Source organism: Corynebacterium sp. 239_CJEI, from assembly GCF_001055995.1.
GTDB lineage: Bacteria > Actinomycetota > Actinomycetes > Mycobacteriales > Mycobacteriaceae > Corynebacterium > Corynebacterium jeikeium_D.
In genome coordinates this window covers 57,672-115,342 of sequence record NZ_JVOW01000020.1, presented here as the reverse complement: position 1 = coordinate 115,342, position 57,671 = coordinate 57,672, and the positions used below count along the sequence as shown (strand labels likewise).

Annotated in this window: 45 protein-coding genes (2 of these 45 cut by a window edge); 24 read left to right on the top strand and 21 right to left on the bottom strand. The window is 59.6% G+C overall.

The window, feature by feature from the left end; genetic code table 11:
• A protein-coding gene (locus tag ADB08_RS06170; protein ID WP_049171833.1) for a 1-acyl-sn-glycerol-3-phosphate acyltransferase crosses the window boundary here: on the top strand, positions 1-1,339 show its 3' portion. Its footprint begins 311 nt before the window's first position; only the last 1,339 of its 1,650 coding nucleotides appear in the window; the start codon falls outside the window, past its left edge; its stop codon occupies positions 1,337-1,339.
• A 6-nt stretch (positions 1,340-1,345) separates the two neighbouring features.
• A complete protein-coding gene (locus tag ADB08_RS06165; RefSeq protein WP_016421653.1) occupies positions 1,346-2,179 on the top strand; it encodes a Cof-type HAD-IIB family hydrolase in 834 nt (277 codons plus the stop codon).
• Between the two features lie 53 nt (positions 2,180-2,232).
• Here ADB08_RS06165 and ADB08_RS06160 read toward each other — a convergent pair whose 3' ends face one another.
• Both ADB08_RS06160 and ADB08_RS06155 read right to left on the bottom strand, forming a co-directional pair.
• Complete coding sequence (locus ADB08_RS06160; RefSeq protein WP_049171831.1) at positions 2,233-4,686, bottom strand: N-acetylmuramoyl-L-alanine amidase; 2,454 nt, start codon at positions 4,684-4,686, stop codon at positions 2,233-2,235.
• An 84-nt stretch (positions 4,687-4,770) separates the two neighbouring features.
• Entirely contained in the window at positions 4,771-6,276 is a 1,506-nt protein-coding gene (locus ADB08_RS06155; RefSeq protein ID WP_016421651.1) for an N-acetylmuramoyl-L-alanine amidase, read from the bottom strand.
• A 329-nt stretch (positions 6,277-6,605) separates the two neighbouring features.
• Between ADB08_RS06155 and glf the strand changes: the two genes are divergently transcribed.
• The 11 genes from glf to ADB08_RS06100 all read left to right on the top strand — a co-directional run bounded on the left by glf (position 6,606) and on the right by ADB08_RS06100 (position 20,235).
• A complete protein-coding gene (gene glf / locus ADB08_RS06150) occupies positions 6,606-7,802 on the top strand; it encodes a UDP-galactopyranose mutase (protein WP_049171857.1) in 1,197 nt (398 codons plus the stop codon).
• A 36-nt stretch (positions 7,803-7,838) separates the two neighbouring features.
• Positions 7,839-8,768 (top strand): EamA family transporter, encoded by a 930-nt coding sequence (locus ADB08_RS06145; RefSeq protein ID WP_239660030.1) that lies wholly within the window; start codon positions 7,839-7,841, stop codon positions 8,766-8,768.
• Positions 8,769-8,950: 182 nt separating this feature from the next.
• The gene (locus ADB08_RS06140; protein ID WP_049171829.1) at positions 8,951-9,964 is read left to right on the top strand and encodes an alpha/beta hydrolase; all 1,014 of its coding nucleotides are present in this window, start codon (positions 8,951-8,953) and stop codon (positions 9,962-9,964) included.
• 200 nt (positions 9,965-10,164) lie between these two features.
• A complete protein-coding gene (locus ADB08_RS06135; protein WP_049171827.1) occupies positions 10,165-12,225 on the top strand; it encodes a glycosyltransferase in 2,061 nt (686 codons plus the stop codon).
• On the top strand, positions 12,209-12,799 hold the full coding sequence (locus tag ADB08_RS06130) for a phosphatase PAP2 family protein (RefSeq protein ID WP_049171825.1): 591 nt from the start codon (positions 12,209-12,211) through the stop codon (positions 12,797-12,799). The genes ADB08_RS06135 and ADB08_RS06130 overlap by 17 nt, the downstream gene beginning before the upstream one ends.
• 29 nt (positions 12,800-12,828) lie before the next feature.
• Positions 12,829-13,848, top strand: coding sequence for a decaprenyl-phosphate phosphoribosyltransferase (locus ADB08_RS06125; protein WP_049171853.1), 1,020 nt, complete (start codon positions 12,829-12,831; stop codon positions 13,846-13,848).
• A gap of 472 nt (positions 13,849-14,320) precedes the next feature.
• Complete coding sequence (locus ADB08_RS06120; RefSeq protein ID WP_049171823.1) at positions 14,321-15,364, top strand: alpha/beta hydrolase; 1,044 nt, start codon at positions 14,321-14,323, stop codon at positions 15,362-15,364.
• A gap of 546 nt (positions 15,365-15,910) precedes the next feature.
• The gene (locus ADB08_RS06115) at positions 15,911-18,010 is read left to right on the top strand and encodes an alpha/beta hydrolase-fold protein (RefSeq protein WP_049171821.1); all 2,100 of its coding nucleotides are present in this window, start codon (positions 15,911-15,913) and stop codon (positions 18,008-18,010) included.
• A gap of 37 nt (positions 18,011-18,047) precedes the next feature.
• Positions 18,048-18,536, top strand: coding sequence for a DUF732 domain-containing protein (locus tag ADB08_RS06110; RefSeq protein ID WP_049171819.1), 489 nt, complete (start codon positions 18,048-18,050; stop codon positions 18,534-18,536).
• 5 nt (positions 18,537-18,541) lie between these two features.
• Positions 18,542-19,465 (top strand): cutinase family protein, encoded by a 924-nt coding sequence (locus ADB08_RS06105; RefSeq protein ID WP_049171817.1) that lies wholly within the window; start codon positions 18,542-18,544, stop codon positions 19,463-19,465.
• A 212-nt stretch (positions 19,466-19,677) separates the two neighbouring features.
• A complete protein-coding gene (locus tag ADB08_RS06100; protein ID WP_016421640.1) occupies positions 19,678-20,235 on the top strand; it encodes a TM2 domain-containing protein in 558 nt (185 codons plus the stop codon).
• 18 nt (positions 20,236-20,253) lie between these two features.
• On the opposite strand, the gene ADB08_RS06095 is transcribed toward ADB08_RS06100, so the two are convergent.
• The 7 genes from ADB08_RS06095 to trmB form a co-directional block, all read right to left on the bottom strand.
• Positions 20,254-21,618 (bottom strand): PFL family protein, encoded by a 1,365-nt coding sequence (locus ADB08_RS06095; RefSeq protein WP_049171815.1) that lies wholly within the window; start codon positions 21,616-21,618, stop codon positions 20,254-20,256.
• Between the two features lie 14 nt (positions 21,619-21,632).
• A complete protein-coding gene (locus ADB08_RS06090) occupies positions 21,633-21,902 on the bottom strand; it encodes an ACT domain-containing protein (RefSeq protein ID WP_016421638.1) in 270 nt (89 codons plus the stop codon).
• A gap of 251 nt (positions 21,903-22,153) precedes the next feature.
• Positions 22,154-23,680, bottom strand: coding sequence for a peptide MFS transporter (locus ADB08_RS06085; RefSeq protein ID WP_016421637.1), 1,527 nt, complete (start codon positions 23,678-23,680; stop codon positions 22,154-22,156).
• Positions 23,681-23,767: 87 nt separating this feature from the next.
• Positions 23,768-24,139 carry a DUF3054 domain-containing protein gene (locus tag ADB08_RS06080; protein WP_049171813.1) on the bottom strand — a complete coding sequence of 124 codons (372 nt, stop codon included), beginning with the start codon at positions 24,137-24,139 and terminating at the stop codon, positions 23,768-23,770.
• Positions 24,140-24,201: 62 nt separating this feature from the next.
• Positions 24,202-25,182, bottom strand: coding sequence for a lysylphosphatidylglycerol synthase transmembrane domain-containing protein (locus ADB08_RS06075; protein ID WP_239660029.1), 981 nt, complete (start codon positions 25,180-25,182; stop codon positions 24,202-24,204).
• A gap of 122 nt (positions 25,183-25,304) precedes the next feature.
• Complete coding sequence (locus tag ADB08_RS06070; protein WP_049171810.1) at positions 25,305-25,988, bottom strand: NYN domain-containing protein; 684 nt, start codon at positions 25,986-25,988, stop codon at positions 25,305-25,307.
• A gap of 4 nt (positions 25,989-25,992) precedes the next feature.
• Positions 25,993-26,841 (bottom strand): tRNA (guanosine(46)-N7)-methyltransferase TrmB, encoded by an 849-nt coding sequence (gene trmB, locus ADB08_RS06065; RefSeq protein ID WP_224784268.1) that lies wholly within the window; start codon positions 26,839-26,841, stop codon positions 25,993-25,995.
• 324 nt (positions 26,842-27,165) lie between these two features.
• Here trmB and ADB08_RS06060 point away from each other — a divergent pair, with 324 nt between their 5' ends.
• From ADB08_RS06060 to ADB08_RS06035, 6 genes are all read left to right on the top strand, one after another.
• Positions 27,166-27,708, top strand: a complete 543-nt coding sequence (locus ADB08_RS06060; protein WP_049171808.1) for a hypothetical protein — start codon at positions 27,166-27,168, stop codon at positions 27,706-27,708.
• Positions 27,690-28,718, top strand: a complete 1,029-nt coding sequence (locus ADB08_RS06055; RefSeq protein ID WP_049171805.1) for a hypothetical protein — start codon at positions 27,690-27,692, stop codon at positions 28,716-28,718. Before ADB08_RS06060 ends, ADB08_RS06055 begins: the two co-directional genes overlap by 19 nt.
• 34 nt (positions 28,719-28,752) lie before the next feature.
• On the top strand, positions 28,753-29,178 hold the full coding sequence (locus ADB08_RS06050; protein WP_049171803.1) for a DUF6802 family protein: 426 nt from the start codon (positions 28,753-28,755) through the stop codon (positions 29,176-29,178).
• Between the two features lie 299 nt (positions 29,179-29,477).
• Positions 29,478-31,313 carry a phosphoenolpyruvate carboxykinase (GTP) gene (locus ADB08_RS06045; protein WP_049171801.1) on the top strand — a complete coding sequence of 612 codons (1,836 nt, stop codon included), beginning with the start codon at positions 29,478-29,480 and terminating at the stop codon, positions 31,311-31,313.
• Positions 31,314-31,425: 112 nt separating this feature from the next.
• Positions 31,426-31,899, top strand: a complete 474-nt coding sequence (locus tag ADB08_RS06040) for an Rrf2 family transcriptional regulator (protein WP_049171799.1) — start codon at positions 31,426-31,428, stop codon at positions 31,897-31,899.
• A 201-nt stretch (positions 31,900-32,100) separates the two neighbouring features.
• Positions 32,101-33,297, top strand: coding sequence for a globin domain-containing protein (locus ADB08_RS06035; RefSeq protein WP_049171798.1), 1,197 nt, complete (start codon positions 32,101-32,103; stop codon positions 33,295-33,297).
• A gap of 115 nt (positions 33,298-33,412) precedes the next feature.
• Here the strand turns inward: ADB08_RS06035 and ADB08_RS06030 are convergent, their stop codons facing one another.
• Positions 33,413-34,519, bottom strand: a complete 1,107-nt coding sequence (locus tag ADB08_RS06030; protein WP_065421657.1) for an NAD(P)H-dependent flavin oxidoreductase — start codon at positions 34,517-34,519, stop codon at positions 33,413-33,415.
• A gap of 111 nt (positions 34,520-34,630) precedes the next feature.
• Positions 34,631-36,370: a choline dehydrogenase gene (betA, locus tag ADB08_RS06025; RefSeq protein ID WP_049171795.1), complete on the bottom strand. Its 1,740-nt coding sequence runs from the start codon at positions 36,368-36,370 to the stop codon at positions 34,631-34,633.
• A 348-nt stretch (positions 36,371-36,718) separates the two neighbouring features.
• Between betA and betT the strand changes: the two genes are divergently transcribed.
• From betT to ADB08_RS06010, 3 genes are all read left to right on the top strand, one after another.
• Positions 36,719-38,899, top strand: a complete 2,181-nt coding sequence (gene betT / locus ADB08_RS06020) for a choline BCCT transporter BetT (RefSeq protein ID WP_049171793.1) — start codon at positions 36,719-36,721, stop codon at positions 38,897-38,899.
• Complete coding sequence (locus ADB08_RS06015) at positions 38,900-40,468, top strand: aldehyde dehydrogenase family protein (RefSeq protein WP_049171791.1); 1,569 nt, start codon at positions 38,900-38,902, stop codon at positions 40,466-40,468. It begins immediately after the preceding gene.
• 143 nt (positions 40,469-40,611) lie between these two features.
• Complete coding sequence (locus tag ADB08_RS06010) at positions 40,612-41,430, top strand: CDP-alcohol phosphatidyltransferase family protein (RefSeq protein WP_080971496.1); 819 nt, start codon at positions 40,612-40,614, stop codon at positions 41,428-41,430.
• Here the strand turns inward: ADB08_RS06010 and ADB08_RS06005 are convergent.
• Complete coding sequence (locus ADB08_RS06005) at positions 41,427-42,446, bottom strand: hypothetical protein (RefSeq protein ID WP_049171789.1); 1,020 nt, start codon at positions 42,444-42,446, stop codon at positions 41,427-41,429. The two genes, ADB08_RS06010 and ADB08_RS06005, sit on opposite strands and share 4 nt — an antisense overlap.
• A 204-nt stretch (positions 42,447-42,650) precedes the next feature.
• On the opposite strand from ADB08_RS06005, the gene ADB08_RS06000 reads away from it, so the two are divergent.
• Entirely contained in the window at positions 42,651-44,135 is a 1,485-nt protein-coding gene (locus tag ADB08_RS06000) for a YeeE/YedE thiosulfate transporter family protein (RefSeq protein ID WP_049171788.1), read from the top strand.
• Positions 44,136-44,211: 76 nt separating this feature from the next.
• Positions 44,212-44,883, top strand: a complete 672-nt coding sequence (locus tag ADB08_RS05995; RefSeq protein WP_049171786.1) for a YdhK family protein — start codon at positions 44,212-44,214, stop codon at positions 44,881-44,883.
• Between the two features lie 203 nt (positions 44,884-45,086).
• Here ADB08_RS05995 and ADB08_RS05990 read toward each other — a convergent pair whose 3' ends face one another.
• The 9 genes from ADB08_RS05990 to ADB08_RS05950 form a co-directional block, all read right to left on the bottom strand.
• The gene (locus ADB08_RS05990; RefSeq protein ID WP_049171783.1) at positions 45,087-46,769 is read right to left on the bottom strand and encodes a dipeptide ABC transporter ATP-binding protein; all 1,683 of its coding nucleotides are present in this window, start codon (positions 46,767-46,769) and stop codon (positions 45,087-45,089) included.
• Positions 46,766-47,764: an ABC transporter permease gene (locus ADB08_RS05985; RefSeq protein ID WP_049171781.1), complete on the bottom strand. Its 999-nt coding sequence runs from the start codon at positions 47,762-47,764 to the stop codon at positions 46,766-46,768. Before ADB08_RS05985 ends, ADB08_RS05990 begins: the two co-directional genes overlap by 4 nt.
• Positions 47,757-48,683, bottom strand: coding sequence for an ABC transporter permease (locus tag ADB08_RS05980; protein ID WP_016421610.1), 927 nt, complete (start codon positions 48,681-48,683; stop codon positions 47,757-47,759). The genes ADB08_RS05985 and ADB08_RS05980 overlap by 8 nt, the downstream gene beginning before the upstream one ends.
• A gap of 4 nt (positions 48,684-48,687) precedes the next feature.
• Positions 48,688-50,433: a peptide ABC transporter substrate-binding protein gene (locus ADB08_RS05975; RefSeq protein ID WP_049171778.1), complete on the bottom strand. Its 1,746-nt coding sequence runs from the start codon at positions 50,431-50,433 to the stop codon at positions 48,688-48,690.
• Between the two features lie 499 nt (positions 50,434-50,932).
• Complete coding sequence (locus ADB08_RS05970) at positions 50,933-52,561, bottom strand: protein adenylyltransferase SelO family protein (RefSeq protein WP_049171777.1); 1,629 nt, start codon at positions 52,559-52,561, stop codon at positions 50,933-50,935.
• A gap of 140 nt (positions 52,562-52,701) precedes the next feature.
• Positions 52,702-54,933, bottom strand: coding sequence for a 3-hydroxyacyl-CoA dehydrogenase NAD-binding domain-containing protein (locus tag ADB08_RS05965; RefSeq protein WP_049171775.1), 2,232 nt, complete (start codon positions 54,931-54,933; stop codon positions 52,702-52,704).
• A gap of 74 nt (positions 54,934-55,007) precedes the next feature.
• Positions 55,008-56,243: an acetyl-CoA C-acetyltransferase gene (locus ADB08_RS05960; RefSeq protein ID WP_048760224.1), complete on the bottom strand. Its 1,236-nt coding sequence runs from the start codon at positions 56,241-56,243 to the stop codon at positions 55,008-55,010.
• Positions 56,244-56,468: 225 nt separating this feature from the next.
• Positions 56,469-57,470, bottom strand: a complete 1,002-nt coding sequence (locus ADB08_RS05955) for a siderophore-interacting protein (RefSeq protein WP_049171772.1) — start codon at positions 57,468-57,470, stop codon at positions 56,469-56,471.
• Positions 57,471-57,510: 40 nt separating this feature from the next.
• On the bottom strand, positions 57,511-57,671 hold the end of the coding sequence (locus ADB08_RS05950) for an ABC transporter ATP-binding protein (RefSeq protein ID WP_049171770.1). The gene runs 646 nt beyond the window's last position; the window shows 161 of its 807 coding nt (coding positions 647-807); the start codon falls outside the window, past its right edge; the stop codon is at positions 57,511-57,513.

Genomic DNA, 57,671 nt, shown 5'->3' with positions numbered 1-57,671 from the left:
CGCAAAGTTGGAAAACGACGAGTTGGTAGGCATCTTTCCGGAGTCGACTATCTCGCGCAGCTTTGAGGTCAAGAATCTGAAGTCGGGTGCGGTGCGTATGGCGCAGCGCACCGGCAAGCCCATCATCCCAGTGCTGATTGTGGGATCCCAGCGCGTGTGGACGAAGGGGCACCCCAAGCATCTCGGCCGCAGCAATACTCCGATTCATATTACGGTTTTGCCGCCGTGGACCCCGGAGGGCGATCCGGCAGAAGCCACCGAAAAGCTACACGAAATCATGGATCAGGGTGTCCGTCAGCTCTGGGACGAGTACGCAGCTGAAGAAGGTCCCCTGCCGAAGGGCGCCTACTGGGTACCGGCTCGCCTTGGCGGCGGCGCACCGACTTTCGAAGAGGCCCAGGCAGAGGACCTGAAAGTCGAAGAAGAGCGTCAGCGTATCCGTCATTTGCGCGGTGATCTGGCCGCATTCAAGGAAAAGCTAGCTGAGTCGGCACGTGAATTCGGCGATAGCGCTCGTGAGTTCGGCGATCAGACCAGGCAGCAGTTCCTCGATGCCTCGCAAACGATGAGCGCGGAATCTGCTCGCCGAAGGGAACAGACGACCGCCTTGTTGGCGCAGTTCCGTCAGTCTGTGGAACAGATGGCTGATGATGTCGTCGCCGGTGCCAAGGAGAGCAAGGAGTCCGTGCGTACTGCCACGGATTCGATGCGCGTGACGTTCCGCGAAGCGTACGTGCAGCTAGAGAAGGCCTCCGCCTCCGGTGTCGAACAGACGCAGCAGACCGTTTACCGTCTTATCGGCCAGTCGATGATGATCCGCGACAAGCTTCCACAGCGCTTGAACAGGCTCATCACCGCTCAGCCGGAGACGTTCATCTTCGATTACCCCGCATCGCTTGCCGACGACGCGGGCAATATCAGCGAAGAAAACATGAAGGCCTTGCAGCAGCTCGGCGATGCCGGAGCCACAATCGTTGTTCTGCACGAACCGGGAGATAAGCCGAATCTATCGGCTTTGGAGTCGGTTGACCTGCAGGTCGTGGAACTCCCGGAGGGCGCCAGCAAACTGGACGTCACAAATGCGGTGGTTAGCACGCTGCGCAAGCAGGCTCGCAAGGAAGAAACCGCGATTCTTTTTGCCGGTCGCTCGAACTTTGAGGAAGCCACACAGCGTGTCGGCATGCCGGTAGTTATGGCCGATGCGGACTGGTCCCTGCTGAAGAACGCGGATTGGGTAATCGACACGGTCGAGCATGGGGGAGTAGCCGCAACGCTGCAGTTGTTGCACGACCGGTTCTGCGATGACGGTGAAGATGACAACAGTGAGGACGGCAAGTAGTTCGAAGTGACCGAGAGACTACATCCACTACTCGTAGCTTCGGATATTGACGGGACGTTCATCGACTCGCGGGAGCGGGTAACTCCCCGCCTGCGACAGGCCGTCACGCGAATGCTACGCCGCGGAACCCCGTTGGTGCTGGCCACGGGAAGGCCGGCTCGGTGGTTGCAACCAGTGCTCGAGCAGCTGCCGGTTCAGCCGTTGTGCGTGTGTGCCAATGGCGCCGTGATTTACGACTCCGGCCGTGATGAAGTGGTTGCCGCCAACACACTGAAGCCGGAGACGCTGCGATACGTCGTCAAGCATGCGCGCGAAGCGGCGCGATCCATCGGTGGAATCGGCATTGCGGCAGAGCGCGCTGGGACGTCGGCGAATGATGCCATCGATGAGCTTTTTGTGGTGGCGCCGTCCTATGACCATGCGTGGGAATCGGATGAGCACGGTGAGCTTGCTGAAGAGGCCGTGTTGTCAGAACCCGCGACGAAACTCTTGCTGCGAAACTCAGATGTGAACAGTGCCCAGCTATATGAGCTGGTCACTCCCGCAATTGACGCGAGCTTGGCGCACGTGACCTACTCCATGCCGGACGGGCTGTTGGAGGTGTCCGCGCCGGGCGTGACTAAGCGCGCCGGGCTGGAATACGTGTCTGAACTGGTCGGAGCGACCGCGAAAGATGTGGTCTGCTTCGGTGACATGCCGAACGATATCGAGATGCTGTCGTGGGCGGGCACGGGTGTGGCCATGGGCAATGCGGCTGACAACGTCAAGGAGATTGCAGACGAAATCACCGCCACCAATGATGATGACGGTGTTGCTCGTGTGCTGGAGCGCTGGTTCTAGCTAGCCTCGAGGGTTTCCTCGCGCCAGCTAGCTCACCCAGCGCTCGACAGCGTTTACTTCAGCTCGGTCTTGACTTCGCCGGTGGTGCGGTCGAAGGTGATTGAACCGTTCTGGAACTCAGCGCGCTCGATGTTTCCATCGACCACCTGGGTCTTCGTCGGAGCGCCCAGCTTGCCGACCTCGAAGCCCTGGCGGGCCCACTCATCAGCAATCTTGCCCCAGATAGCGTGAGCGCCGGTGGTGTCGGAGTCGGTGATTACGCCGTTGGAGAACTTCACGTAGCGCAGGGCATCGGCCTGGCCAGCATTGTTCGCCACGGTAGAACCGCTCTGGATACCGGACATTGCGTAACCGAGAACGGAGCCCATTTCCTCGGAAACTTGGCGCCATTCGGCAGCCAGGTCGTTCTGCTCATTGATAGTGATGATCTGGTCAATCAGGACCGGCAGGTCAGCGATCGACGGGCCGTTTTCAATCGAGCGTCCAACGGCACCCAGAATCGCATCGGCGGTCTGTCCGAGCCCCGGTGCGCCGAGCATGCCCAGCGCCGAGGCCAGCATCGAACGTGCACCCGAGACTGTCTCCAGAGCTTGTGCCTTCTGCTGCTCGTCGGATGCGCTCGGCGAGGAGGAGTTGCTCTGCTCGCTTGCCGACGGTGCGGAGGAGTCAGCCGTAGCAGTGTCACTGGTGTTCGTGGCGTCGGTTGGCTCCGAGGTATCCGAAGTGCCCGAGGTGGTCGAGTCGGAGCTCGACGTTGTCGACGAAGTGGTGCTCGATGCGCTCGATGCGCTCGAGGACTTCTCGGAGGACGAGGTCGTGGACGTACCCGTCGATGCCGAGGTGGTCGAAGTGGTCGAGGTAGTAGAGGTCGATGTGCTCGACTCGGTCGATTCGCTCGACTGCGAGTCTGTGTTCTCGGTGGTCTTATCGTCCTTTTCATCCTGCGGAACGAGGAGATCAATCAAGCCGTCAGGGCCCTCATTATCAATCTTTCCGCTGGTGAGAGAGTTGTACTTCTTCTCGGCAATCGAGCGGATCTTGCTCATCTGGGCGTAGCCAGCATCACCTGGGCAGGTGGTGTTACCAACGTCGCGGTGCGCGAAGATTGTCGGCAGAGTGACCTGCTGGCCGTATCCATACTTGGAGTAGCTGGTGCCACCCGAAGTCATCTGAATCTGGCCGGTCGGCTTGATGCCGGCGACCTTCAGGCGCCAACCGATCATATTGCCCACCGAGTTCAGTGCAGCCTCACTGGGAGCAACCGAAGAGTAGTTACCCATCATGGAGATGCCGAAAGTACCGGTGTTGAAGCCACCTGCGTGTGCGCCCTGGACATTCTTATCCAGGCCACCGTAGCGGCCCTCGTAGATGTTGCCGTACTTGTCGACAAGAGCGTTGTATCCGATGTCGCACCAGCCCAGAGTCTGTGCGTGGTACTGGTAGATGCCGCGGACGATACCAGCGGACTGGCTCTCGGTGTAGTTGTTTGAACCAGCGGTGTGGTGCACGGTGGCACCGACAAGCTTGCTGTCGTAGTCCGCGCCCTTACAGCGGTTGTTTTCGTTGGCGCCCCAGCCGGCACGGGTAATGACCTTCGGCATGCCCGTGACATTCTTGGCATCGACAATTGGGTCGATGCCGGATGCAGCAGCCTGGCCGTCGATTAGCACTGCGTCGACCTGGTCGATCGGCAGTTCATCGGCGACCGGCTCGATGTCCGTCCACTTCACTGGGAGATTCGGCGAGTCCAGATTTGCAGCGTCGTTAGCGCTCGGAGCAGTCGGGTCATCGAGTGCGTCCCCAGGAGCTGCATCCGGAGTCTGCTGGTAGTCGGAAGTGGCATCGTCAACGGCCTCGGCGACATCCTTGGCCGCATCCGTAGCGGAATCCTTTGCATCCTCCACGGCCTTCTTCGCGCCCTCGGCATTAATCTCGTCGAGGTTGAGCTTGGACAAATCCAGCTTCTCAGCGCCCTTGATGTCCTTCAGATCCACGCCGGAACCCGGACCGAAGATGTTAAGTCCGTGGGTGGAAACCTGAACACGCTTGGTTGGCTCGATGTAGATGAGCTCCGTTCCGTTCAGGCCGTTGCCATTGCCTTCAGCGGGGTAGTCCGGGTCGACGCTGAACCAGTCGGACCAGGAGCCGTCTGCTCGCTCGGCGCGGACGAAGCTGGCGATATCAGGGTCACCGGCCCACGTCAGCGCAAACTGGGAAAACTCAGTATCGGAGGTAATTTCCTTGACGACACCGCGGTTGGGATGAGCTTCGTCGGCAAGCGACTGCGTTGCGATTGCTGCATCTTCGACGAGAACGGAGACGCTGTCTGCAAGCGACTTGCTCTGGACAACCGGGTCGATGGGGCCGGCGCCGTTTTCCTCAATGAGGTCATAAGCGGCACCTGCGCCGACAACGGCAACGGGTGTCAGGGCAAGGGTCGCCACGGCAGCGAGTACCAAGGATTGCTTGGCACCTGCGCGGCGATTGATGCGGCGGCGACTAAACACGGTAATAACTCCTGGGTGATTACGAAAATCTGGTGTTACACCACAAATGTGATGTGGTTATGCCTGGATTAGATAAGCGGGGGCTTAGTTCTGAGGTGCGAACCAGGCCTGCGTAGCTTCGGCAGGGTTGGTTGGCAGGGATTCAGTTAGAAACTCACCAACAACCTCGCCTGGCGTGGGCGTTTCCACGTTTCCGAGGGAACCGCCGTTGTCGCCCGACTCGCCGGTGCCCGGAATCGGCGGAATGCTGGCGGCCTCTCCGTCCTGGTTGTTCGGATCCGTCGAGCGGCCGGCGATATCCGCTCCACCGGCACCATCAAACTTGGCTTTGGCTGCAGCGCGGATGGCATCCATCTGCTGGTAGCCGAAGGTGCCCGGGCAGGAGGTGTAGCCGGTGTCGCGGTGACCGAAGATGGCCGGGAGGTTCACGGTCTGGCCGGAGCTGTAGCGTGCCTTCGAGTAGCCGGCGCTGGTCAGCGCGGCGGTGGACATCGGATCGACGCCACCGACCTTCATGCGCCAGCCGACCATCTCGCCGAGTGCGGTGACGGCCGCATCCGGAATCTCCAGCTGGTCGTGATTGCCCATCACCGAGATACCGAAGGTGCCGTTGTTGAAGCCACCTGCGTGTGCGCCCTCGATGTTCTTGTCCAGGCCACCGTAGCGGCCCTCGTAGATGTTGCCGTACTTATCGACCAGCGCGTTGTAGCCAATATCGCCCCAGCCCAGCGTATTTGCGTGGTAGGCATAAATGCCACGGACAATGGCTGGTCCCTGGGACTCTGAGTAGTTATTGGAACCCGCGGTGTGGTGGATGCACGCGCCCTTGAAAGTGCTGTAGGAGCTCGAACCGCTGCGGATGGACTCATCTGCGCCCCACGCTGCACGGCTGATTACATTTGGCGCGCCGGCAATCGACGACTCGTACGCAACTGGCTGAATAACCTCGCCGACCTGCTCTACGCCGTCGATGAAAACTGCCTGGACAGCGTTGAGGGACAATGCGGCCGTAGCGCTGACGAGGTCCTGCAGGGAACCGCCGATAGTGGCGGGGTCAAGGTTGTCGATACCAATGATGTTGCGGGGATCCAGGCCTTCGAGGAGGTTCAGGCCGACAGTCGACACCTGCACGCGACGGGTGGGCTCAACGAACAGCAGCTCGGTGCCGGACTGCCCGGAGTTATTCATCGGACCGTGTGAATCAGCGTGGAACCACGGGCCAAAGCTGCCGTCTTCGCGCTCGGCGCGAACGTAGAGCTGCAGATTGTCATCGCCCGGCCAGGTGAGTGCGAACTGGGAGAACGGTTCGTCGCGGGTGATGTCCTTCACGAATCCGCGAAGCGGGTGCAGGGCATCGGTAATGGCATGGGTGCCGACGGCTGCGTCGTCAATCATCATCGTGACAGCGTCAACCAGCGGCGATGTTGAGATCTTGGCCGCGATGGGGCCTACGCCTGGGCTTTCAACCAGAGTAGGGGCCTGGCGAATACCCCATGTTGCTAGCGGAGCTGCGGCAGTAGTAGCTGCCAGTCCATAGAGGAAGGTGCGACGGCCCATCGACGGGGCATTGATGCGACGGCGAGTTGGCACGGTAAAAGCTCCAAAAAAATGGGGTACAGGGTTATCGACCCGAGGTCTACCCGGGGTCGAAAGGAAGGAAAGTTGCAAAGCAACAGAAAATTCTGAGGAGGATGTTACCAGTGTGACTAAAAAAATCTAGTGAGACATCTGTGTTTCTTCGTTAATTTTGGGAAAATTATCAAATAATGTGACCAAACGAACGTTGGGCTGGGCTCACGTGGACGTCGTAAAGCCCGCGTGTACACCCGCAAACCGGATGGAAATGCAATAGGTTTTAAGGCGTGAGTAGCGAAAAGAACACCACTGCCAATGAATTTGCTCCGAAGTCCCTACAGGACATCAAGGACAACACCTACGACCTCATCGTGGTCGGTTCGGGTTTCTTCGGTTTGACCGTTGCTGAGCGGACCGCCACTGAGCTGGGTAAGCGCGTGCTCGTTGTCGAACGCCGCAACCACATCGGCGGCAACGCCTACTCGGAGGCAGAGCCGGAGACTGGCATCGAGGTGCACAAGTACGGTGCGCACCTGTTCCATACCTCTAATAAGAGGGTGTGGGACTACGTCAACCAGTTCACGGACTTCACCGACTACCAGCACCGCGTGTTCGCTATGTACAAGGGCACCGCGTACCAGTTCCCGATGGGGCTGGGGCTGATCAACCAGTTCTTCGGCAAGTACTACAGCCCGGACGAGGCGCGCCAGCTGATTAAGGACCAGACCGATGGTCTGGATCCGCGTGACGCGAAGAACCTTGAGGAAAAGGCAATCTCCCTGATTGGTCGCCCGCTGTACGAGGCATTTGTCAAGCACTACACCGCCAAGCAGTGGCAGACCGACCCGAAGAACCTGCCGGCCGGCAACATCACCCGCCTGCCTGTTCGCTACACCTTTAATAACCGCTACTTCAACGACACCTACGAAGGTCTGCCTGTCGACGGCTACACCGCCTGGCTGGAAAACATGGTGACCTCCGACAAGATTGACGTCGTTGTCGATGCCGACTGGTTCGAGGTGCGCGACGAACTGCGCGCTGTATCCCCGGACGCCCCGGTCGTCTACACCGGCCCGCTGGACCGCTACTTCGACTACGCAGAGGGCAAGCTGGGTTGGCGCACGCTGGACTTCGAGATGGAGGTTGTCAACACCGGCGATTTCCAGGGCACTCCAGTGATGAACTACAACGATGCGGATGTGCCGTACACCCGTATCCACGAGTTCCGCCACTTCCACCCGGAGCGCGATTACGTCAAGGACAAGACAGTAATTGTTAAGGAATACTCCCGCTTCGCCGACGATGACGACGAGGTGTACTACCCGATCAACACTCCGGAAGACCGCGAGATGCTGGAGGCCTACCGCAAGCTCGCTGCAGCAGAAGCGCAGGAGAACAAGGTTCTCTTCGGTGGTCGTCTGGGCACCTACCAATACCTGGACATGCACATGGCAATCGGTTCTGCACTGTCGATGTTCGACAACAAGATTGCGCCGTTCTTCAACGACGGCGAAGCAATCGAGCAGGAGCGCGGGCACTAATTTGCCGCTTCCGGCTCCCGCGCTAGTATTGCGCGAGTGTCGCGTGAGAAAACCCAAACCGAAGTTCCCCAGCAGGGGCCATTGCTGCAGCGTGTGAACAAGTTTCTCACCCTGCCAGTGGCACCTGTCATTCTGGTTCTTATCGGTTCTCTTGGTACCCAGGCTGCAGCCGTGCTGGTCACTGGCATGCTTTCCACGGTCGGCGCGCCGGGCATATCGGGCCTGCGCATGACCGCCGCCGCCATCATTATGGTGGTTCTGTTCCGGCCAAAACTGTCCGGGGTGACCCGCGCCCGCGCCATCAACATCGTGGTCTACGGCATCGCCATGGGCATGATGAGCATGATGGTGTACGCAGCCATCGCGCGCCTCCCGCAGGGCGTCGCCGTCACCATCGACTTCCTCGGCCCCTGCGTCGTGTCCTTCCTGGGGCTGAAAATGTGGCGCTCCCGCCTATGGGCCATCGTCGCTTTCATCGGCGTTGCCCTGATTGCCCAGCCCTCCAATGACCTTGACATTATCGGCATTGGTTACGCCGCAATCGGTGCAATCTTCTTCGGCGCTTACACGCTCTTCTCCGCCCGAATGGGCAGCACCGAGGGCGGCGGCATGCCCGACCTGGCGCTGTCAGTGGTCGTCGCAGCAATCGTGCTCGCGCCATTTTCTGTTTCCGCTGCACCGCTTGTCGACGGTTCGATGTGGGCCACCATCGTTATTTCCGGGTTTATTGGCGCTGTTATTCCCTACGTGATGGACACCATCGCTGCGGGGATTGTCTCAGCGGCGGTCGTCGGCACGCTCTTTGCACTGGACCCGGTCATCGGTGCAATCCTGGGCTGGGCGTTTTCCGGTGACCGAGTGACTTGGTCCATGGCGCTGGGCATCGTGCTAATCGCGGCGGCTGGCGCGATTATTACCTGGCGCGGGGCGCGGGAGTCGCGCGAGCTGCGGGGGCTTGCGCAGTAAAAATGCGGATACCAGAACCCGCCGAAAAGTGGGGTCTCGACGTGTTCTGCTGGAAAACGACAGTGAATGCGGGTAAGTTTGTCGAAGATTTATTGTTTCTTAAGGTAATTCCCTGAAGCGGAAACACGCCTGATAGTTCCCACCGGCCGTGGGGAATCGCACATTGTGAGGAGAATGCACACGTGAAAATCACCTCTACTTTCCGTGGTTGGCGTCGAAAGGTTGCAGCCGTTGCGTCCGCAGTAGCTGTGGCCGCGTCTGCATTGACCATGGCGCCGGCCGCGAGCGCGGCGGGTGACCGAGGCTCGCTGCGCCCGGGTTGTGAGTGGGATTCGTACCAGTACTTCACCCAGAAGTGCCAGGTTTATTCGCCGGCCATGGACCGTAATATTCCGGTTCAGATTGTGGCCTCTGCCAATGGTGGTAACAAGGCTCTCTACCTGCTAGATGGTCTGCGTAGCCCGGCTGATGCCTCTGACTGGGTGGAGCACGGTAACGCCCCACGTACTTTTGAAGGATCCAACGTCAACCTGGTTATTCCAGGTGGTGGCGGCGGTAGCTTCTACACCGACTGGAAGCGTCCGTCGGTTAGTGTGCACGGTCCGTTTGTAAACATGTGGGAGACCTTCTTAACTCAGGAACTGCCGGTTTACCTTGAGCGTGAGTTCGGCATTTCTCGCACTGGTAACTCCATTGCAGGTCTGTCCATGGGTGCATCTGCTGCACTGTCGCTGGCATACAACCACCGAGACCAGTTCGGTCAGGCTCTTGCCTTCTCCGGTTACCTGCACACCACTGCGCCGGGTATGACCACGGCAATTGAGGCTGCTCAGCTGTCGGCTGGCTACAGCTCCTTCGACATGTGGGGTGCGCCTATGTCAGCGGAGCGTGTCCGTAATGATCCGTACCTGAATGTCGAGAAGATGAAGGGGCTGGATCTGGTTATTACCTCGGCAAATGGTGTTCCGGATGAGGTTCGTGACCCGAAGAATCTCTACCGGGTCGTCCCGAAGGCCGGCGGCGTTGCGCTGGAGTCGCTGTCCCGCTTGTCCACCCGCGAGTTTGAGTTGCGTGCTCGTACCTCCGGTCTGGATGCCACGTTTGAATACGAGCAGACCGGTATCCACGATTGGCCGACCTGGGATCGCAACCTCCAGAACTCCAAGGCCCGCATCGAAGGTTTCCTCGGAGCTTAAAACTACAAACTGAACGAAAAAGCCCCTATGTGCAGCAGATAGTCCGCAGCGCGTAGGGGCTTTCACATTCTGGGCTGTCGCTAGCGTGGCAACAAGAGGCAATCCGCCACGGGCACTAGGATGCTATGAGATAGAAACGTCGGTAACTTATCGGCGGCAACACCCCCGGTAGACCTTTCGGAAAGTGGTTGATACGTCTCATGGCATCACAGCCTGAACAAAAGCGGACACATACCCCGACAACGTCGTCAAGCCTTGCCGTTGAACGCCTGCAGCGGATTTTGCTGCCAAAGTTGGGTGAGCCCCGTGATGTCCGCTCGCTCTACTTGGTTGAGCCGGAGACTAATGCCGGTCGTGTGCAAGCACATTCCCGCACCTCAGCCACTATTCCGGCGGGTGATGAAGTTAGTTTTGAAACCTACTTCAATGCTTTTCCGGCCAGCTACTGGCGCCGGTGGACGAATCTGGACAATGTTGTCCTGCGCCTAGAGCTGTCTGGTACTGCGCGTGTGGACATTTACCGTTCGAAGATTGACGGTGCACGCATCGCCGTGACCGGCGAAGTTGTCGGTGATCTGGGTGCGGCGGCCGAAGGTGCAGAAGCCAAGGTGGACGGCAAGGATGTGCACGTCTGCGAAATTCCAGTACCGCTGACGCAATTTGAAGACGGCGGCTGGATTTGGTTCGACCTCACCTGTGAGACGGACGTGGTAATCCACTCCGCAGGTTGGTACTCCGATATCGAGGCGCCGAGCCAGACGTACCCGGACGGCACAGAGCATCCGGCGCCGGAGGGGCGCGTCACTATCGGTATCCCGACGTTCAATCGCCCGACCGACGCAGTTGCTGCTCTTGAGGCGCTGTCCTCGGATCCTGAGGTCGATGCCATCATCGATGCTGTTTTGATGCCTGATCAGGGCACTAAGCACCCGGCAGATGAGCCGGGCTTCGATGCTGTCGCCGAGCACTTTGGTGACCGCCTGCGTATTTTCCCGCAGGGAAATCTCGGTGGTTCCGGCGGGTACTCCCGCATTATGTATGAGGCCCTGGGCGGTCCGGATTCGGATTCGAAGCGTGCGACCGATAGTCCGTTCATTCTCTACATGGATGACGACATCGCCATCGAACCGGATTCCATTCTGCGCGCGGTCGCTGTCGGCCGGTTCGCGAAGTCCCCGATGCTGGTCGGCGGTCAGATGCTGAACCTGCAGGAGCGCAGCCACTTGCACTCGATGGGTGAAGTTATCGGCCGCCACGACTTCATGTGGACTTCCGCTCCGCACGTCCACTATGACCACGACTTTTATGCGCACCCGCTGCGCGATCGCGGGGAGCATGGCACCAACGCAACCGGTGAGGTTGTTGATTCGAAGGACCTTCACCGTCGCATCGATGTTGAGTTCAACGGCTGGTGGATGTGCTTGATTCCGCGCGTCGCTGCTGAGACGATCGGTCAGCCGCTGCCACTGTTTATTAAGTGGGACGATGCCGAATACGGTTTGCGCGCAGGCAAGGCAGGCTTTCCGACGGCCACGTGGCCGGGCGTCGCAATTTGGCATATGGCCTGGTCGGACAAGGACGACGCCATTGACTGGCAGGCGTACTTCCACCTGCGCAACCGCTTGATTGTCGCGGCCCTTCAGCACGAGGGCAATGCTGCCGGTATCGTGCGTTCCATGCGCAAGGCCACATTCAAGCACCTCCTGTGCCTGGAGTACTCCACTGTTGCCATCCAAAACGAAGCCATGAAGGACTTCCTGGCAGGTCCGGAGCATCTGTTCGACATTCTCGAATCTTCGCTGCCGCGCATCAATGCCCTGCGCAAGGGCTTCCCCGACGCGGTTGTGCTGCCGAGTGCAGGCGATCTGCCAAAGCCCTCCGGTATTCCGGGGATTCCGACAAAGGATGTCGGTGGTCGCCTGGGCAAGCTGAAGAAGGTCGGTTGGCTGGCCAAGGGCTTGCTTCACAGCGTGCGCCCGGAAAACTCCGAGCACCATGCGGTGCCGCAGGCAAACCTGGCGCCGCTGGAGGCTCGTTGGTTCTCCCTGTCGCGTCTGGATGGCGCAACGGTCACCACCGCTGACGGCCGTGGCGTGGTGTATCGCCAGCGTGACCGCGACAAGGCCAAGGCTCTGCTGGAAGAATCCTGGGAGCTGCAAAAGCAGGTTGAGGAGCGGTTCGAGCAAATGCAGGCACGCTACCGCGCAGCCTATGACGATCTGACCAGTAGGAAGGCCTGGGCGAATGTCTTCGAAAATTAAAGGCGATCCGTTCGGCGAGTCCGACGTTCTCGTTAATATTCAGCACACGCTTAACGACGTCCCGGGTGTGCTGCCCACCGCGCGTGCCATGAGCTATTTCGGTGAGCACGCCCTTGGGTGGATGGGGCTCGCTGCCCTCGGGGCGGCGGTGGATAAAGAGCGACGCATTGGCTGGGCAAAGGTCGGTGTGGCCGCCTTTACCTCGCATGCGGCATCGGTGGTGCTTAAGCGCATTGTCCGTCGCCCGCGTCCGCATGACCGTCGTATAGCAATCGGCGTTGGTACGCCGAGCAAGCTGAGTTTCCCGTCCTCGCACGCGACGTCGACGACGGCGGCGCTGGTGGGGATTGCAAAGTTGGGTTACCCGGCAGCCCCGGCTGTGGGTGTGCCGGCGATTATGCTCTCCCGCCTGGTGCTGGGAGTGCATTACCCAACCGATGTCGCTCTCGGAGCAGCGCTGGGTACAGCCACTGCTCTTGCGGTGGACAAGATAGGTGATAAGGTCATCGAGCCGAAAAAGGCGCAGCATAACCAGGGTGGACAGCCCTCCATTGCGGAAAGGAATGCACAGTGACACAGGCGGAGAACGACAACTTGGCCAATGTGTCGGCCAACCAGCGGCAAGCTTCTCAATCAAGGATTGGGTCCGAGCCGCACACTTCCGGTATCGATGAGCCTGCGCACCCGCAGGGGCATCCGCCGAAGAATCTGCTGGACGGCATGATCAAGGCGCTTCGCCCGAAGCAGTGGGTGAAGAATGTCCTGGTCATTGCGGCTCCACTGGCGGCCGGCAACGAGATCATGGACTCGGGACGTTCGATCGGCACGCTGACCGTCGACATCCTGGTGGCGTTTGTGGCCTTCTGTTTGGCGGCATCGTCGATTTACCTGATTAATGATGCCCGCGATGTCGAAGCTGACAGGGCGCACCCAACCAAGCGCTTCCGCCCAATTGCCGCTGGCGTACTGCCGGTTAGCATGGCGTACATTATGGCGGTCGCACTGATTATTGGTTCGATTGCGGTGTCCTGGTTTGCCTCTGAGGGGCCGGGGCTAGCAATTGTTGTGGCTGTATACATTGCACTGCAGCTTGGTTACTGCTTTGGCCTGAAGCACCAGCCGGTGATTGATATTGCGCTGGTGTCCTCTGGTTTCATGCTGCGTGCAATGGCCGGTGGTGTTGCGGCCAACATCAACCTGTCCCAGTGGTTCTTGCTGGTTGCCGCCTTTGGTTCGCTGTTCATGGCAGCCGGTAAGCGTTACGCTGAGCTGCTGTTGGCGGAGCGCACGGGTAAGAAGATTCGTAAGTCGTTGCAGGGTTACACCGCGACTTACCTGCGCTTTGTGTGGACCCTCGCTGCGACCGCCGTGGTACTGAGCTACGCGCTGTGGGGCTTTGAGATGGGCCGCACGCCGGGCACTTCGTCGGCTTCGGCTATTTGGTACGAGATCTCGATGGTTCCATTCACTGTGGCCATCCTGCGCTTCGCAGCCGACGTTGACCGTGGTGATGCGGGAAGCCCGGATGAGATTGCGCTCAAGGACCGTCCGCTGCAGGCACTGGCTGTGCTGTGGCTGCTGTCCATTGCCATCGCTGTCTACGCTGTTCCAGTTCTGGGGTAGTTCCCTGTTCTTTTCCCTTTAAGCGAACTGCGATTTCCGTCGGGTTCTCGTCGGTTTTTCGTCGGGTTCGATTGGTAGCTGAAAGCCCATGCACTGAGGAGTGCATGGGCTTTTTCTGTATTTCGTTAGTACTTAGGTTGTGTTTGGGGTTCTTGTAGGCGTGTTTTAGGTTTCTCAGTTAGTCCTACGGATCAGCCGGGGGCAGAATTACAATTTTGTAATTCCATGCTGGTAAACATTGTTTCTCCTTGTGGTGGATAGTTTTGAGGGGAAATGTGAGAAATATTACGGAATGATTACGATTTAAACTTGGATGTAGGGAAACGATTGAGTATCGTTACATACTCGAGATTCTTTTGTGGGGTCTCCAGTTGTCGCGTCACAACTGGAAGCAGAAAAGCGAAAGCTCGCGTAAGCGACTGCCTCCGAAAAGTCTGGCGCGGAGGTAAGTCCGAAAGTAAAGAGGAGAACGATGAGCTTTACTGCAGTGAGTCGTAACTTCACGGTGAAGGTCGTAGCTGCCCTTGTGGCTGTTGCAATGGTGTTTGGTGGCATCATGCTCGCATCCGCGAAGGATGCGAGTGCTGATCCAAACCGTGATCGACTGCGTCCAGGCTGTGAGTGGGATCCATATCAGTGGTTTGTTCAGTACTGCCAGGTTTTCTCGCCGGCTATGAACCGCAATATTCCGGTTCAGATTAAGGCGGCTACTGGTGGCGGCGATGCGTCCCTGTACATGCTTGACGGTCTGTGGGGCTTTAATAAGGGTGCGTCCGGTTGGATTTGGTCGGGCCACATTGCTCAGACCTTCGCCAACGACAACATCACTCTGGTTGCGCCGGCTGCTGGCGACGGCTCCTTCTATGCCGACTGGAACGATCCGGCCGTGACTTCCGAAGGGGTCAAGACTCAGAAGTGGGAAACCTTCCTGACCCAGGAGCTGCCGGTCTATCTGCAGCGTGAGTTTGGTGTCAACCCGAACCGCAACGCAATCGCTGGTCTGTCCATGGGTGCGGCTGCGGCGGTTTCTCTGGCGGCTCGCCACCGTGATCAGTTCAAGCAGGTCACTTCGCTGTCCGGTTACTACCAGATGTCCAACCCAGTTGTTGCGACCGGCGCTACTGCAATGGTGGCTAGCACTGGTGTAGTGAATCCGACTGGCATGTGGGGCCTTCCGGTTCCTGCTTCGGAGCAGTGGCGTGCTCATGATCCATCGCTGCAGCTGGACCAGCTCCGGGGGCTGCCGATGTATATTTCCTCCGCCCAGGGTGTTCAGAGCCTGTGGAGTGATCCGGAGGTCTTGAGCCGTCCGGTGCCGCAGCTCCCTGACACTGTCTGGCGTGCCGTAATGGAGTCCGTCTCCCGCGCTTCGACGCAGCGCTTTGAGCAGGACGCTCGCGCTGCCGGCCTCAATGCGCAGTTTGTCTACAGCCCGAACGGTATCCACTCGTGGGAGCTGTGGGGCCGCGATGCCGCGCTTGCTCGCCCGCACATTCTTCGGGCGCTGGGGCTTTAAGCCGGTAATTTTTTCAGGGCGCTCTGGCGCGCTGACCTAGCTCTGGTGCTGGATGACTTCTTAAAGGGACTAGCTTCTTAAGACGTCTCAATTTTAAAAACGACCAATCCTTTTGTTGGGGTTGGTCTTTTTTCTGTGTCGAGTCCGGTTTGGATGCTGAGCGGAAGGTGTGGGTAACGGCTTAAAGAGGGGCACAAAGAGTTGCGCTGTCAAAGCTTGAATTCAGTTCCGTTTGCGTGTGTCTCCACGGTTTTTACCCGTAAGAGGGTAAACATGAGAGTCGAACCTTAAAGTAAAGGGTGAAGCTATTCAGGTAGCTATACCGTTTTTTCGCAGAACGTGTGTGAGATTCTTCTTGCAGCGGCACGCCGGAGGAGGGGAACCTTCGGATACGTTGCTGGTCACTACGTAATTCTGCGAAGCCGAACGGTAAACGCATAGCTCAAGCGCCGCGTGATGCTATCTGCAGGTGCCTAATCGGTGCCGGTGCAACACTCAACGTCTCAAATAATTTCAACCAGCGACTTTGTAAAGGGAAGCCCTCTTATGCGCGTAACCGCTAGATTCCTCCGTGGTGGACTCGGCAACAGCCGGAAGTCATCACGGGCGTTGACCGCACTTTTGGCACTACCGTTGACTCTCGCTCTCGGTGCCCCTGCTGCAGTGGCGGCTCCCGAGCCAGCTCAGCCAGGTCTGCCTAGCTACGAGGAACTTCAGGCCGTTCAGGGGCAGTTGGCGCAATCTGGAGACCTGGGAGACCTTGCTAAGGCCGCTGAAGCAGCGCAAGCTGCTGGTGCGCAGCTACCTGGCCTGGGTATGCCGAGGCCGATGCCAGGGCCGGAGCGTACGCCATTTAAAGTCGATACTCCCGCAGTGGCGAACCTCCCCAGTGGAGTCAGCGTAGACAAGGTCGAGTGGTACACAGATCACCACGTCATTGCGCACATTCGCTCGGCTGCCATGCCGGAGAAGCCAATCCAGGTTGAGATTTTGCTGCCGCGCGATTGGTACCGCGACAAGGAGCGCACATTCCCGAGCGTCTACCACCTTGACGGTATGGCATCGTTTGATGACTACTCCGGTTGGATTCGCGCTACCAATATCGAACGCTTCTACGAGGACAAGAATGTCCTGGTGGTTATGCCTGCCGGCGGTACATCGTCCTTCTACTCTGACTGGGATCAGCCGGATAACGGTCAGAACTACAAGTGGGAGAGCTTCATTACCAAGGAGCTCGTGCCGGTTATCACCAACGGCTTCCGCGGCAACGATGAACGCGGCATTATCGGTATCTCCATGGGAGCTACCGGTGCTTACAACGTTGCAGCACACTCTCCGGAGCTGTGGAAGTTTGCCGGTAGCCTCTCTGGTTACCTGGATATGACTTCGCCGGGCATGCCGCAGGCAATCTCTCTGGCGATGAAGAACACCGGTGGCTATGACGCGACGAAGATGTGGGGCCCGCTCGGTTCGCAGCGTTGGAAGGACAATGATCCGAAGCTGAACATCGACAAGCTCAAGGGCATGTCGCTGTACATCTCGGCGGGTAACGGCAACACCGGTGAGTGGGACGTGCCGTCGCAGATCGATCCGACGAAGCCGGACAATCCGACCGGTTACGCATTGGAAGTGCTTTCCCGCATGACCAGTGAGACCTTCATCCGGAATGCTCGGGAAAAGGGCGTCGAGCCGGTTGTGAACTTCCGGAGCTCGGGTACTCACACTTGGCCGTACTGGCAATTTGAGGTCAGTCAGGCCTGGCCAACGCTGGCCGATGCACTGCAGTTGCCGGAGTCCGATCGTGGCGCTGTCTGCCGCGTAGGTGGCGAGATTGAAAAGGCCGTCGCATCGCTGCCGGGAATCGGCACCTGCCTGTCGGATGAGTATGGCGTCGCCAAGAATGGCGTGGCTCAGGACTTTACCGGCGGTACCGCCTACTGGCACCCGGATTCCGGGGCACATGTGGTCTGGGGACGCATCGGTTCGCGTTACAACGAGCTCGGTGGTCCGTCCTCGCCGCTCGGCTACCCAGTGACCAACGAACTGGCTACGCCGGATGGCTCGGGACGATTCGTCCACTTCGAAAAGGGCTCGATTTACTGGACTCCGGAAGGCGGAGCCCACGAAGTCACCGGCGACATTATGAACGTCTGGGGCAAGGCCGGCTTCGAGACCGGTCCGCTGGGCTACCCAGTCGCCAACCACCGCGATATTCCGGGCGGTGTCGCCCAGGACTTCCAGGGTGGCACCATCGTCAAGATCGGCGGCGAAGAACCTCGCATCGTGCGTGGTGAAATCGGCCGTGTCTACAAGGAGCTCGGTGGCGCTGAGTCCGATCTGGGTCTGCCTGTCGACGGCGACGAGGTCAAGCTCGCCCGCGGCGCTTTCCAGCGCTTCGAACACGGTGCCATTTACTGGACTCCGGAAACTGGTGCACAGCCGGTGCGCTCCAACGACATCACTGACCACTGGGGCAGCACTGGCTACGAAAATGGCCCGTTCGGCTACCCGGTCGGCCCACTGCAGCCAGTCAAGGCCGGCGGTCTTGAGCAGCAGTTCGAGGGTGGCTGGATTCGTCAGCTCAACGGCAAGATTGTCGAAGAGCGCAATAAGCCAGAAGCGCCGGCCCCAGCCGCCGACAAGTAAGCCAACCAAAGCAGGGCACTGAATAAGGGATAGACAAATGTCCATGAACAAGTCCTTCCGGACACTGGCTACAACCACAGCTGTTGCGCTGCTGACCTTCGGAGTGGCCGCCTGTGGCAGTTCCACAGTGGAATCTTCGGAGGTCACCTCGTCGACGACTACGAAGACCTCCACGACGTCGTCAAGCACGAAGACTTCTGCGCCGAAGTCGAGCGAAAAGTCTGCGCCGGAGATCACAGATCCCCAAGCTAAGCGCGTGGACGAAGCGCCCGATGGGCAGATGAAGCTCAGCGAGGCGGACGATTCATACCTCGGAGCGCTGGAAAAAGCGGGAATCGATGTTGATGGGGTGGAGGATCAGCTCATCGGCACAGGTCGCGCGGCATGCGCGGACGCACCGGAGGAGGAGCGTGAAGTCATCGCGCTGGCGATTGCCGGGCAGCTGGTCGCACAGGGGCGCTCACGGGAAAGCGCCGAGGAAGTGGCGAAGACTATTGCAAGCTCCGCTAAAAAGGCGTATTGCTAGCACTCATGCGTAAAGTGCTGACAATTCTGGCGGTCATTGTGCTGGTGGCCGCTATTGGCTTCGGCGTAGTGCAATGGCTTAACGACGACCAAGGCGGTCAAACCCCACCGACCCCCGGTGACGATGGCGGGGTTCTGGCCGAACAACCCGAGTGGTGCCCGGCGGTAGAAGTTATCGCTGTGCCCGGAACTGCGGAATCGCGTGCTGACGATGATCCGATGGCCCCGACCGCGAACCCGCATTCGCTGCTGCTTGGTCTGACGAACTCGATTTCGGAGTCCTACTCGGAGGGTGATGTCAAGGTCTGGACTACGCCGTACCCGGCACAGATCAAGACGCATCAGCTGCCCGACCAACTCACTTACGATGATTCGCAGGCAGTCGGGCGCGATGTCACCGCTAAGGAAATGGCTGACTTGCACGGGCAGTGTCCACTGACGGACTTCGTCCTGATGGGCTTCTCCCAGGGTGCCGCTATTACAGGTGATTTGGCCTCTGACATCGGCAATGGCCGCGGTGTCGTTCCGGCCGAGCGCATTGCGGGCGTGGCTCTGTTGGGCGACCCGCGGCGTGACCCCAATCAGGGCGTGAACCAGGGCGTTCCGCTGGCTGGTGTGGGCGTCGAGCTGTCATTGCAGCCGCTTGGCGGCATTGTGCAGGCTGTGGTTCCGGGCGCAACGATGCGCGGTCCACGAGACGGCTTTGGGCCTCTTAATGACAAGGTCCAGAATGTCTGCGTGCCATCGGACTCCTTCTGTGATGTGCCTCCGGGAGTGGCCGATGCGATTGCACGAGCGCAGGAGATGATTACCGGCGCGGGTGCGCACGCGACCTACGCCACGAATGATGTGGCAATTCCGGGGACGACTCCGCTGGCCTGGACTGAGGGTTGGGCTCGCGAACTGATTGAGCAATCGCTGGCGCGGTAGAGGCAGCTCGAAATGTGCGAGACGCCCCCGACGGGGACTTGCTGTTAGAATCTTGCTCAAGAACTGGTGTTTAATGTTCCAAAACAACAGTTTCGCTAAAATTTCGAAAGAAATTGACAAAGTTGCAGGAAGCAGTCTGACGGAACCGGTTATTATCGCCCAAGGAACTGCTGTTCATGACCGGGGAAATCTAGGCGAAAAGGTAGGGTGCAATGACGAATCCGACAAACCCATATGGAGATTTCGACGAAGACGGTATGCCGAGGTCCAAGGGGAAGTTCGCTAACAGCTCGGGTGCTTACAGCTCCGGTATGCCGTACTCGGATCCATACCCACCGCAGCAGCCGAACGTGGGGCAGGGCTATCAGGACCCGAGCCAGCACAATTTCCACAACGGGTACTCGAATCCGTATCAGAGTGGTTACCCAAACCAGCAGGCGCCGGCGTATTCCGCTGGCTTCGGCGGCCCGAACCCGCACCAGGGCTACGGGGTGGCAGGTTCCCCTGTCTCGGATAAGTCCAAGATTGCAGCGGCTCTGCTTGCCTTCTTCCTGGGCACCCTCGGTGTTCATAATTTCTACTTGGGGCACAACTCGCGTGGTGCTATTCAGCTAGCACTGACGGTATTCGGCTGGATTACCGCCATCTTCCTGGTTGGCTTCTTCCTCATTATCGGCGTCAGTATCTGGGCATTTATCGAGTTCATTCTGATTCTCGTCGGTAGCGGCTCCTACGCCTATGACGCAAATGGGCGCCGCCTGCAATCGTAGGAGCCCCGTCCGAAGCTGCTAGTTCCTGAACCCGTGCACCGGCGCGGGGATGTAGCCGCCGCGGGCAATGAACTCGGCATTGCCCTTGGCATTGACATCGATGACCGGCGCGTAGCCGAGCAGACCACCGAAGTTCACCTCATCGCCCGGCTTGGTACCTGGCACCGGAATGAGGCGAGCTGCGGTGGTTTTGTGGTTCATCACACCGATGGCGGCCTCGTCGGCAATCATGCCGGAAATCGTGGTCGCAGGCGTGTCACCAGGAATCGCAATCATGTCGAAGCCCACCGAGCAAATAGAGGTCATCGCCTCCAGCTTGTCCATGCTGATCGACCCCGCGCGCACAGCATCAATCATGCCCTTGTCCTCAGAGACCGGAATGAACGACCCGGACAGTCCACCGACGCGTGAACACGCCATCAGGCCGCCTTTCTTCACGGCGTCGTTAAGCAGTGCCAGCGCGGCAGTGGTGCCGTGCGTGCCGACCTGCTCCAACCCCATGTGCTCGAGAATATGAGCGACGGAGTCGCCCATCTCGGCGGTCGGCGCGAGCGAGAGATCCACGATGCCAAAAGGCACGCCCAGGCGCTCCGACGCCATCGTGCCGACCAGCTGACCCGTGCGTGTGATCTTGAACGCTGCCTTCTTGATCTCCTCGGCGACTTCGTTAAAGCTGGCGCCATGCAGATCGCCGAGCGCGCGATCGACCACGCCCGGCCCCGAAACGCCGACAGACACGACGCAATCTGGCTCCCCGACACCGTGGAACGCGCCGGCCATGAAGGGGTTGTCGCCCACCGCATTGGCGAAAACCACCAGTTTTGCGCAGGCAATCGAGCTGCGGTCGGCGGTCTGCGCCGCGGCTTCCTTCACCACCTCGCCCATGCGACGCACTGCATCCATGTTGATGCCCGCGCGTGACGACGCTACGTTGACCGAGCTGCACACCAATTCGGTCTCGCTCAGAGCGTGGGGAATGGAGTCGATGAGCCGCTTCTCGCTGGTCGTCGCACCCTTTTCGACGAGCGCCGAGTAGCCGCCGAGGAAGTTCACGCCAGAATCGCGGGCGGCGCGGTCGAGGGCCTTGGCCACCACGGTGGGATCGCCTTCGCAACCGGCCGTGATGAGGGAAACCGGTGTGACGGAGATGCGCTTATTGACAATCGGAATGCCCAGCTCCGCCTCGATACCCTCACAGACCTCCACGAGGCGAGCGGCCTGCGTGGTCACGCGGTCATACACCGCCTGTGCGGTGGCTTCCATTCCAGAGCGAGAGCACTCGAGCAGGGAAATTCCCATAGTGACCGTCCGGATATCCAGACGGTACTTCTCGATCATGTCAATGGTGTCGAGGAACTTAGATTGCGCGAAGTTGAAATCCATCCTGGTCGCGCCCTTTAAATCTCGTTGACGGCGTTGAACAGCGCCTCAGACTGGATTCGAATGACAAGCCCCTCCCGCTTGCCGACGGAATCCATGTAACCCTGCAGCGTGCTGATGGGGGTGGCCTTCTCGTTGAACTCCACCCGCAGGATCATGGTGAACCATTTATCCATGAGGGTCTGGGAAACATCGACGATGTTGACGTCCTGCTCCGCCAGAGCAGTGGTGACGGCGGCGATGATGCCGGTGTGATCCTCGCCGGTGACGGTAATGATGGCAAACATGGCCTCAATTTTAGCCGGTGGGGAGGTGGGGAAAATCTGTGGATGGCGGTTGTGCTGGTGGCGAGTTTGTGGCGAAGCATGTTCAGGGACCGCTTAAGACACTTCACGACACCCGTGGCACCTTGTGCCATCTGTGGAGGCGGCATGAGGTGACATAGGTGTCGTGAAGTGGGGAGGAGGGGGAGGGGCGTGGGCGTGGGCGTGGGCTGTGCCAGAGCGGGGGCCAGCCTTACGGATCCGGCCCTACGGCCCTATCGGACGTCGACGAACTCCTTGACAATCCACTTGCGCAGGGCGAGCAGAATCAAGCCCAGGACAACCGAGGCGATACCCAGGGTGATGAAGAAGGTGTTCTCAGCAGCGGCATCCTCATAGTTGTAGAAGCCGGCCAGGGTGCCTGCCAGTGAAGTACCCATAGCGACTGCCATCAGCCAGACGGCCATCATGCGCGACGGGAATGCCGCCGGAGCGACCTTGGTAGCAAGGGCGTTGCCGACCGGGCTCAGCATGAGCTCACCCATGGTGAATAGGAAGAGAATCCAGATAATCGCATACAGCGGAGTGGAGTTCTCACCGCCACCGGAGAATGGGATGAAGAAGAACAGCGAGATGCCGATGATGATGTTGGCGACACCGAACTTCACTGGGGTGGACCACTGGCGGTCACCAAGCTTGGACCAGGCGGCTGCAAAGACCATCGAGAAGGCGATGATGAAGATCGGGTTGATCGAGTTAATCCAGGCCGGGGACATTTCCCAACCGAAGATCTCGCGGTCGAGGCGGATGTCCGAGTAGATGGCCAGCACCGTGAACTGCTGCTGGAAGATACCGAAGAACAGCACGCCTGAGACGAACATCGGGATGAAACCGACCAGGCGAGTCTTCTCCGATTTCGTCGTAAGTGGCGAGGAGTACATCTGCCACCACAGCACCACAGCGGCGATCAGTGCAATCACCGTGACCACAGTGGAAAGAGTCGTGACCGGAACAATTCCGGTGGAAACCAGCGTAACCGAGACAACAGTGATGACCACTGCGATGCCAATCCATACCGGGTACTGCTTCTTCGGCAGCGGGTTCGGAATCTCATGGCCAGCCTCGGCGATGGTGGACTTGCGCATCAGGATGTACTGAATCAGACCGGCAGCCATACCGATAGCGGCCAGACCGAAGCCCCAGTGGAAGCCCTTCATTCCCCAGATCCAGCCGGTGAGCAGTGGGCCGAACAGGGCACCGATATTGACGCCCATGTAGAAGATGGAGAAGCCGGCGTCACGACGCGGGTCGTCCTTGGCGTAGAGCTGACCCAGCACGACCTGTGCGTTGGTCTTCACACCGCCGGAGCCGATTGCGATGGAGACAAGGCCAATAGCCAGGCCAATCACGCCAGGGATGAATGCCAAGGAGATGTGGCCAAACATGACCAGGATGGCGGAGTAGAACAGTGTCCGCTCCGAGCCAAGGATACGGTCGGCAACCAGAGAGGCAACGAGTGCGGCCATGTAGACAAGACCGCCGTAAGCACCGACGATGGAGGTAGCAGCACCCTTGTCCAGGCCGAGACCGCCCTGAGTGGTCTCGTAGTACATGTAGAAAGCCAGGATGGCCTGCATGCCGTAGAAGCTGAAGCGCTCCCACATTTCGATGCCGAAGAGGTTGGCGAGACCCCACGGTTGGCCCATGAAGGTACGGTCTTCGCTGGACCCTGCGGGGTTATGAGTTCGTTGGGTCTCAGCAGTTGGTTGATTGCCGAGAGCCTCGTCAGAAGATTTGTCCATTCTTCAATTATCGAGGCGGAGTGCAAAAATTAAAAACCAGATTTAGTCAGTGAACTAAACCGAAGGGCTAGGGATGGGGCCGAAGGCTTAGTCCAGAGACTTACGAGCAACCGCATTCGACGCTGCTCGCCAACCCAGCAGCAGCAAGGCGCTCATGACTGAGGCAACCAGAATGAAGGACCAGTGCGGGACTGCCGAATTGCGGGTGGCCCACACAGCTAGGCCGACGACGACAGTGCCGAGCCACACAATTGCGCCTGAACTCACTGCACGCGGGTTCGGCTCGTTCTTAATCAGCGCGGTGCCCAGGAGGACACCGAATGCGAACGGCCACCAGGTATCGAGGATATTGATGAAGGTAAAAGAATCCTCGGGAGTGTTGTGAGCCAGGCGCGCTAACACGGCGAAAATAAAGATGGCGAGGATGTCAATCAAGAACGTCGATACGCGTGTGTTCATGCTTCTTAGTCTAGCGACCCCTCAGATTGGTGGGTGACCAGCGACCAGCGGTGAGGAAGCCATTAGCGGTCAGCGGCTGGATGGCGCTCGGGCTGATCCTTGTGGTCGAAGCCGAGGGCGTAGATAATCCAGCCCACAATTGCCACCAGGACGAAGGAAACGATGCGATAGACCAGCACCGCTGCAAAGGCCTCGGCGCCGGTGGTGCCGCCTGCGATGAGAGCCGCGGTCAAAGCGGCCTCGACAGTGCCGATGCCGCCCGGTGTGGCCTGGATGAAACCTGCGAGCTTGCCGGTTACGAAAGCCAGCAGCACCTTCGTAGCGGAGATGTCATCGACACCAACGGCACGGATGGCGGCGTAGAGACAGACAATTTCCGCGACCCAGTTGATAAAGGACCAGGTGAAGGAAAGAGCCAAAGTTTGCACGGGCAACTTCACGCTGGTCAGCTGTTTGACGGACTCTTCAAGTCGGTCGACATCGGTGTCCGCGGGCTTCTTTCGAATCTTGTTAAAGACACGCAGACACCACGCGCCTGTCTTGTTGAGAAAAGCCGGGTTCTGCGAAATCCGCCACAGCAAAATGGTGGCCAGTAACACCGCAATTGCCATAGCGATGAGCACCGCGGTCGTGCCACCCTGTCCGACGAAGAAGAGGCTGCCAAGCCCCAGAAATGCCAGACCTAAAAACGACAACGCGCCCGAAAAAAGCACGAACCAGCTGACAAGGACCGCGGATGCGCCCCACTGCATCATGCGCTTAATCTGTAGCGCCGTGGAGAATGCAGCACCACCGGGAACGGTGACCGCCCACGCGTTGGATGCGAGGGTTAGCGCATTGGTGCTACGGCGAGTAGCTGCTTTTACGCCTCCAGCTCGCAACAGCAGACGCATCACTTCCGCCATCGCGTAGAGCGAAAAAGCCACGGAAAAAATGGCGATGAACAGCCACTTAGCATCGACATCCGCAAGGATTTGGAGCCCCTGGACGACGCTGTCCCAGTTTCTTACCGTCAGGACGATACCGGCAATCACGAGGGCCACGAGGATTATCGATCGTAGCCAGCTCGAATTGCCGGTTTTGAGGACTTTTTTAAGTCGTGACATAAATAAGAAGCCTGTTCGTCTTCCTGTTCGTCTCCCTAGACGTCGCCGCGGTGGTCTCCCTAGTCGTCGTTCTTGCCGTCGCGCTCCTTGAGCAACGACGTGAGCGGACGGAACGGCTGCAGCCACGCACCGCCATCAGGCAGGCGGTCGAGATCGATACGCGGTAGCGGCTCGCGGAAGACGCCCTTGATTTCCTCCAGGTCAACGAAGCGAATCGCATCGGAGGCCAGCGCCCAGGAAGCGTGCTCGTGAAAACCGATGACGGTTACCCGAATCCCCTCGGATGCAAGCTTTTCCAACAGCTCCTGGAAATTCTGGCCATCGGCGGACGCAACGACGACACTGCGCAACACGCCTTCGTCGTAACGCCGTTGGATGTGCGCAATCATGTCGGGGTCAACGTCGGTGTCCTCTTCGATCTTCGGCTTTGCGAAGACCGCGAAACCGACATTGCGCAGAGCCTCGACCCAGGGGCGGACAATCTCCGCTGAGCCCGGGTTGACGTTGGTGAATACCGTGGCCTCGGGGAGGACATCGGAACCGATGTTGTGGGATACGCGCTCGGCTTCGTCGATAAGCCATTTGCCCACGGCGTCGAAGCGCGGGCGGTGTGCGGCGGTCGGGCGGGATCCCAAAATGGCGCCGAGCCCCATGTCCAAGTTCGGGGCGTCCCACACGAGTAGTGCGGTCGGGTGCGTCTCAGTGGTGTTGTAGCTGGCAGAGGTGTTTTGGGTAGTGCTCATGTTCCTATGCCTCTTTCTTGCGCCAGATGAACTCGTGGATGTCGTGGTCGAGGTTCAGGCCGCGGGCTTCGAACTTGGTCGTCGGTCGGTCGAGAAGCATGGGGGATTCCGGCCAGGGCCAGGCGATAGGCTCGAGCGTCGGCTCGACCTCGCGGAGCTCCTCGATCCACTCTGCGTAGTCCGCATGGTCGGTGGCGGCGTGGAAAATGCCGCCGGGCTTCAGACGCGAAGAAATCAGGCGCAACGTGCCAGACTGCACAATGCGGCGCTTGTGGTGGCGTGCCTTCGGCCACGGGTCCGGGAAGAACAGGCGCACGCCGGCCAGCGACTCCGGCTCGATCATGCGCTGCAAAACCTCGACGCCGTCGCCGCGGACCATGCGGATGTTCGACACCTCATTGCGCACGGTGGCGGAGAGTAGTTTCGCCAGGCCAGGGCGGTAAAGCTCAACGGCGATGATGTTGTGGTCCGGTTCCTGCGGAGCCATTGCCACGGTGGACGTGCCGGTGCCGCAGCCAATCTCGACGATGGTCGGTCCCTTGCGACCGAACCATTCCTCCACGTCAATGACTTCGTCGGAGAGGACCTTGCCGTACGTGTCCCAGTTGTCTTCCCAGATCTTTTCCTGGTTGGGAGTCAAAGTGCCACGGCGGAAGGACAGATTGCCGATGCGCGGGTAGTCAAGACCATCGTCGAATTGGGTCTTTTCCGGACGACCTGCAGGCAATTCGCCCTTCTTCGGCTGGCGTTCATGCGGTTGTTCCGCCTGCTCGTCCGCGCGAGTTGGCAATGGTTCAGATTGCTGCGAAACCGCAGGCTGTTCGATATTTTCAGAAAAATCAGAAGTAGTCACGTTCCCTATTGTCCACGACATCGGCCAACTATCCAATCATTGCCCCTAGGATTTTTGTTGTTGTCCTGGCGGTTTCACGCCGGTTGACGATGCCGCGTCGTCCTGAATAGGCGGCACGGCGGGGCAATTTGTTTTGCCGACTTGCCGAATCCGCGGTCCGCTGTAGGCTGAACGCGAAGCCGCGCTTATTCGTTTGTTGAAGCGGTGCTTGGGGGCTGCCTAGCGCAGCGTTTCAGGGCGCGGAATCTGGCCCACGGGCCGTATGGGGGTTACGCAGGTTTTAACTAAACCACGCAGGGGATTTATGGGAGGGGACTAGGCCGGATGGACCTTATTTCCGCAACTGATGTCACGGAAACAACACAGCCGTCAACGGGATCTACATCGTCGTCGTTGCGCGCTGCCGTGGTGGACTGGCTGTCATCACGACAGGCCGCGCACTCGGACACCGCTAACACGAGCGGCGCGGAGGTGTGCGTCGCCAAGGCGCTTGAGCGCGAGAAACGGCCACCGATAATCTGCGCGCGATTGCGCAGGGGCGTGCGTGAAACCGCTGTGCGCGAGGCATTTTCGCAATGTCACGCGGAGCTGGCCGACAAGCTGTCCGCCCCTGTCGCGCTGGTCATCGAGCAACAACCGATTCGCCATTCGCTTGCCGACGAGTATTGCGACATCACCACAAACGAGACAGCTGAACACACCTTTTTGTTCAGCTCCGCGTTGCGGAAGATTGCCGAACGCCTCGGTGCGGAAGGCGGATCACGCAATGATGACGGGCTACTCGCAGTGCAGTTGACTGAGATCGCGGCAGCCTTTCCCGCGGCTAGAGACAGCCTGGAGGAGTTGCTATGGCAACACCGGACGTAGTTGAGCCACGCCCGGTCTCGGCGGAGGGGTCTGAGCAGCCACCGCTCCTTGTCACCAAAGCCGGGGACGCGGCGGACCGCGCGGACTTCTCGCAGATCGTTGACACTGCGACGCCGCCACGTCGGCTGGAGTTTGTGGATAAACGCAGCGTCGTCGTGCTCTATGTTGCAGACAGCGAGGTGCAGCCCACGCGGGAGTGCGTCAGCACGGTTGCAGCAATTAGCCAGGCCACCGGTCGCGTTGCAGTTGGCCTGATTGGCAATGGTGAGTATGTCGAGGCCTGGCGTCAGGAAATCGACAGCACAATCCCGATGGGAGCGCTGGACGAGAGGATGGCCAGAACCCTGGTTCTGCTGGCAGAAGGCCCGCCCAGAAACTCGGGGGAAACACTGAGTGCGCGCCGGGCTCGAAATGTGCGAGCTCAGCTGGCGCAGGAGCGATCGCGCGGAGCCGGGGCGGCGGCGCGATTGCAGCGGAAGATGCAGTTGGCAGCTGAGAGTGCAGTGCGGGATGCGCTCCAGGAAGTGGCTGACGGCCCCGCGGGTGACCAAGCGGAACTTCAGGGCCGTGCCGAAATTGCAGCGACGCGGCTGCAGCAGCGGTGTGGCGACGAATTGGGCCTTCATGTGGAAATCCCGGTGCCCGCTCCAGAAAGTCCGGCTCGCCCCAGTTATGCCATGGACGCGCTGGTGGCGGTGGCCTCGCTTGGCGCGGCGGTCGGCGCAGTGCGGATCGTCCACGGGGTGCTGATGTGGGTTGGGGTGCCGACGCTTGTGGCGCAGCTGGTCGCACTTGCAATAGGCCTCGGCGTTGCGGTGGTGGCGGTGGGCGCAACGATTCGTCGTAACGCACGCCAACGCACCGCGCAGTGGCGGGCAAATTACCTCGCCCATCTGCGGCGAAAATGGACACAGTCCGTGGAGATGACGGTGCGCGAAGCCCTTGGTGCGCGGGGTCCGGGATGGCGAATAGAACAGCTGGCGGAGTACACCGGAGCGCCTGCACGATAGCCGTGACAGCCAAGAGGAATAGGGGGATATCACGATGGATGAGTTTTCATTACTGCAGTACTTTTCCGACCAACCCGCGTCCGAGGGCGGGGTGGAGGTGCGTTCGCCCGCTACGCCGTGTGGTTTGGAGGCGGCGACGCCGATTGATGGGCAGTCTGCGGACGTTGGTGGCGCCGGGTTGGTCGTGGAGGTCGATGGGCAGCTCTACGACCTCGGCGACGACGAGGGGTCAATTACGCTTGCCGACGACTCCGGGTTGTCGATCTATTCGGATTTAGACGGTGACGGCACGGTGGATCACGTTACGACGGTCCGTTTTGACGGCACTTGGGAGTCTTGGAGCAGCGATGATGTGAGGGCTGCTGACGCGATAGGCGGAGCGGCAGCGGAAACGGTATCAGCAGCGGGGAAGTGGGATGCGTACTCATGGGAGCAGTCTGCGCGGGGCAGCTGGGGCTAATGACTTTGGAACCGCTGCGCGCGGGGGTACCCGTGTCTCGGTTGCTTACAAATGGGGGTAACTGCAGCCAAAGGGTTAATGGTTGTAATTTTATGTGGTGAGGCTGGCCTTATTCGCTGGTTATAGCCATAAATGAACAGGTCGCAAGAATGGGGGCGAGGAAAATTATTTGTTGTAAAGCCGTGATGTAACGGCTTGCAAATGAGGGAACGAGCCGATTGTCGATGTGGGGCCCGGCAACTTTCGGTATCCCCCGGTAGCCTTAAATTAAGACGCGAATCAATGAGTCAGGAGAACTGATGTCCGCACCTTCTATTCCTGGTCTCGAGGGCCAGGCCCCGACCGAGAACGCCGAACTGCTGCGCTGGATTGCTGAGGTCGTAGAACTGACCCAGCCAGACAAGGTTGTCTTTGCTGATGGCTCGGAAGAAGAGTGGAACCGCCTTACCCAGGACCTGGTTGATAAGGGAACTCTTATCAAGCTGAATGAGGAAAAGCGCCCGAACTCTTTCCTTGCCCGCTCTAACCCGAAGGACGTTGCTCGTGTGGAGTCCCGCACGTTCATCGCTTCTGAAAAGGAAGAGGACGCTGGCCCGACCAACAACTGGGCGGATCCGGTCGAGCTGAAGAAGGAAATGACCGAGCACTACCGCGGTTCCATGAAGGGTCGCACCATGTTCGTCGTTCCGTTCTGCATGGGTCCGATTACCGACCCGGAGCCGAAGCTGGGTGTTCAGCTGACCGACTCGGAGTACGTGGTTCTCTCCATGCGAATCATGACCCGCATGGGTCAGGATGCCCTGGACAAGATTGGTCCGGACGGGGACTTCGTCCACGCTCTGCACTCCGTTGGCGCTCCGCTGGAGGAGGGCCAGGAGGACGTTGCATGGCCGTGCAACGATGAGAAGTACATCACCCAGTTCCCGGAGACCAAGGAGATTTGGTCCTACGGTTCCGGCTACGGCGGAAACGCCATCCTGGCCAAGAAGTGCTACGCACTGCGTATCGCTTCGGTCATGGCTAAGGAAGAGGGCTGGATGGCCGAGCACATGCTCATCCTGAAGCTCACCAACCCAGAGGGCAAGGCCTACCACATCGCCGCTGCATTCCCGTCTGCATGTGGTAAGACCAACCTGGCTATGCTGACTCCGACCATCGAGGGCTGGAAGGCCGAGGTCGTCGGTGACGACATCGCATGGCTGAAGTTCGGTGAGGACGGCCGCCTGTACGCTGTCAACCCGGAGAACGGCTTCTTCGGTGTTGCACCGGGTACCAACTACTCCTCCAACCCGAACGCCATGAAGACCATGGAGGCCGGTAACACCCTGTTCACCAACGTCGCACTGACCGACGATGGCGACGTCTGGTGGGAAGGCATGGAAGGCAAGCCGGAGCACCTCATTGACTGGAAGGGCAATGACTGGACTCCGGATTCCGACGAGCTGTCCTCGCACCCGAACTCCCGTTACTGCACCCCGATTTCGCAGTGCCCGGTCGCCGCACCGGAGTATGACGACCCGCAGGGTGTCCCGATTGACGCCATCCTGTTCGGTGGCCGTCGCCCGGACACTGTGCCGCTGGTGACCCAGGCTCTGTCCTGGAACCACGCAACCTTCATCGGTGCAACCCTGGCTTCCGGTCAGACCGCTGCTTCCGCTGAGGCTAAGGTTGGCTCCCTGCGTCACGACCCGATGGCAATGCTGCCGTTCATTGGCTACAACGTCGGTGACTACCTGCAGCACTGGATTGACATGGGTGTCAAGGGCGGCGACAAGATGCCAGAGGTCTTCCTGGTCAACTGGTTCCGCCGCGGCGAAGACGGCCGCTTCCTGTGGCCGGGCTTCGGCGACAACTCCCGTGTTCTCAAGTGGATCATCGACCGCATTGAGGGTCGCGTTGGCGCCAAGGAGACCGTTGTTGGTCACACCGCTAAGGCAGAGGACCTGGACCTGACTGGCCTGGACATCGACTTCGCCGATGTCAAGGAAGCCCTGAAGGCACCGGCTGCTAAGTGGCAGGGTGACCTCCCGGACAACGAGGAGTGGCTGAAGTTCCTCGGCGACCGCGTTCCGCAGGAAGTCTGGGACGAGTTCGAGGCTCTGAAGGCTCGTATCGAGAAGAGCCTGCAGGACTAAGATCTTGCTAGCTAGCCTTGCTAAAAGCTAGAACCTAGAACCACCCCCTTGTTGCCCGAAGTGGCTGGCAAGGGGGTGGTTTGTGCAGTACAACGATGAAGGATGACACGCAATGCAACTAACGCTTTTCTCTGATTTGAGCCTGCGTGTCATCACTTTGATGGCGACGGGGGAGCCGGGGCGCAAATACACCGCTGCCGAGGTAGCGGAGTCTCTCAATGCGTCTCGCGCGCATGTTTCCAAGGTTGTCTCGCGGCTTGTGGAGCTCGGCTTCTTGGAAGCGGTCAAGGGGCGCAATGGTGGCATCTATCTGCGAGATTCGGCTACGGAAAAATCCGTCGGCAAGCTGCTGCGCACTCTGGAAAACAACGAGGTCGTCGATTGTGTCGGCACTGACTGTCCATTGCTGCCGACGTGCCTGTTGCGTGGCAAGTTAGCGGCTGCACAGGAGGCGTTCTTCGCGGCACTCGATCCGGTGTTGATTGCTGATCTCATTCCCGCCAAGTCGGTTGATGGTGCGGATGGTGATACTTCCGAGGGAGGTAGCTTGTCTGAGGGGTCGAGGCTCAATATTCGTCCGGTTTAGGTGGTTTAGGCGTAGAACTGAAGGCCTAATCTCGATTTGAAAAGAGCTGAGAGTGGTGCTGTCGAAGCTTGTCTGTCAAGACTTTTGGCGGCGCCGTTTCTGCAGCTAAAAGCGGTTGATTCGCAACTGCAAAGACTAGTTTTGGCGCCAACAAACAATATTGCGCAAACAAAATGCGCAATATGGTGATAGTGTGAAGTCATGCCAAACCTGAATGTCAACAAGAACGGCCTGACTCCAGAGCAGGCCGAAGTCGTCACCCAAACCCTGCCCGTCGTCGGTGCCAACATCGAGAAAATCACGCCGAACTTCTACAACCGGATGTTCGCTGCTCACCCCGAACTCATTGCCGATACCTTCAACCGCGGCAACCAGAAGCAGGGGGCTCAGCAGAAGGCGCTGGCGGCATCCGTCGCTACCTTCGCAGCTACGCTGGTCGACCCAGACGCTCCTGCCCCGGAAGAACTGCTTTCCCGCATCGGCCACAAGCACATTTCCGTTGGCATCAAGCCGGAGCAGTACCCAATCGTGCACAAGCACCTCTTCGATGCCATCGAGGAAATCCTCACCCCAGAGGTCTTTCAGGGGGCTGTCCGCGACGCATGGGATGCCGTCTACCTGGAGATGCAGCGTGTTCTCATCGACTTCGAGAAGGGGCTCTATGACGACCTCGGCGTCGAAGCAGGTGATGTTTTCCGCGCCGCTCACGTCGTCTCTCGTGAAGAGCGCGGTGATGATGTCGCAGTATTCTCCGTCAAGCTTGACGACGAAACCCCCGTTTCCTACCTCCCGGGACAGTACATTTCCGTGCGTCAGACCATGCCGGACGGCGCCGGCCAGCTACGTCAATACTCTCTGGTCGGCGGCAAGGAAGGTGTTCTGACCTTCGCGGTTCGTCGTGTCGATGCCTCTGAGGACCTGCCGGCTGGCGAAGTTTCCACACAGCTGTGGGAAAAGGTGCAGCCGGGCGATGCCATCGAGATCTCTCTGCCGGCAGGTGACCTGGTGTTGGACACCAAATCAAACGACCCGGTGGTGCTTATTTCCGCAGGTATTGGTGCCACTCCCATGATCGGCATGTTGGATGCCCTGGTGGCTGGCGACTCTAAGCGAGATGTTGTCGTCCTCCACGCGGACCGTGCAGAAACCGCAGATGCCCTGCGCGCAGAGCGTGACAATGCTGTCGCCGCTCTGACCAATGCTCGCCAGCAGGTGTGGTACGAGCCGGATTTGATGAATCTGGCGGATGCGGAGCTGCCGGAGGGCGCTCAGTTCTACCTCTGTGGTGGCAACGGCTTCCTGCAGGCCATTCGCCAGCAGCTCGCCGATCGCGGTGTTGCTCGCGATAACGTTCACTTCGAGCTGTTCAGCCCGAACGATTGGCTGCTAGACGCTTAACGCCACAACCGCGCCGTCGCCATAAAAGTCGTCGTCACAAATAAAGCCAAATGACCAGCCGCGATATATGTCCGGGGCTGGTCATTTTGCAGTTTGTAGCATCGGCGGCTTCGTATTACTCGGCCAAGCCGGAAAGCTCCGCAACAACATCCGCCGCATATTGATTCGTGCACTGCGCAAACGCAATACCTGCCCACAAATTGAGATACTCGGGATCGACGGCCTTATTCGCCGCGCCGCGAAGCGGTGTGGTCAAGTAGTGCAGTTGCGGGTAAAGCTCCGGCGCGACCCTAGAAAACTCCCGGGTAAACGTGTTCTCGATGGCACGCGCTGGCTTGCCGGAAAAAGCATGAGTCAAAACGGTGTCACGCCCCACCAAATCACGCAGTGCCCGTCGGTGCGTCTCCTTCGTACCCGCCTCCGCGGTGGTGAGGAACCGTGTGCCAGCTTGCACAGCCACCGCGCCGGCTTCCACAAGCTTGACGACGTCCTCTCGGTTACCCACCCCACCAGCGGCGATGATGGGAACATTGGTAACTGCACATGCTTCGGTGACTGCTTGGGCGAGCTCTTCCACAGAGGCCCCAATGCTGTCGGACGAATCCTTCCCCTTCACAAATGCGCGGTGCCCACCCGCAGCTAGTCCCTGCAGGACAATGCGATCAGCGCCAGCCTTCGCCGCCGCCTGTACACCCTCAATTGAGGTCGCATTCAAAATCACTTTGCGGCCTGATTCCTTTACCCGAGCAATGACCTCGTTATCTGGGTAGCCAAAGGTAAAGGAGACGAACTTCAGGGCATCGGGATTGGGCAGAAAGTCATCAGCGAGAATTGCCTCGACTTTCGCCGAGAAGTAGTCATCTGACCAGGTCGGAGTGTCAGGCAAGTCGATGTCGAAGTGGGCAGCGGCCGGCGCCAGACGATTACGAAAAGCGGTCCACTGAGCAAGTTCCTCCTCTGAGGTTCCGATACCGGCGTCAGCAGTGTTGGGGCAGAAGAGGTTGATGCCGAAACCTTTGCCGTCGTCAAGCAGTGCGCACGTCTTCCGTGCTTGTTCAGTGAGCTTTTCGACAGTGAGATATCCGGCGGCAAGGGTGCCAACCCCGCCAGCATTGGAAACGGCAGCGACGAGTTCGGGCGTGGATGGGCCACCGGCCATCGGCGCCAAAATGATTGATGAGCGTCGGAGGTTTTCGAGTGTCTGCGAGGTTGTACTGCTCATAGGGGCGAGAGTAACACTAAGGCCGGATTCCCCCGCGTGGGAGAACCCGGCCAATGCCGACGAACGACGTTGCGCAATAGACGCCGCGCTACCGCCTCAAGAACTCAAGAACTACTTGGTGCTCTCCGGCGGATCCAGCGGCATACCCTGGCCAGCGCGGTAGAACGGAATGTCCTGCGGTGCCAGCGGGGTCTTGCCGGCGATGAGGTCAGCGGCCTTTTCGGCAATCATCATAGTCGGTGCGTAGATATTGCCGTTGGTGATGCCCGGCATGACCGAAGCGTCAACCACGTAGAGGCCCTCGGTGCCGTGGACCTGCATGGTCTCCGGATCGACCACGGCCATCTCGTCGGAGGCCGGCCCCATCTTGCAGGTGCAGGATGGGTGCAGGGCGGTCTCGGCATCCTTGCGGACCCACTCGAGAATTTCCTCGTCGGTCTGCACATCTGCACCCGGGGAAATCTCGCCGTCGGTGTACTCCTTCATGGCCGGAGTGTCCAGCAACTTACGGGAGACCTTCACAGCCTCGACCCATTCACGGCGGTCCTGATCAGTGGACAGGTAGTTGAACAGGATCGACGGCTTGACCTTGATGTCCGAGGAGGTGATGTGGACATGGCCACGGGCATCCGAGTACATCGGACCAACGTGGAACTGGAAACCGTGCGGGCTATCGATCTTCGTGCCGTCGTAACGCATGGCCAGCGGCAGGAAGTGGAACATCAGGTTCGGGTAGGGCTCGTTGTCGTTGGAGCGCGCGAAACCGCCACCCTCGAAGTGCGACGTTGCCACCGGGCCCTTGTGGGTGAGCATCCACCACAGACCGATGAACGGCCAACGCCACTTCTCCAGGTACGGCTGTGAAGACACCGGCTGGGTGGCGTTGTACTGAATGTAGACCTCCAGGTGGTCCTGCAGGTTCTCGCCGACACCAGGCAGGTGCTTGACGACGTTCACTCCGGCGGCATTCAGAATCTTCTCATCGCCAACGCCGGAGACCTCGAGCAGCTGCGGAGAGTTGAAAGCGCCACCGCAGAGGATGACCTTGTCTGCTCGCACCTGGTGTGTACGACCCTTCCAGGTGTACTCGATGCCGACGGCCTTGGTGCCCTCGAAGAGGATGCGGGTGGCTTCTGCGCGGGTGCGGAGCTCCAGATTTGGACGCTGCAGGGCTGGGTGCAGGTATGCGCGGGCAGCGGAGAGGCGACGGCCCTTGTCGATGTTCGCGTCGAAGGGACCGAAGCCCTCCTGGCGGTAGCCGTTGACGTCCGGGGTGTAGTTGTAGCCGGCCTGCTGGACAGACTTGAAGAAGGCCTTGAACAGCGGAGAATCGGCCGGACCGCGCTTCATGCGCAGTGGGCCGTCGTGGCCACGGCGCGGGTCGTCCTTGTCGGAGCCGAGCGCATTTTCCATGCGCTTGAAGTACGGCAGAACGTGGTTCCAGCCCCAGTTCTCCAGCCCCTTGGTGTCGCCCCACTTGTCGTAGTCCATGGGGTTACCGCGCTGGTAAATTTGGCCGTTGATGGAGGAGGAGCCGCCGACGACCTTGCCGCGGGCGTGGTAGATGCGGCGACCGTTCATCTCCGGTTCCGGCTCGGATTCGTACTTCCAGTCGTAGTACTTGTTACCGATTGGGAAGGAGAACGCCGAAGGCATGTGAATGTAGAGATCCCAGAGGGAGTCCATGCGGCCGGCCTCGAGTACGAGCACCTGCTGAGTGTGGTCTGCGGACAGCCGGTTAGCCAGCACAGAGCCGGCAGAGCCCGCGCCAACGATGACGACGTCGCGGTGTTCGACTGTGGTGTTGCCATTCTTTTTACCGAAGTTGAAGACAGCCGGGAAAGCTCCCATGTTCTGGTGTACCTCCGTAGGTTGTTTGCCGATGCATATCGGAATGGTTTTCAAGGACTGTGATAAGCCCCGATAAGCCCCAAGTAATATTTAAAGGCGGGCCCTATATATTGATATTGGAATAAGTGGCCGGAGGCGTATCTCAAATCCCCTTCACCTATATAGAATGCCACACAATTGGTATTCAATTCCAGTTGGAATGATTTTAAACGTCTTGAAAACTGGGTAAATATGCAGGTGAAGGTGTTGATGTTGGTATTGGAGAATTCTTCTGAATCGATTCTTAAACTTGAGGGATTATTCAAACTAGGTATGCTGGGTTAGTTCCCGAATCTGAAGGATTTTCCTATGTCTGATACTCCGCCAACTGAGAAGGTAACGGAGGAAAAATCTGGATCGTCGCAAGGAATGCAGCGATCGCAGTCGGCCCCTCCACAACAAGCGCAAGCGAGTGTGACCTCCGAGCCTGAGGTCAACTGGCCTGTATTTATTATTTCAGGTGTTGGCATTCTTGCCATTGCCCTGTGGGCTATTTTTGCCCCGGACAATGCAGCGGACACCCTAGCTGGCATTGTCGCCTGGGTATCGAAGAACTTCGGCTGGTTCTATATCGTGACCGCGACGGTGGCAGTGCTCTTCATGCTCTACGTCGCTATCTCGCGAACGGGACAGATTAAGCTCGGCCCCGATCACGCCAAGCCTCAGTTTGGTCTGTTCTCCTGGGCCTCTATGCTCTTTGCGGCGGGTATCGGCATTGACCTGCTCTTCTTCTCGGTAGCGGAGCCGGTGGCACAGTTTTATGGCCCGCCGACCGGAGACGCGGAGACCATCGAAGCTGCACGTCAGGCAGTGGTGTTCACGCTCTTCCACTATGGCGTGACCGGTTGGGCACTCTACGCCCTGATGGGTATGGCATTCGGCTACTTCGCGTATCGCCTGAACATGCCGCTGACCATTCGTTCGGCGCTCTATCCGATTATCGGCAAGCGCATCCACGGCCCCGCTGGTGAAGCGGTCGAAATCGCGGCGATGCTGGGTACCGTTTTCGGTGTCGCAACCTCGCTGGGTATCGGCGTCGTCCAGCTGAATTACGGCCTGCGTGTGCTGTTCGGGGTGGATGAGAGTACGTCCTGGCAGATCGCTCTAATCGTCGTGGCCGTATCGGTGGCTATCGCCTCCGCAGTTTCCGGTGTCGACAAGGGAATTCGTCGTCTCTCGGAGCTCAACGTTGGCCTGGCCATCTGCTTGATGCTCTACATCCTGGTTACCGGCCGCACCGCGTTCCTGTTTGACGCACTGGTGATGAACGTCGGTGAGTACGTCTCGAAGTTCCCGTCCATGACTATGGATACCTACGCGTTCTCCGGAGCGCAGGAATGGTTGAACTCCTGGACCCTGTTCTTCTGGGCTTGGTGGGTGGCCTGGGCACCGTTCGTCGGTTTGTTCCTGGCTCGCATTTCCCGTGGCCGTAGTCTGCGTCAGTTTGTCGTCGGCACGCTGACCATTCCATTCCTCTTCGTTCTGATGTGGGTATCGGTGTTCGGTAACTCGGCTCTGGACCTGGTTATCGGTGGCGATTCGGAGTTTGGGCAGACTGCATTGGATTACCCGGAGCGCGCCTTCTACCTTCTGCTAGAGCAGTACCCGGCACCGATGTTGGTGGCGGCAGTCACCTCCCTGATCGGTCTGCTGCTCTACATCACCTCGGCTGACTCGGCAGCACTGGTGATGAGTAACTTCACTTCGAAGATCACCGACACACAGCAGGACGGTAAGAAGTGGACCCGTATTTTCTGGGCTGTCGTGGTCGGTGTGCTGACCATCGCGATGCTCTACGTCGGCGGTATTCCGACACTGCAGTCCGCGACGATTGTGATGGGCCTGCCGTTCGCCTTTGTCATCTATCTGGTGATGTATGGCCTCTTTAAGTCGCTGCGACTGGAGCTGCTGCAACAGGATTCGACACGTCGAGCCCTCCATGGGGCGATGTCGGGCCGCGCCGTAGATGGCGAACAGGGCGACTGGCGTAAGCGACTTGCCCGCTCCATGTCCTTCCCGGGCAAGAAGCCAGTCATGCGCTACCTCGACCGAGTGGTACAGCCCGCGCTTGAACAGGTGGCAGAAGCTATCAGGGATCGTGGCGGCGAAGTGACGCTGCACCGTGAACCAGCAGAAGAAGTTGGCATCGACCAGATTGACCTGCAGGTCGGTTTCGGCGAGGAGATGAGCTTCCGCTACCAGGTCTATCCGGTTGAACACTTGACGCCGTCTTTCGCTGGCCTGGTACACCTGGACAGTGATGCTGATATTTACTACTACCGTCTCGAGGTCTTCACGCTTACCGGCTCGCTCGGCTACGACGTCTATGGCTACACCCAAGAGCAGCTGATTTCCGACGTCCTCGACCTCTACGAACGGCACTTGGAGTTCCTGCATATGCAGTCTGATCTCCCGGGCACCTCAGATCTGTCCGATAATGCCGAACCTGTCCGCGAATGGTCTGATGACTACGCCAAGGAGGATTCCTAAATGACCTTTAAGCCTTCCACTACTGATAAGGCTCTCGCAACCGAGACCGCCAAATCTCACGAAGGGGCCGCCACGCTGTTTATCAACGGCACCTGGTCCGCTGCAGCCGCTGGCAATACTCGCACCATCGAGTGCCCGGCCGACGGCTCTTTCATCGCCGAGGTCGCAGAAGCAGACGCAACCGACACCGAGCGCGCCATCGCCGCCGCCGACGCTGCTTTCCGACGTACCGGAGAAGGTTCCTGGGCATCCTGGAGCACAGCTGAGCGCAGCAAGTTGGTACTCGATATCGGAGCTGCCATCAGGCAGCGCAAGGACGAATTTGCCTGGGCAGAGGCTATGGATACCGGCAAGCGCCTGCCTGAGGCGGCAGCCGATATGGATGACATCATTGCCTGCTTTGAGTACTTCGGGAAGCTCGCGGGCAATGATGCCGGTCGTCTCGTGGATGCGGATGACCCGTCCGTCGTCGCGCGTATTGTGCGTGAACCTGTTGGTGTCTGTGGCCTGATTACGCCGTGGAACTACCCACTGCTGCAGACCGCATGGAAGGTTGCACCGGCGCTGGCCACGGGCAATACCTTTGTGCTCAAGCCGGCGGAGCTGACTCCGCACACAGCAATTCTGCTCATGCACGTCATCGATGATCTGGGTGTTCCGGCAGGCGTTGCCAACCTCATTACCGGAGCCGGTGCCGAAGCGGGCGCACCGCTGTCCTCGCATCCGAAGGTGGACATGGTCTCCTTCACTGGCGGTCTTGTCACTGGCAAGATTATTGCTGGTGAAGCGGCTAAGTCTGTGAAGAAGGTCGCGCTTGAGCTCGGCGGCAAGAACCCGAACATCATCTTCGCCGACGCCGATTACGAAGCCGCTTTGGACAATGCCCTCAATGCTGCGTTCCTGCACTCCGGTCAGGTGTGCTCGGCGGGCGCTCGCTTGATTGTGGAGGAGTCCATCGCCGAGAAGTTTGTCGACGATCTGGTCGAGCGCGCCGGACACATCCAGCTCGGCGGTCCGCTCGACGAGAAGGCCGAGACCGGTGCGCTGATTTCGAAGCAGCACCTGGATAAGGTCGCGGCATACGTCGATCGAGCTCGTGAGCAGGGCGCTCGTGTGCGCGTAGGCGGCGAGATCGCCACGGGCACCACCGCCGATGGTTCCGCCTCGCTTGCCGACGGCTACTTCTACCTCCCAACCGTGATTGACCAGGTCACCCGCGATATGGACTGCGTCCACGACGAAGCCTTTGGCCCGGTAGTGACGGTGGAGACCTTCACCACGGTTGACGAGGCCATCGAGATCGGCAACGACACCGAATACGGCCTGGCCGGTGCGGTGTGGTCATCCAACCGCGAGGTGTCTGAGCGCGTTTCCCGCGAGCTGCGTCACGGTACCGTCTGGATCAACGACTTTGGCCCCTACCTGCCACAGGCCGAGTGGGGTGGCTTTGGTCAGTCCGGTATTGGCCGCGAGCTGGGCCCGACCGGCCTGGAGGAGTACACCGAAGCCAAGCTGGTCTACGAGAACACAGCACCGGCTGTTACCGGTTGGTTCGAGGATCGTCGTTAAATAACTCGGAACAAGCCCGAGTAAAAATACGGGAAAACGACCCATCGGCCGTTATACTCACCGATTGAAAAAAATCGACTCTGCGCACAACTGCGATAAAGGTTTGCAGTTGTGCGCATTTTGTTCTCTAAAGGACATCTGCCGTGAACGCTACTACTCGCTCCGACAATGCCAGTTCTAGTACCGCCAGTGGGCCAGATACTGCCTGCGCCGATACTGCCAGCACCGCCGCGACCTTCACCCGCTTCACCTGGCGCCAGCATGTCATCGCCTGGGCTGTGCATGCCTTCACGCTGACCGGTTTGGTGTGGGCAACGCTGGCTGCGGTCGCACTGCTGGAGGGCAGCCCACATTGGATGTGGCTCTGGCTGGGCATTGCCCTCGTCGTCGATGGTGTCGACGGCAATATGGCGCGTAAGCATCACATCAAGGAAGTCGTCCCGTGGTTTAACGGCGCAGTGGTGGACAACATCGTCGACTATCTCACCTGGACCGCCATACCCGCGGCTTTCATGGTTATGTATCTGCCACTGGGGCCACGGCCGTTGGCGATTGCCCTGATTATTTTGGTCCTGGTGTCGTCGATGTTCTGCTATGCCAACGAAGCCGCCAAGTCCGGCGACTACTACTTCGTTGGTTTCCCTGCCGCGTGGAACATCGTGGCAGTCTTGCTGTGGGTATGGAACGCGCCCATGGCGGTGTGCATCGCTGCCATTTTTATCTTCAGCGCAATGACGCTGGTGCCGCTGCACTACACGCATCCATTCCGCGTGGAACGCGGCCGGATTGCCAACATTGCCGCAACGTTCATCTGGATTGTCTCGACCGGCATGCTTATCGCAAGTGAGACGATGGCAGCGTCGTTAAGCAAGGCGTCTATCCACGGGCTTGTGGCTGTCAACGTTGCCGCCGGTGCCTGGCTGATTATTGGCGGCGTGCGGCGCTCGCTTAGCGGTCGCTAGCGGCAGTTGGTGGGTGGTTGGCGCAGGATTGCGGAGATGGCGCGGTCGCGCAGCCAGCGGACGTATTCGACGGCGCAGGCTGCGACAATTAACGCGATGACAAAGATGGTGACCCACATCGGATAATCGCGCCCATTGGCCCAGAAGTAGACGTAAGGCGAGACGAAAGTCACTAGGGTGATCAGGAGCCCCAGCATTCTTCGGCCGAATGAGCGGCCGGTGATCATCTCGACAATTCCCCAGGTGTAGGGGATAGCGGTAATGATGTCGATGCTCCACAGCACCCAGACATTGCCATGGAATCCGGGGACGAAAACCACAGGTAGCGCGCGGAGCGAAGAGTAGACCATTACCACCAGATAGGCCAACACTTTCGGGTTGTAGAGCAGGCGCCACACGGGGTTGCGCTCGATGAGTTTGGTCCCGACTTTGCGTAGTGCATGCAGATCCTTTTGCTGCATGACCAGCGTATTTGTTCCCTCCAGCAGGTAAGCGAGCAGTTTTTGCTGCTCGAGACTGCCGTGTGCCCAGGCCTGCACCAGCTCGCTTGGCGAGATAGCGATGGGCACCAGTGGTTCTCCGCGCTGTTTCAGCGCAGTGGGAAGCTCGAGGGTACTGCCATCGAGCTTATCGACGGCCAGTTCCGGGCCCACCACATGAACGATGTCGCCGCCGAGGATGTTTTGTACCTTCTTCACATCACTTTCGGGCAGCGAGCTGAACCAGAGTAGCTGCCGGGAGGAAATCGCCATTCGCAAGGCGGTCCCCAGAGCTTCTGCTGCGTCATCGATGGCGTAAAAGTCCTGCGTGTTGGTGTGGGCGAGTGAACGCAAGCTGTCGATTGTCACGACATTTTTGGCATTGAGCTCGCTGAGGCGGGCCACGCCGGAAATATCGATGACCGCCTGAGGGTCAAGGGCGAAAGCATGGGTAAAAGGAAGGTCGAGTATCGAGCGCATCGCAAGGAGCCGCTGGTGTCGCTGGTGTCCAACCAGGGCTGAATTCTGTGCGCTCATAGTGTTTTAGCTTGCCACAACTTGCGCTTCTCACCAGCAACTATACGGTTCGGTCTGTCTATTGGCAGGTGTTCTACCCTGTGAAAACTTCATTAAGTTGGACTTTTTTCGCTGTGTAGAGTAGCTTCTAATCCACTAATAGACAGGTCTGTTCATTATGGCTTTGATGGCGGACTGGCTCATAAATTTAGGAGAAACACTCTCATGCTCATCTCAGGACTAGCGCTGGGCGCCGTGCTCGGCTTTGTTATGCAGCGAGGACGCTTCTGCGTCACCGGCTTCTTGCGCGACATCTTCACTCAGCGCAGCTGGCGCGGCTTCGTCGCCCTGCTGATTGTTATTTCCGTCCACGCCATCGGCCTGGCCGCACTGACCAGCGCCGGCGTGATTACTCCCGAATACAACGAGCTGGCACCACTGGCCGTTATCGTCGGTGGCGTTATCTTCGGACTTGGTATCGTCCTGGCCGGTGGCTGCGCCTCGGGTACCTGGTACCGCTCCGGTGAGGGCCTGATCGGCTCCTGGATCGCACTGGTCTTTTACGCCCTATCCGCTGCTGCCATGAAGACTGGCTTCCTCAATGGCCTGCAGGATTCCCTGAAGGACCGCACCGTCGGCCTGACCAGCATCCACGCCTCTCTGGGCATTAGCATCTGGCCACTGGTGATCGCGCTGAGCGCCGTCACGGCATACTTCGCTGTCCGCTTCCTGCGCGAAGAATTCTCCGGTCCGCGCCCGGCCACTCTGGCGCCACGTAAGTCCGGTCTGGCGCACATTCTGACTGAAAAGGCCTGGCACGTGTACGCCACCGCCGCCATCGTCGGTGTACTTGGCGTTATCGCATGGCCGCTGTCCGCCGCCACCGGCCGCAACGACGGCCTCGGCATCACGACTCCGTCCTCCAACCTCGCCAACTACGTTGTCACTGGTGACACCGAGCGTTTCGACTGGGGCGTCCTCCTCGTCCTCGGCATCCTCGTCGGCTCCTTCATCGCGGCCAAGGCCTCCGGTGAATTCCGCCTCCGCGTCCCGGATGCCACCCAGGGCGCACGCTCGGTCGTCGGCGGCATCTTCATGGGTGTCGGCGCTGCGTGGGCCGGCGGCTGCACCGTCGGTAACGGCATGGTCCAGACCTCGCTGTTCAGCTACCAGGGTTGGCTCGCACTGGCGTCCATCGCCGCAGGTGTCGCTATCGCCGCAAAGCTCTGGCTGAAGCCGTCCGCACCTTCGCTTAACGACGTCCCGAGCACCCCTTCCACCACCAACGACACAGCGGTATCGGCAACTGCTCCGGTCACTTCGACTGCTACTTCGCCTGTGTCCCTGCCGGGTAGCGAAGGTGCCGGTGTCGCTGGCACCGAGGCCTCCCCGCTGGCGGGTGCCTTTACTGTCGCGCCGGTAGCGTTGCTCGACCGGAGCGTCGTCAAGCAGGAAGACGGCAAGCTCAAGCCACTGGGCGATGGGCGTTACGAGCTCGACACCGTCGGCGCGGTGTGCCCCTTCCCGCTGATCGAGGCCAAGGACGCGATCAACAAGATTGAGGTCGGCGAGGAGCTGGTGATCCCATTCGACTGCACCCAGGCCACGGATGCGATTCCGCGCTGGGCTGCGAAGGATGGCCACGAGGTCACCAACTTTGAGCAGACCGGTGAAGCTGGCTGGACGATTTCCGTCCGCCGCGGGAAGTAAGGCATGGTGACGGCGGGGGAGCGTTGTTAGGGTGAGGGCATAGATTGATTGACATCAACAACAAAGGAGCTCAACCATGGCAAAGAATATTCGACCACTAGATGCTCTCGTAGTCGCGGGTGCCGCCAGCGTCCTTGTGCTGGCCGGTTGCTCCTCCGATGATTCGGCTAGTACTGAGGCAAGCAGCACTGTTAGCGAGACCAGCTCTTCCGTGTCGGCCACCAGCACTGAGGGCCATGACGACATGGATGATATGGACGATGCCGATGAGCATGGCGGTCATGGTGACCATGGTGATGACGCGATGGCCGGCCATGACCATCCGGCCGATGGTGGTCCGGCTCCAGAGGGAATGATTGCGGCGGACAACGCGAAGTTCCCGGTCGGCAGTGAAGTGCAGGTTCTCGCCGATCACATGCCGGGCATGAAGGGTGCAGAAGGCAAGGTTGTTGGTGTTTTCACCACCACAACCTACTCCGTTTCCTACACCCCGACCGATGGCAGTGAGCCGGTGAAGGACCACCGCTGGGTCGTTCATGAGGAGCTGGAGAACCCAGGCGAAGCACCGCTTGCCGACGGCTCCGAGATCACCATCAACGCCGAGCATATGGCGGGCATGAAGGGGGCCAAGGGCACTGTTGACTACTCCACCCAGGAGCCGGTGTACATGGTCGATATTGACGATGATGGCATGACCATGAAGAACCACAAGTGGGTTACTGAAAGCGAGCTTGCTCCGGAGGACTAGCAGGCTGTCTGGACGGTCTTTCCGGATAGCTTTCTCTCTTCTCTCGCTCAATCCGCTCCGACTCAAAATCGCCCAGCCACTTCACGACACCTATGTCACCTCATGCCACCTCCACAGCTGGTACGAGGTGACGCCTGTGTCGTGAAGTGGCCCAGAAGGGGGGGGCGGAGCGAAGTGCCCTGGGGAAACAGGCCACCGCCCAGCTACAGATCCAAATCCAACGACGCACCAGGGATGGCGTCCAGCAGCCGCTGGGTGTATTCCTTCTCCGGGTGATCGAAGAGATCGTCGGTCGGACGGTGTTCAACCATCTTGCCGTGCTCCATCACGATGACCTCATCAGCCACCTGCCGCACCACAGCGAGGTCGTGCGTAATAAACAGGTAGGCCAAATCCATCTCTTCCTGCAGCTCGGCGAGTAGTTCGAGCACCTGAGCCTGCACCACCACGTCGAGTGCTGACACCGCCTCGTCACAGACCACAACCTCAGGGTTCAGGGCCAGTGCACGCGCAATCGCCACACGCTGACGCTGACCACCCGACAGCTCACCGGGGAAGCGGCGCCCCATTTCCGCGGGAAGAGCGACGCGGTCGAGAAGCTCGAATACGCGCTGCTCACGCTCCTTCTTGGTGCCAATCTTGTGAATCCGCAGCGGCTCCTCGATGGAGGAATGCACCGTGCGCATCGGGTCCAGCGTCGCATACGGGTTCTGGAAAATCGGCTGAATGCGACGCCGCAGCTCCAGCTCCTCTTTACGATTCCGGCCCTGGACGCGTTTGCCGTCGAAAAGCACTTCGCCTTCGGTCGGATCGAGCAGCCCCAGCGCCATGTTGGCGACAGTGGACTTGCCCGAACCGGATTCGCCCACGATTCCAATGGTGCGACCGCGACGCAGCGTAAAGCTGATGTCATCGACGGCGCGGAAGGAATCCTTGCGCCACGGACGGTCGCCGCGGATGGCAAAGTCGCGCACCAAGTTCTTCGCGACCAGAATCTCCTTCTGGTCCGCATCCGATGTCGTCGGCGCCGCCACCACGCGATCACCGCGCCGGGCAGCCAGCGACGGAGCCGCCGCGATTAGCTGCTTGGTGTATGGATGCTGCGGGCGGGTGAGAACTTGCAGGGCAGGGCCGGTCTCCACGACACGTCCTGCTTGCATAACGACGAGTCGGTCAGCGCGCTCGGCAGCCAAGCCGAGGTCATGGGTAATAAGCACCACGGACGTGCCGAGTTCGCTAGTGAGCTTGTCGAGGTGGTCGAGGATCTTCTTCGCCACGGTCACGTCGAGAGCGGAAGTGGGCTCATCGGCAATCAGCAGCTTTGGGTGCGCGGCCAAGCCCATCGCGATAAGCGCGCGCTGGCGCATACCACCGGAGAACTCGTGCGGGTACTGGTCGATGCGCTTCTTAGCGTTTGGCAGGCCGGCCTGTTCCAGCAGCTCAATCGCCTTTTTGTGGGCCTCAGAGCCAGTGGCGATGTTGTTAGCGCGCAGCGCCTCCTTAATCTGGGAACCGACGGTCCACACCGGATTGAGATTGGTCATCGGGTCCTGCGGAACCAGGCCGATGCCGTTGCCGCGGATGCTAACAAACTCGCGGTCCGTCAAGTGTGTGATGTCACGGCCATCGAAGGTGATGGTGCCACCGGTGACTTCACCATCACCGGGCAACAGCCCCAGCGCGGCGTGGACAGTGGTGGACTTACCCGAGCCGGACTCGCCGACAATGGCGACCGTCTCACCGGGGAAAACCTCAAGGTCGACGTCATGCACGACATCGGTCAACGATTTACTGCGGCGGCCGGACGCTGTGGTCGTCGGAAAGCCAATGCAGACATCCTTCAAGGTGAGAATGGGCGCTGCGGAAGTATTGGTGTCGGTGCTCATCGACGACGCTCCTTCGGGTCGAGAGAATCCTTCAAAGCGTCACCCATGAGGATGAAGCCGAGAACGGTAATCGCCAGGGCGAGTGCTGGCCAGAACAGGTTGGACGGGGCCTGGCGGAGCACCTGCTGTGCGACAGAGATGTCGTTGCCCCAGGAAACGGTGGTCGTCGGCAGGCCAATGCCCAGGTAGGACAGCGTGGCCTCGGCGACGATGTAAATACCCAGCGAGGTCGTGGCCATGACGATGACAGGGGCGAGGCAGTTCGGCAGCACATGGCGGAAGAGAATGCCAGTGCTGGACAGACCGAGCGCCTTGGAGGCGGTGACGTATTCCTCGTTCTTCACCGAGATCACCGAGGAACGCACCACGCGCGCCATCTGCGGCCAGCCGAAAGCAGCGAGCACGAAGACCACGGACCAGATGGTGCGTTCGGTAAACAGCTGCATCAGCACGATGCCGGCGAGAATCAGGGGGATGGCAAAGAACATGTCCGTGATGCGGGAGAGCACCGCGTCGACCCAACCGCCAAGATAGCCAGCGATGGCACCGAGGATGATGCCCACCACGGTCACGGCCAGGGTGACGCCGATGCCGACGATGACCGAGGCGCGGGCACCGTAGATGACACGGGCGTAGACGTCGTAGCCCTGCTGAGTGAAGCCCATCGGGTGGCCGTCGCGGGCTGGGGCCAGCGAGTCACGCAGGTTTGCCGCCGTCGGGTCCACAGAGGTGAACAGCGACGGGAATGCGGCCACTGCGATGGAGAGCAAAATAATGAATGCGGAAACCCAGAACAGTGGGCGGTAACGCAGGTTCTGCCAGGCCGAACCCCAGAGCCCCAGTGGCGGGGTATCCGGCAACTGCTTGTGGTCGGGGTTCGTCGCCTGTGCGGCGGGGGCCTGCGCGGTGTTGGCCTGCGCGGTGCCGGTATGCACGGCGTTGGCCTGCTTTTCTGGCTGAGTCGAATCTAACTGCGTCGAATCTGGCTTAGGCATAACGAATCCTCGGATCCAGGACTGCGTAGAGCAAGTCGATGAGCAAGTTGGCGAACATGTAAATAACCACCAGGATGGTCACGATGCTGACCACGGTGGGAGCTTCACCAATCTGGACGGCGTGGAAGATCAGGCCACCGATACCTGGCACGTTGAAGATGCCCTCGGTGACAATTGCGCCGCCCATCAGAGCCGCGAGATCAGCGCCGATGAAGGTCACAACGGGAATTAGCGAGTTGCGCAAGATGTGGCGGCGGGTGACTTCAGAGGTTGGCAAGCCCTTGGCGCGGGCAGTGCGCACGAAGTCGGCATGGCGTGCCGACGAGACCTCGGAGCGCGTCAGTCGCAGAACATAAGCAACCGAGACGAGACCCAGCACGAATGCCGGCAGCAGCAGGGAGGTAAAGGAGGCATCGCTACCAACGGTGGGGGAGACAATCTCCCAGCGCACACCGAAGAGGTAGCGGGCCACGAAGCCGAGCACGAAGGTCGGAGTTGCGATAACCAGCAGGGACATCACCAGAACGGTGGAGTCGAAGAAGCCGCCCTTGCGCATACCGGCAATAACGCCGAGGCCGATACCGAAAATGGCCTCAATGGCAACGGCCATCAGAGCCAGGCGAATTGTAATAGGGAAGGCCAGCGCGATTTCCTCGCCGACCGAGCGACCGGAGAAGGTCTCGCCCATATCCAGGGTGAACAGGCCCTTGAGATACTCCCAGTACTGGACGAGGAAAGGCTCATCCAGGTGGTAGTGGGCGCGCAGTGCTGCGACCTGCTCCGGTGGCAGCTGCTTATCGCCAGCTAGTGCGGCGATGGGGTCGCCTGGCATGGCGAAGACCATTGCATAAATCAGCAGTGTGGCACCGAAGAAAACCGGCACCATCTGCAGGAGTCTCTTTCCGATATACCAACCCATGGTGCTAGTCCTTCTCAATCATTGGGTAGTCCAAGATGCCGTCCCACATCACTACGGCATTGCGCAGCTTCGGGTTCCACGCCACCGAAGCATTGGGGTACCACAGCGGAATCGCTGGTAGGTCCTCCATCAGCACAGACTGAGCCTTGACATAAATCGGCTTGGCATCTTCTGCGCTCTTTGCCGAGGCCGCCTCCTGAATCAGCTTGTCGAACTCCGGATTGGAGTAGTGGTTGTCATTCGAGGAACCACCGGTGACGAACTGCGGGATCATGTAGTTGGCCACAGATGGGTAGTCAGCTGCCCAGCCAGTGCGGTAGCCGCTGGTGATGGTCTCGTTGGAGATTTCATCGCGCAGCTGCTTGAAGGTCGGGTAGGCCTTGCCGTGGGAATCGATGCCGAGGGTCTCGCCAATCATGTTGGTCACCGCTTCGACCCACTGCTGGTGTCCGCCGTCGGCGTTGTAGGCGATGTCGAACGAGCCGGTAAACGGCGCAATTTTGTTGGCTTCGGCCCACAGTTGGCGGGCCTTCTTCGGGTTGTATTCCAGCACCTCTTGGCCAGGTACGTTCGGGTCAAGGTCACCGAGCGTCAACGAGCTGAACTCGCGCGCCGGGGTGCGGGTGTCGAAGAAAATCTTCTCAGTGATTAGTTTCCGGTCAATCGCCATAGAAATCGCTTGACGACGAAGCTTGCCCTCTTCACCCGAAAAACCTGGCAGATTTCGCGGAATTGCGAAGTACTGCGAAGACGAGGTCGGGACATTTGCGCTGGAGTCGGGGAAGTCGGTTTGGAAGCTGGCGAGAGCCGTTGGTGGAATTGTGCGTGGCAGCGTGTCCAGGCGGCCGGCCTGGAGGTCTGCATATGCGGTGTCCACGTCCGAGTAGAAGCGGTATACCAGGCCGTTGTTACGGGCCTTGTGCTCACCGGCGAAGTCATCATTGCGAACCACAGTTAGCTGGTTGTTGTGCAGCCAAGCGCGGCCTTCGGCCATCTTGTACGGTCCATTGCCGATTGGGTGTTCACCGAAAGCCTTCTTGTCTTCGAACGCGGCCTTCGGCAGCGGCATAAACGCGACATAGCCGAGGCTGAGCGGGAAGGAAGAATCTGGGTTGGTCAGATCCACGGTGAACCTCAGGTCATCGACCTTTTTCAGGCCGGAGAGTGTTTTCTCCGTGGCCTTTTCTCCCGAAACAGCATCAAAACCCTGCACGTTGGCGAAGAAGGACTGCTGCTTCTGCAGGTTCGGGCCGTAGGCAGCGTAATTCCAGGCATCGATGTAGCTCTGCGCGGTGACTGGTTCGCCGTTGTGGAAGGTCCAGCCCGGTTTTAGCGTGATGTCGAAATGGGTCGAGTCCTCGTTGGGCTTAATTTCTGCCGCATGGTCCAGGATCATCGAGCCGTCGGTGTCGTAGCGCACCAGACCTGAGTAGAGCATGCGGAGGATATCGCCACCACCGGTTTCATTGGTGTCAGTGGTGTACAGCGGCGACTGTGGTTCGGAGTTCTGGACCACAATGAACCCCGCGCCGACCTGTTGCTGGTCAGTGCTGCAGGCAGCGAGCGCGCTTCCTGGCAAGGCGATTACCAGCAAAGCCGCCAGGATCTGGCGGACATGCAGCGTGAACTTTCCTTTTCCGCTGAGCGTTGTTGCGTGCAGTTTTGTGGCACGGGACTTCTCTCGCTGTCGGAGCTTCCGCCGGAGTTTCTGCCGGGTGTGGAAGGGGCCGGAGGCAACGGGTCTATGCATCGCGAGCCTTTCTAGATTCTGCCAGATAGGCGATATGAATTTGGTGATCGGCTCACTCCAAATGACTTAGATACCCACCTCCCACCTGCATAGGCAATGGTGGTGGTGACAACTTGGGTGTGGTGGGCTCTAAGGTTTGGATACGACCGTTCAATACAGTCTCTAACCATACAAGTCCAAAAAACATATGAGTATTAATCAGGCGAACCATCCCTTATTTGACGGTGTCTTTTACCCTCGATTGGGGAGTTAATCCTGTGCAGTGGTGCAACGTTGTAACATCCTGGCACCCCCGCAGGGGTTGCCCTTTGGTTCTCCGCGCCGCTGGCACTCAGTCAGGGCCCTACCCGCGTTGGGCCCGTCCGCGGGCCCCATCCGCGACTTCACGACAGCTATGTCACCTCATGCCACCTCCACAGTTGGCACGAGGTGACACCCGTGTCGTGAAGTGGGTTTTGGAAGAGGAAGTGGACTTTGAAGGAGGCGGAGAGACAGCGCATTAAGTCCCGCAGTACGAGTGGAAAGCACCCAACTCCCGCGGTGCCGGCTCCGTGAACCCCGCTGGGACGTCTTGCGACTCAAAGGGGTTGGTTACCGCCTCCAGCAGGTGCCGGTAGTCGGTCAGATCCCCCGCCCCTGCCGCCGCTAACGCTTCCGTGACCAGGTGGTTTCGCGGAATATACAGCGGATTCGTTTCCTCCATAAGTGCCAGGGCCGTCGTCCGGTCGATTCCCAGCTCCTTCCGCGTCCGCTTCCACAACTGCCCCCACTCAGCCGCGGCGGCGGGGAACGCAGGATCAGCGGTCAGCCTGGTCAGCGCAGCCAACGCAGCAACTGTATCCCCATCACCATCGGCCAGAACCTCAATCAGCGCCCGATGAGCATTCGTGTGGTCGAGCCCAAACTTCGCCAGCAACGCCTGCCACTGCTGTACCAAGGGGGTGGCCAGCGGGTCGTCGTAAAGCGAGGGGAGAATCCCCAACTTGGGCAGCCACCTGCGGCTGAGCGCATCGGTGAACTCGTCGGCGAATTCGCCCAGGAGGTCGCGGGCGCGTGCGAGGGCTTCCTCCGGGGTGCCTGCGAAATGCGGTAGCAAAGTCTCCGCAAGCTTCGACATATTCCACCCGGCAATCGTCGGCTGCGCGCCGAACGCGTATCGACCGCCTCGATCAATGCTGCTAAACACCGCCCGGGGGTCGTGCGCATCCAGAAACGCACACGGCCCGAAGTCGATGGTCTCGCCCGCGATGCTGGCATTGTCGGTGTTCATCACGCCGTGAACAAAACCGCAGGCCAACCACGCCGCAACGAGATTGGCTTGCCGCTTGACGACGTCCCGGAGAACCGACTCCGCCGAACCTTCGTAGCCATGCCGCTGCGCGGCGAACTCGATGAGCCGATCCATGATTCCGGTGTCCGTTCCGGAGCGAGCGACCAGCTCGAACGTGCCAACTCGCAGGTGGCTGGATGCTACGCGCACGACGATGCCACCCGGTTGAAGTTCGGTGGTGGGGTCGGTGTTGTCGAATGGGGTTTGCGAGCCGCGGTAAATCTCTTCGCCGGTTTTGATGACCGCCAGCGCGCGGGTGGTGGGGATGCCGAGCGCATACATGGCTTCGCTGATGAGGTACTCCCGCAGCGCGGAGGTCAGCGTGGCTTTGCCGTCACCGCCACGGGAAAAGGGCGTGGGGCCGGTGCCTTTCGCCTGAATCTCGTAGGCCTGGGTGTTGTCGCTGTGGGTTGTCTCTTTGGGGCAGTCGGGCTGGTTAGGCGGACAGTGCAGCCCAGTCAGCCCCGGTTCAACCTCAACTGTGGCAAGCAAGAGCGCGCGACCATCACCGAGTAGGCCTGCGAAGTTGCCGAACTGGTGGCCGGCATAGGCCGTGGCCATCGGGGTTGTGTATGCGCCGAGTGGGGTATCGGTTTCCTGGCCGACTCCGTGATCGGCGCCGTGGCCAGTGAGGAACTTCAGGCCAGCCTCCGAGCGAAGCCACTGCGGGGAGAGGCCGAGTTGGGTCGCGAGCTCGTCGTTAAGCATGACCAGCTGCGGCGATGGGGCATCAAACCCCTGCTGGTCGATAGCGAGTTCAGGCAGTGCGGTGGGCAGATCAGCGACGTTTCTAGCCATGTGCGCAGTTTAACGGGTAGGCCGAATTGGGGTTGGCGCGCTGGTGCGTTCAGCGGTGCTACGCCGTTGACGTGGCCTCGAAGGCGAAAAACCCCGGTTACTGGAACAATTCCAGCAACCGGGGTGCGCTCGGGGTAGTCCTACTTCTTCAGGGACTCCGGAGCGTTGAAGCGCTCACCGTGCTTAGCGGCCAGCTCTTCGGCGCGCTCGACGAAGCCCGCGACGCCGCGGCGCTCCGGGTGAGCTGCGGCCGGGTCGACAACAGTGGCGCCGTCGTAGTTCTTAATGAACTGGCGAGTACCACCGGTCCAGGCCGGGTAGCCGATACCGAAGATGGAGCCGATGTTGCCGTCGGCGTCGTGAAGCAGAACGCCCTCGTCGACGCACTTCTGAGTCTCGATGGCCTCGATGAAGAGCATGCGGTCGACCAGCTCCTGCAGGTCGGTGTCCTCCGGAGCGATCGGGGCGATGTTCAGCTCCTCACGGAGCTCATTGAACAGGCCCGGCCAGAGACCGGAGCGCTTGCCGTCGACGTACTCGTAGAAGCCCTTACCCTCGAGCTTGCCCGGGCGCTCGAACTTGTGCAGCATGGCCTCGACCAAAGCCGGTACGCCGCCCTCGTCCAAGGTCTGACCTGCAGCCTCGGCGGCAGCGCGGGTCTCGCCAGCGATCTTCTCCATGAGTTTGAGGTTAAGCTCGTCGGCAAGCTGGAGCTGCGGTGCCGGGTAACCAGCCTGGCGACCAGCGGCCTCGATGATGGCCGGGTCGTAGCCCTCAGCGACCATACGCAGGGCCTCGTTGATGACGGTGCCGATGACGCGGGAGGTGTAGAAACCGCGGGAGTCGGTGACAACAATCGGGATCTTGCGGATTGCAACAGCGAAGTCCAGCGAAGCGGCGAGGATAGCCGGGTCGGTGTTGTCGCCGGAGATGATCTCAATCAGCTGCATCTTGTCCACCGGGGAGAAGAAGTGCAGGCCGATGAAGTCCTTCTCACGCTTGACGTGGGAAGCCAGCTCGGTGATCGGAAGGGTGGAGGTGTTGGAGCCCAGGATGCAGGTCTCCGGAACTGCAGCCTCGATCTCGGCGTGAACCTTGTGCTTGAGGTCGGTGTTCTCGAAGACGGCCTCGATGACCAGATCGACGTCGGAGAGGTCGTCGTAGGACTCAGTCGGCTTGATGCGGTTCAGCAGCGCTGCGGACTTCTCCTCAGTGGTGCGACCGCGCTTGAGAGCCTTGGCCTCCAGACCTTCAGAGTAGGACTTACCGCGCTCGGCGTTCTCCAGGGAAATGTCCTTCAGGACAACTTCCATGCCAGCCTTTGCACACACGTAGGCGATACCTGCGCCCATCATGCCGGCGCCGACAACGGCAACCTTCTTGAACTCGCGCTTCGGGTACGGGGTGCCGTCAGCCTGCAGCGGGCGGGAGCCGCCGCCCTGAGCATGATTGAGGTCGAAGAAGAACGCCTGCATCATGTTCTTCGACTGAGTGCCGGTGACCAGCTCGGTGAAGTAGCGGGACTCGATACGCAGTGCAGTGTCGATGTCGACCTGAGAGCCCTCGATGGCAGCCTGCATCGCAAGGCGCGGAGCCTTCATCGGGGAGCCCTTGAGCTGCTTGGTCAGGTTTGCCGGGAAGGACGGCAGGTTCATTGCGAACTTAGGAGTCTTCGGGTCACCGCCCGGGATCTTGAAGCCCTTCTCATCCCACGGCTGTGCGGCCTTGGCGTCTTCGCTGGTCAGCCATGCACGAGCGGTTTCGATGAGCTGCTCCGGAGCAACAACCTCGTCAACGAGGCCAGCTGCGAGAGCCTTGCCCGGGTTCATCTGAGCGCCGGTCAGAATGACCTTCATCAGCGCGTCCTGAATGCCCAGCATGCGTACGACGCGGGAAACGCCGCCGCCACCCGGCAGCAGGCCGAGGGTGACCTCTGGCAGGCCAATCTTGGAACCGCGGACATCGGCAGCAACGCGGTGGTTAGCAGCCAGCGCGACCTCGAGGCCGCCGCCCAGTGCTGCGCCATTGATGGCAGCAACAATCGGCACCGGGAGCTTCTCCAAGCGACGCAGGGAGGCCTTCATGTCCTCGACCATGCCGAACATGTCAGCTGCATCGTCTTCAGTGGCCTTGGACATCTGCTTGATGTCGCCGCCTGCGAAGAAGGTCTTCTTCGCAGAGGTGATGATGATGCCCTTGATGGAGGTCCCAGAGCCGTCGCCAATTTCGTTTTCCAGGCGCTCCACGGTGGCGCGGATGTCGTCCTGGAAGGTCTTGTTCATGGTGTTGACCGGCGCATTCGGGTCATCCATGGTGAGGGTGACGATTCCGGCGTCGTCCTGATCCCACCGGAACATGTTATCTGTGCTCATAAATCAGTCAGTCCTTTGTGGTTATCGCGGTGTGACCGCGGTAATTGTCGCTGTGAGTTTCGTTCCGGTTTGCTTTAGACGCGCTCGATGATGGTTGCAACACCCATGCCGCCAGCCACGCAGAGCGAGATGAGAGCGTAGCGGCCACCGGTGCGGTGCAGCTCGTCGATTGCGGCGCCGGTGATCATGGCACCGGTTGCACCCAGCGGGTGACCCATGGCCATTGCGCCACCGTTGATGTTGAGCTTGTCGTAGTCGATGCCCAGGTTCTGCTGAGCGTGCTTGACGACGGCGGCAAACGCCTCGTTGATTTCCCACACGTCGATATCGTCGACCGTCAGGTTGGCCTTGGCCAGAGCCTCACGGACAGCCGGCTCGATACCGGTGAGCATGATGGTCGGCTCGACACCATTGACGGCGGTGGCGACAACGCGTGCGCGTGGGGTCAGACCCATGTCTGCGCCGGCCTTCTCAGAGCCAACCAGAGTCAGTGCAGCGCCATCGACGATGCCGGAGGAGTTACCTGCATGGTGGACGTGGTTAATGCGCTCAAGCTGCGGGTACTTCTTCAGTGCAACTGCGTCGAAGCCGCCCTGCTCACCCATCATGGTGAAGGCTGCGCGCAGGCCGGAGAGGGACTCTGCGGAGACGCCTTCGCGGATGGTCTCATCACGATCGAGGATGGTCAGGCCGTTAGCGTCCTTGACTGGGACGACGGAGCGGTCAAAGCGGCCCTCAGACCAAGCCTTTGCGGCACGAGCGTGGGAGAGTGCTGCCATCTCGTCGAGGGACTCACGGTCAAAGCCGTCGAGCGATGCAATCAGGTCAGCGGAAATACCCTGCGGGACGAAGTCGGTCGCAAACGAGACCTGTGCGTCCATCGCCATTGCACCGCCGTCGGACATCATTGGCACGCGGGACATGGACTCGACGCCACCGGCGAGGACGAGCTCGTCCATGCCGGAGCGGACTTTCTGAGCAGCCAAGTTGATGGCGGAGAGGCCCGAAGCGCAGAAGCGGTTGATCTGGACACCGCCGGTGCGGTACGGCAGACCTGCGGTGAGTGCTGCGGTCCGGGCAATGTCCGCACCCTGGTCGCCGACCGGGCTGACGCAGCCAACGATGAGGTCGCTGATGCGCTCTTCGTCCAGGTCAGGGAAACGATTGCGGATTTCGTCGATGAGGCCGACGAGAAGCGATACCGGGCGTACCTCGTGGAGGGAGCCGTCCTTCTTGCCCTTGCCGCGCGGGGTGCGAATTGCCTCGTAAATGAAGGCTTCGCCGCCCGGCTGAATGGTGGCGGAAGTCATGTGTTTTTACCTCACAGATTCGTCGTAAAGTGTCGTGCGTCACTCTATAACGAATGGCGGATTGCCGGGGGTGATTTGAGGGGTGCTGGGGAGGAAGTTGACTCGCTGTAGTCTCCCACCTGCGGTTATGGGAGAAACCGGGGGTAATTACATAAGTAGTTTGAGGACAGTCAGCCTTCCAATCCGGCTGAGTCTCAGCCGGTTGGCAGCGCAAGAGATTTAAAACTATCCCTTCGCAGCGTAACCCCGCTTCCAATACCCCATGAACGACACCTGCTTCCTCGGGACGTGGCATTCCTTCACCAGCAGCCTCCGCATCCGAATCACCGCTGAAGACTCACCTGCAATCCAAAAGTAAGTCCCGGTTAGCCTCGGATTCGGAGATTCGGTGTTGGCCTTGTCTTCGCCGCTGGAATTGGAAATATCTTCACCCGACTGTGAATAGCTTGGGGTCTCCCACACCAGAAAGCTGGGGTCATCCTCGCCCGTCGACGTAGTGGTCGCCGCCGTATTCCCCTCGAGAACGTTCGACAGTGCTTCTTGTGAGACCGGGCTTAGCGCATTGCTGACAAGCTTCACCAGATTGGAGTACAGCAGCTCGCCCGAAGTGTCGTGCTCATCTTCCGCTCGCGCCAGCCACTTCACCGAGACTCCAGATGGCACCTCTAGCTTCTGGGCATCGCTTGTACATGGAACCTCAATAAACACTTCTCCCTGCACTCCCGCTGGCCATTCCTCCAGGGTCTTCGCAATTGCAGGTAAGGCAGTTTCATCTCCAAGCATCACGATGCGACTACTAGCTCCAGGGGCGAATTCGATGCCGCTGCCGGATTCATCATCTCGTGTCGGTGCGATGATGAGCAGCTCATCGCCGATCTGTGCCTTTGAAGCCCATGCAGACGCTGGCCCAGCGGCATCGGGGTGTAGCACGAAATCGATGTCGAGTTCATCGGGAGCGTCGTCTGGCAAGTTGCGCCGAAAAGCGCGGATGGAATACGTGCGGACATAGCCGCGAGTGTCGGGGTCAAGGGTTTTCCAGGTGGCGAACCAATTCTCCTCCGGCAGCTCTGGAAGCTGACCAGCGGCTGGGATAATGACTTTGATACGGAGGTCCCGAATCGTGTCCTTCGGCCCGACATTCTCCACGTCGTGAAGTGTTATGCGCTGAAAGTGCGGGGAAATCTGTTGCGTGCGGGCAACGCGGACGCGGTGTGGCTGGTATCCCATGGGAATCCTTAAATCTGATGAGTTACTTACATCTACTGAGCTAGTACTGGGCTAATTTCGAGTGGTGGCGCCCAATGGGCGTAACCGTGGGTAGCCCTGAGACCGGATCGGTAATAATCAGCGATTCGAGGTCGAACGCCTCCCGGGTCAGCTCTTGTGTGAGCACGTCGACAGGCGCTCCTGCGGAATGCAGTCGTCCGT

What these genes read in the sequence shown, in the direction of transcription:
- ADB08_RS06135 (WP_049171827.1), top strand. Translation starts at nt 10,165, where the DNA reads ATGGCATCACAGCCTGAACAAAAGCGGACACATACCCCGACAACGTCG.
- ADB08_RS06130 (WP_049171825.1), top strand. Translation starts at nt 12,209, where the DNA reads ATGTCTTCGAAAATTAAAGGCGATCCGTTCGGCGAGTCCGACGTTCTC.
- ADB08_RS06120 (WP_049171823.1), top strand. Translation starts at nt 14,321, where the DNA reads ATGAGCTTTACTGCAGTGAGTCGTAACTTCACGGTGAAGGTCGTAGCT.
- ADB08_RS06115 (WP_049171821.1), top strand. Translation starts at nt 15,911, where the DNA reads ATGCGCGTAACCGCTAGATTCCTCCGTGGTGGACTCGGCAACAGCCGG.
- ADB08_RS06110 (WP_049171819.1), top strand. Translation starts at nt 18,048, where the DNA reads ATGTCCATGAACAAGTCCTTCCGGACACTGGCTACAACCACAGCTGTT.
- ADB08_RS06105 (WP_049171817.1), top strand. Translation starts at nt 18,542, where the DNA reads ATGCGTAAAGTGCTGACAATTCTGGCGGTCATTGTGCTGGTGGCCGCT.
- ADB08_RS06100 (WP_016421640.1), top strand. Translation starts at nt 19,678, where the DNA reads ATGACGAATCCGACAAACCCATATGGAGATTTCGACGAAGACGGTATG.
- ADB08_RS06095 (WP_049171815.1), bottom strand. Translation starts at nt 21,618, where the DNA reads ATGGATTTCAACTTCGCGCAATCTAAGTTCCTCGACACCATTGACATG.
- ADB08_RS06090 (WP_016421638.1), bottom strand. Translation starts at nt 21,902, where the DNA reads ATGTTTGCCATCATTACCGTCACCGGCGAGGATCACACCGGCATCATC.
- ADB08_RS06085 (WP_016421637.1), bottom strand. Translation starts at nt 23,680, where the DNA reads ATGGACAAATCTTCTGACGAGGCTCTCGGCAATCAACCAACTGCTGAG.
- ADB08_RS06080 (WP_049171813.1), bottom strand. Translation starts at nt 24,139, where the DNA reads ATGAACACACGCGTATCGACGTTCTTGATTGACATCCTCGCCATCTTT.
- ADB08_RS06070 (WP_049171810.1), bottom strand. Translation starts at nt 25,988, where the DNA reads ATGAGCACTACCCAAAACACCTCTGCCAGCTACAACACCACTGAGACG.
- ADB08_RS06060 (WP_049171808.1), top strand. Translation starts at nt 27,166, where the DNA reads ATGGACCTTATTTCCGCAACTGATGTCACGGAAACAACACAGCCGTCA.
- ADB08_RS06055 (WP_049171805.1), top strand. Translation starts at nt 27,690, where the DNA reads ATGGCAACACCGGACGTAGTTGAGCCACGCCCGGTCTCGGCGGAGGGG.
- ADB08_RS06050 (WP_049171803.1), top strand. Translation starts at nt 28,753, where the DNA reads ATGGATGAGTTTTCATTACTGCAGTACTTTTCCGACCAACCCGCGTCC.
- ADB08_RS06045 (WP_049171801.1), top strand. Translation starts at nt 29,478, where the DNA reads ATGTCCGCACCTTCTATTCCTGGTCTCGAGGGCCAGGCCCCGACCGAG.
- ADB08_RS06040 (WP_049171799.1), top strand. Translation starts at nt 31,426, where the DNA reads ATGCAACTAACGCTTTTCTCTGATTTGAGCCTGCGTGTCATCACTTTG.
- ADB08_RS06035 (WP_049171798.1), top strand. Translation starts at nt 32,101, where the DNA reads ATGCCAAACCTGAATGTCAACAAGAACGGCCTGACTCCAGAGCAGGCC.
- ADB08_RS06030 (WP_065421657.1), bottom strand. Translation starts at nt 34,519, where the DNA reads ATGAGCAGTACAACCTCGCAGACACTCGAAAACCTCCGACGCTCATCA.
- betA (WP_049171795.1), bottom strand. Translation starts at nt 36,370, where the DNA reads ATGGGAGCTTTCCCGGCTGTCTTCAACTTCGGTAAAAAGAATGGCAAC.
- betT (WP_049171793.1), top strand. Translation starts at nt 36,719, where the DNA reads ATGTCTGATACTCCGCCAACTGAGAAGGTAACGGAGGAAAAATCTGGA.
- ADB08_RS06015 (WP_049171791.1), top strand. Translation starts at nt 38,900, where the DNA reads ATGACCTTTAAGCCTTCCACTACTGATAAGGCTCTCGCAACCGAGACC.
- ADB08_RS06005 (WP_049171789.1), bottom strand. Translation starts at nt 42,446, where the DNA reads ATGAGCGCACAGAATTCAGCCCTGGTTGGACACCAGCGACACCAGCGG.
- ADB08_RS06000 (WP_049171788.1), top strand. Translation starts at nt 42,651, where the DNA reads ATGCTCATCTCAGGACTAGCGCTGGGCGCCGTGCTCGGCTTTGTTATG.
- ADB08_RS05995 (WP_049171786.1), top strand. Translation starts at nt 44,212, where the DNA reads ATGGCAAAGAATATTCGACCACTAGATGCTCTCGTAGTCGCGGGTGCC.
- ADB08_RS05990 (WP_049171783.1), bottom strand. Translation starts at nt 46,769, where the DNA reads ATGAGCACCGACACCAATACTTCCGCAGCGCCCATTCTCACCTTGAAG.
- ADB08_RS05985 (WP_049171781.1), bottom strand. Translation starts at nt 47,764, where the DNA reads ATGCCTAAGCCAGATTCGACGCAGTTAGATTCGACTCAGCCAGAAAAG.
- ADB08_RS05980 (WP_016421610.1), bottom strand. Translation starts at nt 48,683, where the DNA reads ATGGGTTGGTATATCGGAAAGAGACTCCTGCAGATGGTGCCGGTTTTC.
- ADB08_RS05975 (WP_049171778.1), bottom strand. Translation starts at nt 50,433, where the DNA reads ATGCATAGACCCGTTGCCTCCGGCCCCTTCCACACCCGGCAGAAACTC.
- ADB08_RS05970 (WP_049171777.1), bottom strand. Translation starts at nt 52,561, where the DNA reads ATGGCTAGAAACGTCGCTGATCTGCCCACCGCACTGCCTGAACTCGCT.
- ADB08_RS05965 (WP_049171775.1), bottom strand. Translation starts at nt 54,933, where the DNA reads ATGAGCACAGATAACATGTTCCGGTGGGATCAGGACGACGCCGGAATC.
- ADB08_RS05960 (WP_048760224.1), bottom strand. Translation starts at nt 56,243, where the DNA reads ATGACTTCCGCCACCATTCAGCCGGGCGGCGAAGCCTTCATTTACGAG.
- ADB08_RS05955 (WP_049171772.1), bottom strand. Translation starts at nt 57,470, where the DNA reads ATGGGATACCAGCCACACCGCGTCCGCGTTGCCCGCACGCAACAGATT.